This window comes from Cobetia sp. MB87 (genome assembly GCF_011319755.1).
Taxonomy (GTDB): Bacteria; Pseudomonadota; Gammaproteobacteria; order Pseudomonadales; family Halomonadaceae; genus Cobetia.
Genome location: NZ_VFBC01000004.1, coordinates 1 through 57,671 on the forward strand (window position 1 = coordinate 1; position 57,671 = coordinate 57,671).

The following is a 57,671-nucleotide window of genomic DNA, read 5'->3' on the forward strand; positions in this document are numbered from 1 at the left end:
CAGTGGTCGAGAAGATGGCTGCCAATGGCAACAAGATCATGTTCGTGGGCACCAAGCGCGCTGCCGGCAAGATCATCAAGGAAGAAGCTCGCAAGGCGGGTCAGCCGTACGTCAACCATCGCTGGTTGGGCGGCATGCTGACCAACTTCAAGACCATCCGTCAGTCCATCAAGCGCCTGCGTGAAATCGAGCAGATGCATGAAGACGGTACCTTCGCGAAGCTGACCAAGAAAGAAGTCCTGATGGCCACTCGTGAGCAGGAGAAGCTCGAGCGTTCCATCGGCGGTATCAAGGACATGGGCGGCCTGCCGGACGCAATGTTCGTGATCGACGTTGACCACGAGCGCATCGCGATCAACGAAGCCAACAAGCTGGGTATCCCGGTCATCGGCGTCGTCGATACCAACTCCAACCCGGACGGCGTGGACTACGTCATCCCGGGTAACGATGACTCCATCCGCGCCATCCAGATCTATGTCCAGGCAATTGCAGGCGCCTGTGGCAAGAACAAGGAAGAAGAGCTGGCCGGTGAGTTCGTCGAAACTGCTTCTGAAGAAGACGCAGCAGAGTGATCCTGGCGGCTTGATCTGACTGTCACAAACGCTGCGCTACACTAAGTGCGGCATGGCCTAGCCAGGTGGCAGTCAGGTCAGGCAATGAGGGGGCCACGGCCCCCTTATTTGCGACCGTTCAGCGGTCGTGACCGAATTCCCGTATTCAAAGACGTCGACACGACAGAGGTTTCATCCCATGGCAGCTATCAGCGCATCTATGGTCAAGGAACTGCGTGAGCGTACTGCGCTCGGCATGATGGAATGCAAGAAGGCTCTTACCGAAGCCGGTGGCGACATCGAGCTGGCGATTGAGAACCTGCGCAAGAACTCCGGCCTGAAGGCCGCCAAGAAAGCTGGCCGCGTGGCCGCTGAAGGCGCCATCGTCATCAAGGTCGCCGACGACGCCAGCTACGGCGTGATGGTCGAAATCAACTCCGAGACCGACTTCGTCGCTCGTGATGACAATTTCAAGGCCTTCACCCAGCTGATCGCCGATCGTGTGTTCGCTACCAAGAACACCGACATCGCTTCCCTGATGGAAGGCGAGCTGGAAGACACCCGTGGTCAGCTGGTTCAGAAGATCGGTGAGAACATCTCCGTTCGTCGTGCCGAGCTGGTCGAAGCGCCGGCTGGCGGCGTCGTCGGTGGCTACGTCCACGGCGGCCGCATCGCAGCACTGACCCTGCTGAACGGCGGTACCAGTGAAGCAGCCAAGGACGTCTCCATGCACGTCGCAGCCGTCAACCCGGTCTGTGCACGTCCGTCCGACATGCCGCAGGAACAGATGGACGCTGAAAAGGCCATCATCCTTGCCCAGCCGGACATGGCAGGCAAGCCGGCGGAAATCGCCGAGAAGATGTCCCAGGGTCGTCTGAAGAAGTACCTGGCCGAGAACAGCCTGACCGAACAGCCGTTCGTCAAGGATCCGAACCAGACCGTCGCCGAGTTCGTCAAGGCCGCCGGTGGTGAAGTGGTATCCTTCGTGCGCATGGAAGTCGGTGAAGGTATCGAGAAGGAAGAAGTCGACTTCGCAGCTGAAGTCCGTGAGCAGGCCAGCCGCGCGTAAGGGCTGACTGTTTTCGCTTCTCATGATGGCGTGCGCATAGTCGCACGCCATCGTGTATCTGGCCCCCGCCTTCGGGCCGCCCCGTTCCCCGTATGTCAGTATCAGGAGAGATTCGCATGGCCACCATTTCCGCTGAACGCAATGCCAAGTACAAGCGCATACTGCTCAAGCTTTCCGGTGAGGCCCTGATGGGCGATGGCGATTTCGGCATCGACCCCAAGGTGCTGGATCGCATGGCGCTGGAAATCGGTCAGCTGGTGGGCATCGGCGTCCAGGTCGGCATCGTCATCGGTGGCGGCAACCTGTTCCGTGGCGCAGCCCTGCAGGAAGTCGGCATGGAGCGTGTGACCGGTGACCATATGGGCATGCTGGCGACCGTGATGAATGGTCTGGCGCTGCGTGATGCGCTGGAACGCTCCAACATCCGTTCACGCGTGATGTCTGCCATCCCGATGAGTGGCGTGGTAGAACATTATGATCGCCGTACCGCCATCCGTTATCTGACGTCTGGCGATGTGGTCATCTTCTCCGCCGGTACCGGCAACCCGTTCTTCACCACCGATTCCGCTGCCTGTCTGCGCGGTATCGAGATCGACGCGGATGCCGTCATCAAGGCGACCAAGGTGGATGGTGTCTACGACAAGGACCCGGTCAAGTTCCCGGACGCCGTGAAGTACGACAGCCTCAGCTACGATGATGCGCTGGACCAGAAGCTTGGCGTGATGGATTTGACCGCCATCTGCCTGGTACGTGACCATGACATGCCGGTGCGGGTGTTCAACATGAACAAGGCAGGCGCGCTGCTCAACCTGGTGGTGGGTGGCAAGGAAGGCACGCTGATTGATAGAGGGTAAGACTGTGATCAACGACATCAAGAAAGACGCCGAATCACGCATGAAGAAGACCATCGAGTCCCTCGGTGCCGCCTTCGGCAAGATCCGTACGGGGCGTGCGCATCCCAGCATCCTGGATGCCGTGACGGTCGATTACTATGGTAGCCAGGTACCGCTGAATCAGGTGGCCAACATCACCACCGAAGATGCGCGCACCCTGACTGTCGTGCCGTGGGAAAAGCCCATGGTGCCGAAGGTCGAGAAGGCCATCATGACTTCTGACCTGGGTCTCAACCCGTCCACCGCCGGTGACGTGATTCGCGTCCCGATGCCGATGCTGACGGAAGAGACGCGTCGCGGTTACACCAAGCAGGCGCGTGCAGAAGCGGAAAACGCCCGCGTGGCGCTCCGCAATGTGCGTCGTGACGCCAATGGCGACATCAAGAGCCTGCTCAAGGACAAGGACATCTCCGAAGACGATGCACGTCGCGGAGAAGACGAGATCCAGAAGCTGACCGACAAGTATGTGGCGGAAGTCGACAGTGCTCTGGAGCACAAGGAAACCGACCTGATGCAGGTCTGATCGGGTCTGCCGCCGGCGTTTGCCGGCGGCATCCGGTGCTCGTAGCGAGACCCCATGACGTCACCGAATTCCCCCTCCACGCCACGCCATGTGGCGATCATCATGGACGGCAACAACCGCTGGGCGAAGTCCCGCGGCTGGGCTGGCATACGCGGCCATCGCGCCGGTGCCGAAACCGTCCGCAGTACCATCCGTCGTGCTGCCGAGCAGGGCGTGGAAGTGCTGACCCTGTTTGCCTTCTCCAGTGAGAACTGGAAGCGCCCGGCCAATGAAGTCAGTGCGCTGATGGAGCTGTTTCTGCTGGCGCTCAAGCGCGAGGTCAAGAAGCTTCATCGCCACGATATCCGACTCTCGGTCATCGGCGAGCGCAGTCGTTTTTCCAATTCGATTCAAAAGCATATCCAGAGCGCCGAAGACATGACGCGCGGCAATCGCGGCATGCACGTGGTGATCTGCGCCAATTATGGCGGCCGCTGGGATATCGCCGAGGCCGCCCGCCGTCTGGCGGAGCAGGTCGAGCGCGGCGAGCTCAAGGCAGCGGATATCGACGAGTCGCGCCTCGGGGCGGAAGTGTGCCTGAGTGAACTGCCGGAGGTGGATCTGTGTATCCGCACCAGCGGTGAGCAGCGTATCTCCAACTTCCTGATCTGGCAGCTGGCCTATGCCGAGTTCTATTTCTCGCCCGTGCTGTGGCCTGATTTCGACGCGGCGGCCTTCGATGAAGCGCTCAGCGCCTACGCCCTGCGTCAGCGTCGTTATGGCATGACCAGCGAACAACTCGACGCCGAGGGGCTCTAGTGCTCAGACAACGAATCATCACCGCGCTCATTCTTGCGCCTCTGGCGCTGTGGGGGCTGTTCGGCCTCGACGGTGCCGCCTTTGCCACCTTCACCGGGGCTATCGTCGCGCTGGCCGCCTGGGAGTGGTCCAACCTGTCTGGCGTGCGTGCCGGCATGGCACGCCTCCTGTTCCCGTTGGTGCTCAGCGTGCTGATGCTGCTGGTCTGGCAGTTCGATGGCGCTCTTGCGCGTTGGCCGCTGTATCTGGCGGCACTGGCATGGCTGGTCAATCTGCGCTGGGTGATGCGCTATCCGGCCGCCAGCCAGGAATGGCAGGCGACCGGCGTGCGGCTGGGTGTCGGTGTGCTGGCGCTGCTGCCGACCTGGTTCGGTTTCGTGCAGCTCAAGGCCAGTGGCGGCGAGTGGCTGCTGTATGTGCTGCTGATGGTGTGGGCGGCGGATATCGGTGCCTACTTCTCCGGCAAGCGCTTCGGCAAGCGCAAGCTGGCGCCACGTGTCAGCCCGGGCAAGTCCTGGGAGGGCGTCTACGGTGGCCTGGTGGCCACCGGCCTGCTGGCGACCGGCTATGCGCTGGCGGGGCTGGCCGACTGGCTGCCGCTGCTGCTGGTCACGCTGGGCGTGACGGCCGTCTCGGTGCTGGGTGACCTGCTCGAGAGCATGTTCAAGCGCCAGCGTCAGATGAAGGATTCAAGCCATCTGCTGCCCGGTCATGGTGGCGTGATGGATCGCATCGACAGCCTGACCGCGGCGGTACCGTTGTTTGCCCTGCTGTTGCCGTGGGTGCTGGGAGGTGGTGCGTGAGCACGAATGTGAACGTGAGCGTGAGCCACGAGACTCCTCTTGAGGCGTCTGCGTTGCAGCGCATCACCATCCTCGGCGCGACCGGCTCCATCGGGTCCAGCACCCTGGATGTGATCGCGCGCCATCCCGAGCGCTATCGGGTGCATGCACTCAGCGCTGCCACGCGTCACGAGGCGCTGCTGGAGCTGTGTCTGACGCATCGCCCGCAGGTGGCGGTGATCGCCTCATCCGAGGCGGCTGCGTGGCTCAGTGGGGCGCTCGAGGGCGTCGAGAGCTATCAGGGCACGCCCATCGAGGTGCGCCATGGTGAGCAGGCGCTGGTCGACATCAGCGAGGCGCCTGAAGTCGATAGCGTGATGGCCGCCATCGTCGGCGCGGCTGGCCTGTTGCCCACGCTGGCTGCGGTGCGGGCGGGCAAGCGCGTGCTGCTGGCCAACAAGGAAGCGCTGGTGTGTGCCGGGCAGCTGTTCATGGATGCGGTGAAACAGCACGGGGCGACCCTGCTGCCGATCGATTCCGAGCACAACGCCATCTTCCAGTGCCTGCCGGCCCAGCATCGTGATGGTCTGGCGCCGATCGGCGTCGAGAAGCTGTTGCTGACCGCCTCTGGTGGCCCGTTCCGCGATGATGTCGAATGGCCCGCCGAGCGGCTGGCGACGGTGACGCCGGACGAGGCCTGCGCGCATCCCAACTGGTCGATGGGGCGCAAGATTTCCGTCGATAGCGCCACCCTGATGAACAAGGGGCTTGAGCTGATCGAGGCCTGCTGGCTGTTCGCCTGTGGGCCGGACGACATTCAGGTGGTCGTGCATCCCCAGAGCGTGATTCACTCGATGGCGGCCTACAGTGATGGCTCGGTGCTGGCCCAGATGGGCAATCCTGACATGCGCACGCCGATCGCCTATGCGCTGGCGTGGCCGGAGCGTATCGATGCCGGTGTCGAGCCGCTGGACCTGTTTCAGGTCGCGCGTCTCGATTTCCGTGCCGCCGACGAGACGCGCTTCCCGTGTCTGCGGCTGGCGCGAGAGGCCATCGCGGCGGGCGGCACCTGGCCTGCAGTGATGAATGCCGCCAACGAGGTGGCAGTGGCTGCCTTCCTCGAGGGTCGCCTGGCCTTCGATCGTATCCCGACAGTGGTACAGGCTGTCATGCAGGCACGCCCGCCGCTGGCGGTGGATGGCCTCGAGGTGATTCTCGCCGAAGACGCGGCGGCGCGTGAGCTGGCCGCCGCCGAGTTGGCCCTCGCCGGGCCCTGAAATCCTATCTTGCACTGTCTTGTCACTGTCTTCGTGAGCGTGGCAAGGCAGGCTGCCCATCTCGGGCACCAATCTCCAGGAGCGCGTGATGGGTGTGATCCAGAATATTCTTGCCGTGATCGTCGTGTTGGGGGTGTTGATCACCATCCATGAGTATGGTCATTTCTGGGTCGCGCGTCGTTGCGGCATCAAGGTGCTGCGCTTCTCCATCGGCTTCGGCAAACCCTTCTGGTCATGGACCGATCGCCACGGCACCGAGTACGGGATCGCCGCCATCCCGCTGGGTGGCTACGTCAAGATGCTGGATGAGCGCGAAGGGCTGGTCGATCCGGCCGAGCGTCATCTGGCCTTCAATACCAAGTCCGTCTGGAAGCGTATCGCCGTCGTCTCGGCGGGCCCGCTGGCCAACTTCCTGCTGGCCATCGTCGCCTATTGGGCATTGTTCGTCGCCGGTACCACGACGGTGGTGCCGATGGTCGGTGCCGTGGCGCCGGACTCGCCGGCAGGCCGCGCTGGCCTGGCGCCGAAGACCGAGATCGTCGCCATCAATGGTCAGGCCACTCCCTCGTGGGATGAGGTCAACCTGCGCTTGATCGGTGCGATCGGCGATGACAGCCTGACGCTCACCACGCGTGCCGAGGGTGCCAGCGCCACGCGCGAGCAGTCCCTCGATGTGACACGCTTCCTGGTCGATCAGGATCCGCCGCGTCCGCTGGTGACGCTGGGCATCACGGCCTGGCGTCCTCAGTTGCCGGCGGTGCTGGGGCGTGTGCTGGACGGTGGCGCCGCACAGGCGGCAGGTCTGCAGGCAGGTGACCGCATCGTCAGCATCGATGGCACCCTGGTGGTCGACTGGATCGATTTCGTCGAGCGCGTGCGCGGTGCGCCGGGCGAGACGTTGTCAGTACTGGTGGCACGTGATGGCAAGGAAGAGACGCTGTCACTGACGCCTGCCAGCAATTCGCTCGATGACGGGCGTGTGGTGGGGCAGGTCGGCGCCGGCGTCGAGAACGTCAGCTGGCCCGAGCAGTATCAGCGTGAGCTCAGCTTCGGGCCGCTGGCGGCCGTCGGCCAGGCCGTCGGCAAGACCGGCGAGATGACGGTACTGACGCTGGATTCGATCCGCAAGATGCTGGTCGGTCTGATCGCACCGTCCAATCTGTCTGGCCCGATCACCATCGCGCGTATCGCCGGCGACACGGCGCGCTCCGGCCTCGAGGCCTTCCTCGGCTTCATGGCCTATCTCTCCATCAGCTTGGGTGTCCTGAACCTGCTGCCGATTCCGGTACTGGATGGCGGTCACCTGCTGTTCTATCTGGTGGAAGCCGTGCGCGGCAAACCACTTTCGCAAGGGGTCCAGGATGCAGGGTTGAAGATCGGCATGGCGCTGGTCGGCTCCCTCATGCTGATGGCCATCTATTTCGATCTCATGCGTCTTTGGTGATGGATTCGGGGAGTCATCAGCACGTGATGGCTCCCGCAGGATGAACCGAATCTGAACTGTCGATGCCCATGGGGGTCAATTCATTGCACGGGCTGGTCAATGCGATCAACTCCCGTCATCATGCCCACACGACTTCGGCCCCGATTGCCGATCCTCACTCGCAGCTGTCTTGTCAGTTGCAGGGGGTTGTGTATAAGGTGCCTGTTCACCCAAGCGGGCGGAATCCAGAGAAGCGAAGCGACTGCATGAAACTCAAGACCATTGGATTGGCAGCTGCGCTGCTCGGGGCCAGTCAGGGCGCCTTGGCCGCATCTTTTAAAATTTCGGACATCCGGGTAGAGGGCCTCCAGCGCGTGTCTGCGGGCACCGTCTTCAACGCCTTCCCCGTCTCCGCGGATCAGAATGTGGAAGAAGAGGACCTGTCCTCGGCAGCGCGTCAGCTGTTCGATACGGGCCTGTTCGACGACATCCGCCTCAAGCGTGATGGCGATGTCCTGATCATCGATGTGGTCGAGCGTCCGACGATCTCCAAGATCGAGATTGACGGCAACTCGCAGATCCCCGACGAAGACCTGCGCAAGGGCCTCAAGGAAGCAGGGCTGGCCGAGGGTCAGGTTCTGCAGCGCTCCACGCTGGAAGAGATGCAGCGTGAGCTCGAGCGTGTCTACCAGGCTCAGGGCCGCTATAGCGCGCGTATCGAGACCTCTGTCGAGGAGCTCGAGCGCAACCGCGTGCAGGTCAACATCGACGTCAAGGAAGGCGCGATCGCCAAGATTCATCAGATCAATATCGTCGGCAACGATGCCTTCGATGACGAGACCCTGCGCGAACAGCTGGAGCTGGAAGACAAGCCGAGCTGGTTCTTCGGCTGGTTCTCCGATGATGAATATTCGCGTGAGAAGCTGACCGGCGATATCGAGACCCTCAAGTCCTGGTATCTCGATCGCGGTTACGTCAACTTCCAGGTGCGCTCGACCCAGGTGTCCATCTCGCCGGACAAGTCCGAGATCTTCGTCACCATCAACGTCGATGAAGGCAAGCCGTACAAGATCGGCAACATCGGCTTTGCCGGTGACCTGAAGATGAAGGAAGAGCGTGCCCGTGATCTGGTCAAGCTCGCCCCGGATGCCCTCTATTCCCAGCGTGATGTGACCGCTTCCAGCGAGGCGCTGCGCCAGGCACTGGGTGCCGACGGCTTCGCCTTCGCCAAGGTCAATGCGGTGCCGGAGGTCAACGAGGAGAGCGACACCGTCGATCTGACCTTCGCGGTCGACCCCGGCAAGCGCGCCTACGTGCGTCGCATCAACTTCAAGGGCAACACCACTACCGCAGATGAAGTGCTGCGTCGTGAGATGACCCAGCTGGAAGGTGCGCCGGCCTCCACCGACAAGATCAAGCAGTCCAAGCAGAAGCTTGAGCGCCTCGGCTTCTTCAAGCAGGTCGATGTCGACACGCGCCCTGTCGCCGGCGAGCCGGACCAGCTGGACGTCAACTACAACGTCGAGGAGCAGCCGTCAGGCTCGATCTCGGCGTCGGTCGGTTTCTCCCAGGGTGACGGTGTCATCTACGGGGTGGGTCTGTCGCAGAAGAACTTCCTGGGCACCGGTAACGAAGTCAACATCAACGCCCAGAAGTCGGATGACTACACCAACGTCAGCTTCGGCTATACCGACCCGTACTGGACGCTGGATGGCATCTCGCGCGGTTACAACATGTTCTACCGCAAGGTGGACTACGACGATGATGACGACGTCGCCAGCTACGCGACCGACAGCTTCGGCGGTGGCATCAACTTCGGTTACCCGATCAACGAGCTGTCACGTCTGAACTTCGGCGGCGGTTACGAGTTCGTGCGCGTCAAGGACTTCGACGACAGCCCGGCGGAGGTCACCCAGTTCATCGAGGATGAAGGCGAAGACTTCAACCTCTACAAGCTGACGGCCAGCTGGTCACGCAACAACCTCAACCGTGGCATCCTGCCCACGGCGGGCAGCTCTCAGCTGCTGTCGCTGGAAGTGGCGGTGCCGGGCTCCGATGCGGATTACTACAAGCTCCGCTACAAGGGATCCAAGTTCTTCGAGCTGAGTCAGGACTGGTCACTCAAGTTCCGTACCGAGCTTGGCTATGCCAACTCGTTCTCCGGCGATACCTATCCGTTCTTCAAGAACTTCTATGCCGGCGGTCTGGGCAGTGTGCGTGGCTATAGCTCCAATACCCTGGGGCAGGCCACCACCGAGCAGAACGACGGCGACGACGATACCATCGGCGGCAACATCCTGATCGAAGGTGGGGTGGACCTGATCTTCCCGATGCCCTTCATCAAGGACAAGCGCTCCGTGCAGCCGTCGTTCTTCGTCGATGCGGGTAACACCTATCTGACGTCGTGCTACGACGTGAGCTCCAGTGATACCAGCAGCTGTGAAAGCGGCGTCGACCTGGGTGAGCTGAATTACAGTGCCGGTATCGGCCTGTCGTGGATCACGCCGGTAGGTCCGTTGACCTTCAGTGTCGCCCAGCCGATCGGTGACGATGACGACGATGACACCGAGATCTTCCAGTTCTCGCTGGGCCAGACCTTCTAAGGCCGTACGATGCCGCACCCGCTTTGGCCGGTGCGGCCTTCGTCACGACCACCGGCGGCGCTGTCCCTGTTCTGTCGCCGGTCCTCACACCGTCAGTCACTGAGTCATCAGTGACTGAACAACAGGCTACAAGGAGTTTGTGTGATGCGTAAATTGACCCGCGCCCTGTGTCTGGCTGGTGGCCTTGCCGCCATGGCGACTCCGATGCTGGCACAGGCCACCGAAGTCGCGGTCCTCGACTGGCGCCAGGCGCTGTTGAGTTCCGACTCGGCCAAGATTTCCATGAACCAGCTCAAGAATCAGCTGGCCGGCAAGCAGGACCAGGCCAAGGCACTCGCCAAGGAGCTGGAATCCCTGCAGGCCAAGCTGCAGAAGGATGGCGCCGTAATGTCCGATTCCGAGCGTCAGTCCGTGCAGCAGCAGCTGCGCCAGAAGGGTGGCCAGTTCCAGCAGCTGCGTGGCCAGGTCCAGCAGCAGCAGCAACAGGCGGAGCAGACTTTCCTCAAGCAGTCCAAGCCGAAGCTCGACAAGGCCATCCAGCAGGTCGTCGACAAGCATGGCATCGAGCTGCTGGTCGATCGCAATGCGACGGTCTACAGCAAGGATGGTATGGACCTGACCAATGAAGTGACTCAGGTGTTCAACTCGCTCAACTGAGTGCATCCCGCGCGCGCAAGCGTGCGGGATGTGTTGCATCCGAGCATGCCAACGCGAATGCGAGCCAGAGGCGCCCAGCGCCCAGAGACAGAATGAAAAAGCGACAATTCTCTTACACTCTCGAGGATCTGGCTCAGCGGCTGGGCGCTCGTCTCGTCGGTGACCCGGCTGTCCGGGTCACCGGCCTGTCGACGCTGGTCGATGCTGAGCCCGGCGATATCGCCTTCCTCGCCAATCGCGCCTACCTCAAGTATCTCGGGGAAACCGCCGCGACTGCCGTGCTGCTGCATGAAAGCCATCTTGAAGAGTGCAAGGGCAATGCCCTCGTGCTGGACAATCCGTATCTGGCCTACGCTGAGCTGTCGCGTCTGTTCGACCCGCTGGCGGTCGAGCCCCAGGCGAGCGTGCACGCCAGTGCCGTCATCGACGAGACCGCAACCCTGGGGGCCAATGTCGAGATCGGCCCGCAGGTCGTGATCGGTCCGGGCGTCAGCATCGGTGACAACACGCGCATTCAGGCCGGTTGCGTGATCGGGGCTGACAGCGTGCTGGGCGAGGGCTGTCTGCTGCATCCCAATGTCACGCTCTATCATGGCGTGGTGATCGGGGCCCGTGCGGTACTCCACAGCAGCTGCGTCATCGGCGCCGATGGCTTCGGCTTTGCCCACGATGGCAAGGGCTGGCACAAGATCGCCCAGCTCGGCGGCGTGTTGATCGGCGATGATGTCGAAGTCGGCAGCTGCACCAGCATCGATCGTGGCGCGCTCGGCGACACCATCATCGGCAATGACGTCAAGATCGACTCCCAGGTCCAGATCGCGCATAACGTGCAGATCGGTGACCATTCGGCGCTGGCGGGCTGTGTCGGCATCGCCGGCTCCACCAAGGTCGGGCGCTATTGTCTGATGGGGGGCGGTGTGGGTCTGGCGGGGCACCTGGAAATCGCCGATGGCGTGCAGGTGACCGGCATGAGCCTGGTGACCAACTCCATCACCAAGCCGGGCGTCTATTCCTCCGGCACCGGCGCGATGGACAACGGCCTGTGGCGCAGAAATGCTGTACGTTTCAAGCAGTTGGATCAGTTGGCGCGACGCTTGAATCAGGTCGAGAAGAGTTTGAAGGACAAGTAGTACTGCAAGCCCGGGTAGTACCTGTCCAGAGCAGAGTCTCGCACCTGCTTGGCGCACTGTCGGGCAATGAGCGGCTGCCAGCCACGCGCAAGGACGCTATAATGCGCGCCATTGCCCGAACGGCGGTCCGGACCGTCATTACATGCCTGCCCGCGAGCGGCAGGCATTTCGTTATTTCAGAGGTTGCAAGCCAATGGTTATGGACGTCAACGAGATCCGTGAGTATCTCCCGCACCGCTATCCTTTCCTGCTGATCGATCGTGTCATGGACCTGACCCTTGGCGAGTTCATCGTCGCGCGCAAGAACGTCAGCATCAATGAGCCGTTCTTCAATGGTCACTTCCCGGAGCACCCGATCATGCCGGGCGTTCTGATCGTGGAAGCCATGGCTCAGGCGGCGGGTATTCTCGGTTTCAAGACCGTCGACAAACGTCCCGCCGATGGCTACATCTATTATCTCGTCGGAAGCGACAATGTACGCTTCAAGCGCCCGGTGATGCCGGGTGACCAGCTCGAGATCAGCGCCCGCGTGCTGCGCGAGAAGCGTGGCATCTGGAAATTCGCCTGTCAGGCCAAGGTCGACGGCGATCTGGTCTGCGAGGCCGAAATCATCTGTGCCGAGAGGAAGGTCGCTTGATACATCCTACTGCCATTGTCGATCCCGGCGCCCGCCTGGCCGATGATGTCGAGGTCGGCCCGTTCTGCGTGATCGGGGCTGATGTCGAGATCGGCGCTGGCACGGTGGTGGGGCCGCATGTCGTCATCAAGGGCACCACCGTCATCGGTGAGCGCAACCGTATCTTCCAGTTCGCGTCAGTGGGCGAGGACTGTCAGGACAAGAAGTACGCCGGTGAGCCGACGCGCCTGGAAATCGGGGATGACAATGTCATCCGCGAGGGCGTGACCCTGCATCGCGGCACCGTCCAGGATGCCAGCCTCACGCGTATCGGCAGTCGCAACCTGTTCATGGCCTACTCGCATGTCGGCCATGACTGCATCATCGGTGACGACTGCATCATGGCCAATCAGGCGACGCTGGGTGGCCATGTCCATCTCGGCAACCACGTCATTCTGGGTGGCCTGTCGGCGGTGCATCAGTTCTGCCATATCGGTGAACATGCCATGGCGGGTGGTGGCTCCATCATCACCAAGGACATCGCGGCCTTCGTGATGGTCAATGGCCATCCGGCGGAAGCGCATGGCCTCAACAGTGTCGGCCTCAAGCGTCGTGGCTTCAGCCGCGAGACCATCTCCGCGCTGAACACGGCCTACAAGACGGTCTTCCGTCAGGGCCTGACGCTGGCGCAAGCCCTCGAGCAGCTGGAAGCCGAGCCGCCGCTGGCCGAGCGCGATGTCTTCATCGCCTCGCTCAAGGCGTCCACTCGCGGTCTGACTCGCTGAGCATGCGCATCTACCTGGTAGCCGGGGAGCTCTCCGGTGACATTCTCGGTGCCAGCCTGATGCGCGCGCTCAAGGCGCGCTATCCCGATGTCGAGTTCCGTGGCATCGGGGGGCCGCGCATGCAGGCCGAGGGCTTCGACAGCCTCTATCCGCTGGAAACGCTGTCGGTGATGGGTCTGGTCGAGGTGCTCAAGCATCTGCCGGCGCTGATCAAGGTGCGTCGCCATCTGTTGCGCGACGCCCTCGAGTGGCAACCCGACGTGATGATCGGCATCGATGCCCCGGACTTCAATCTGGGGCTCGAGCTGCGCCTGCGCAAGCAGGGCATCACCACCGCGCACTACGTCAGTCCCTCCGTGTGGGCCTGGCGTCAGGGGCGCGTGAAGACCATTCGCCGCGCCGTCGACCGCATGCTGACCTTCCTGCCCTTCGAGGCCGCCTTCTATCGTGAGCATCAGGTGCCGGTGACCTTCGTCGGCCATCCACTGGCCGATGAATTGCCGCTCGAGGATGATCGCGCTGCTGCCCGTGAGCAGCTGGGGATCGACCCGCAAGTGCAGCTGCTGGCGGTATTGCCGGGTTCCCGCGCCAACGAGATCCGCTTTCTCGGCGAGACCTTCCTGGCCGCCATCGAGCGTCTCTGTCAGCGTTATCCCGGCCTTGAGGTGGTGATCCCGGCGGCCACGCCGCTGCGGCGTACCGAGCTCGAGTCGTTGATGGCGGAGCGCGAAGGGCTGGATCGCAGTCGCATCCATCTGGTGGACGGCCAATCGCGTGAAGCGATGACCGCCGCCGATGCGGTGCTGCTGGCATCCGGCACAGCGGCGCTCGAGTGTCTGCTGTGTCATCGCCCGATGGTAGTGGCCTATCGCATGGCGCCGATGACGCACCGCATCGCGCGGCATATGGTCAAGACCGAGTGGATTTCCCTGCCCAATCTGATCGCCCGCGAGACGCTGGTGCCGGAGCTGATCCAGGACGCCGCCACGCCGGAGTCCATCGAGGAAAGCCTTGCGCCATTGCTGTCACGTGCCGCCGGTGACGTCGCCCGCCAACGAGAACTGCGTGAGCGTTTCACCGCCATGCATCGTGAACTGACCTGTGATGCCAGCGCCGCGGCCGCCATCGCCATCGGTGAACTGGCAGGACGCTGACCCCGCGTGTCGCCGCCAGACATTGCGCTACTTCTTGATTGAATCACCTCGACAGGCAGATCGCATTGGCGCTCTGCCTGTTGTCTTACGCCTCGAGATATCATGACCGACTCTGCCGACAGTCACACCACCACGCCTTCTGCGCGCAAGCGTAAACCCGCCGATGATTTTCCGCCGCTGGTGATTCCCTATCAGGGGCAGTTGCTGGCCGGTATCGACGAGGTCGGGCGTGGGCCGCTGGTCGGCCCGGTGGTGGCGGCAGCGGTGATTCTGGACCCGAATGACCCCATCGAGGGCATCACGGACTCCAAGAAGCTCAGCGAGAAGAAGCGTCTGGCGCTCTACGAGCAGATACGGGCTCGTGCCTGGGCGTGGGCGATCGCCGAGGCCACCAGTGACGAGATCGATGAGCTGAACATCTATCAGGCCACGCACCTGGCCATGCGCCGCGCCATCGATGCACTGGGTGTGCGCCCGGAATACCTGCTGGTGGATGGCAACCGCCTGCCGGGGCACGAGATTCCCGGCATGGCGGTGGTAAAGGGCGACCTGCGCCACGCTGCCATCGGTGCTGCCTCGATTCTGGCCAAGGTGCATCGCGACGCCCAGATGGCAGCGCTGGATTCGCGCTTCCCCGTCTACGGCTTCGCGCGTCACAAGGGCTACCCGACTCGCGAGCATCAGGCCGCCATCGAGGAACATGGCATCCTCACCCTGCACCGCAAGAGCTTCGGGCCGGTCAAGCGGCTGTTCATGTCGGGGCACGTGCCACAGGCCGTGCCGTCGGACGCGCTGATCGCGCTTCCGGCCCCGGAGCCGAGCGAGGCAGGCGAGACGAGCCAGCAGCCCACGGCAAAAAAGCCGCCAGCCGTGGTCTGACTGATGCCAGTGAGACCACGGCATCCCCGTCAGTCGAGCCTGCTCGGCCAGATGCTGCGCCTTCAGATGCCATGCCTTCAGGCGATGGCGCTGACAGGCTATCCTTGAAGCCCGAACCCGAACCCGAACCCGAACCCGAACCCGAACCCGAACCCGAACCTTCAGCCTCGCAGCCGCCGGCGGCACCAGCCGCAACTGAATCCTTCACCGTCACGCCGACTTCACGAGCCGATTCCATGACCACGCCCTTTGTTCACCTGCGCGTTCACACCGAGTTCTCCCTCGTCGATGGTCTGCCCGGCGTCAAGCCGCTGATCAAGGCGACCGCCGCGGCGGGCCAGCCGGCTGTCGCGGTGACTGACGAGGCCAACCTGTTCGGGCTGGTCAAGTTCTACTCCAACGCGCGCGCTGCCGGCATCAAGCCGATCATCGGTGCCGACATGTGGCTGATCAATCCCCATGATGCCACGCGCCCGTATCGCCTCACGCTGCTGGCGATGAACGACACCGGCTATCGCAACCTCACCGAGCTGATCTCGCGCGGCTGGACCGATGGCCAGAAGCAGGACCGCGCCTACCTCGAGAAAGAGTGGATCTTCGAGCAGGCCGAGGGCCTGATCGTGCTGTCCGGAGGCCGTGAAGGCGAGATCGGCCGTCATCTGCTGTCGGACCACGAGGACAGCGCCCGGGCGCTGCTCGGTGAATGGAAGGCGGTGTTCGGGGATCGCTTCTATCTGGAGCTGACCCGCACCCAGCGTCAGTACGAGGAAGAGTGTCTGCACCTGTCGGTGGCGCTGGCCGAGGCCACCGATACGCCGGTGGTCGCTACCAATGATGTGCGCTTCCTCAAGCGTGAGGACTATTGGGCCCACGAGACGCGCGTCTCCATCGGCGAAGGCAAGGCGCTGGATGATCCGCGGCGCGAGACCCGCTACAGCGATGAGCAGTACCTGAAGAGCGCCGAGGAGATGAGCGAGCTGTTCTCCGATATTCCCGAGGCGCTCGAGAACAGTGTGCTGATCGCGGCGCGCTGCTCGGTGACCGTGCAGCTGGGCACCTACTTCCTGCCCGAGTTCCCGGTGCCGGAAGGCATGACGATGGACCAGTTCTTCCGCAAGGTTTCGCATGATGGCCTGACGGAGCGCCTCGAGAAGCTCTATCCGCGTGACAAGCATCCACGCGACAGCGAGGCCTGGGCCGAGATCGAGCAGCGCTACCGCACGCGGTTGGACTTCGAGCTCGACATCATCCTGCAGATGGGCTTCCCCGGTTACTTCCTGATCGTCATGGACTTCATCCAGTGGGGCAAGGACAACGGCGTGCCGGTAGGACCCGGCCGTGGTTCCGGTGCCGGCTCGCTGGTGGCCTATGCCCAGAAGATCACCGATCTGGACCCGCTGGAATATGACCTGCTGTTCGAGCGCTTCCTGAACCCGGAACGTGTCTCCATGCCCGACTTTGACGTCGATTTCTGCATGGAGAAGCGTGACCGCGTGATCGATTACGTGGCCGAGCGCTACGGGCGCAACGCGGTCTCGCAGATCGTCACCTTCGGCACCATGGCCGCCAAGGCCGTGGTGCGTGACGTGGCGCGCGCCCAGGGCAAGCCGTACTCGTTGGGCGACAAGCTCTCCAAGCTGATTCCCTTCGAGGTCGGCATGACGCTGGAGAAGGCCATCGAACAGGAGCCGCAGCTCAAGGAATTCATCGACAACGACGAGGAAGCCCAGGAAATCTGGGAGATGGCGCTCAAGCTCGAGGGCACCACGCGCGGCACCGGCAAGCACGCCGGGGGCGTGGTGATCGCGCCGACCAAGCTGACCGACTTCGCGCCGCTGCTGTGTGACGAAGACGGCAGCGGTCTGGTGGTCCAGTTCGACAAGAACGACGTCGAAGAGGCCGGACTGGTCAAGTTCGACTTCCTGGGTCTGCGAACCCTGACTATCATCGACTGGGCGACCGAGATGGTCGACAAGATCCGTGAGCGGGAAGGGCTGGCGCCGCTGGATATCGATGATATCCCGCTGGATGACGCCAAGACCTTCGACATGCTGCAGAAGGCGGAGACGACAGCCGTCTTCCAGCTGGAATCCCGCGGCATGAAGGAGCTGATCAAGAAGCTCAAGCCCGACTGCCTGGAAGACATGATCGCCCTGGTGGCCCTGTTCCGTCCCGGCCCATTGCAGTCCGGCATGGTGGATGACTTCATCAACCGCAAGCACGGTCGTTCCGAAGTGTCTTATCCACACCCGGATTACCAGCATGAGCTGCTCAAGCCGGTACTGGAGCCGACCTATGGCATCATCCTATACCAGGAGCAGGTCATGCAGATCGCGCAGGTGCTGGCCGGCTATACGCTGGGCCAGGCCGACATGCTGCGCCGTGCGATGGGCAAGAAGAAGCCGGAAGAGATGGCCAAGCAGCGTGCTGGCTTCATGGAAGGCTGTGCGGGCAAGGGCATCGACAAGGACCTGGCCGGCAACATCTTCGACCTGGTGGAGAAATTCGCCGGTTATGGCTTCAACAAGTCGCACTCGGCGGCCTATGGCCTCGTCTCCTACCAGACGGGCTGGCTGAAGGCGCACTATCCGGGGCCGTTCATGGCCGCGGTGATCTCGACCGAGATGCAGACCATCGAGAAGGTGGTGCCGCTGATCGAGGAGTGCCGTCATATCGGCCTCACGGTCACCCCGCCGGATGTGAACCTCGGTGGCTACAAGTTCACCGTCGACCTGGAAGGGCGCGTCGTCTACGGCCTGGGCGCGATTCGCGGCGTGGGCGAGGGCCCGATTGATGCCATCGTCAGCGCGCGCGCCGAAGGTGGCCCGTTCAGTGACATCTTCGACTTCTGCAAGCGCATCGATGCCAAGAAGATCAACAAGCGCACCCTGGAAGCGCTGATCCGCTCCGGCGCGCTGGACAATATCGGCCCGTCGCGTGCGGTGCTGATGCTGGCGGTGGAGGATGCGCTGAAGGCCGCCTCCCAGAATCACGCCAACAATGATGTCGGCATCACCGACATGTTCGGCGATGCCTTCAGCGAGCCGGAAACCGATGTCTACGCCGGCTATCGCAAGGCGCGCGAGTGGACCGACAAGGAGCGTCTCACCGGCGAGAAGGACACGCTGGGGCTCTATCTGACCGGCCATCCCATCGATGAGTACGAGGGTGAGCTCAAGCGCTTCATCAATGCGCGCATCAGTGACCTCAAGCCGTCGCGGGAGCCGCAGCGCATCGCCGGGCTGGTGATCGCCATGCGCACCATGAAGTCCAAGCGGGGCGACACCATGGCCTTCGTGACCCTAGACGACCGCACCGGACGCATCGAGGCCTCGATGTTCGGTGAGCTCTATGATCAGGTGCGCAACAAGCTGGTGCCTGACAGTGTGGTGATCGTCGAGGGCGAGGTCAGCCAGGATGACTATTCCGGTGGCCTGCGTCTGCGCGGCAAGGACGTCACGCCGATCATCGATGCGCGGGCGCGCTTCGGCGAGGCGGTCGAGATGAGCATCGCCGCCGAGGACATCGGTGGTCGCTTCACCCAGCAGCTGACCACCTTGCTGACGCCACACCTGGCCAGCGAAGGCCTGCCGATGCGCCTGCGTTATCGCAACGCGGCGGCGGAGGCCTGGCTGGAGCTGGGCGAGCAATGGCGCGTTGCGCCCAGTGACGAGTTGTTGATCCAGCTGGGTGAGGTGGAAGGCCAGCGCGGTGTGCGCCTCAAGTACCGCGATTGAGGTGCTGGCCGACAGGATGGTGCCTGCCTCGCCAAGCGGCGGGGCAGGCACAGCATCGAGATGAGCGGCGTGGGCGCAGAGTTAATCCACGCCTAACAGGCGGGCAAGGTTTGCACCTGTCGAACAGGGTGCGATAATGCCTGTCCATCTTTTCCGTACCCAATTCCATGCCGACTGTGACCGCCGCGAGCCACAGATCGCCTGAGCGTGTGCTCAGGGGGAGTGACCCGGCCGACTCGCTTTCCTGGCTGCCCGAGACGACGAACGAAACGCCTTATGAATCCCAATTATCTGGACTTTGAACAGCCGATCGCCGAGCTGCAGGCCAAGATCGAGGAACTCCGTCTGGTCGGTAACGACTCCCAGGTCAACCTGTCTGACGAGATCGCTCGCCTGCAGGAAAAGAGCACCAAGCTCACCGAGTCCATCTTCAAGGACCTCGGCGCCTGGCAGGTATCTCAGCTTGCACGTCACCCGCAGCGCCCGTATACCCTCGACTATCTCGAGAACCTGTTCACGGACTTCGATGAGCTGCACGGCGACCGTCACTATGCGGACGACGAAGCGCTGGTCGGCGGTATCGCGCGTCTCGATGACAAGCCGGTGATGGTGATCGGTCACCAGAAAGGTCGCGACGTGAAGGAAAAGGTGCGTCGCAACTTCGGCATGCCGCGTCCGGAAGGCTACCGCAAGGCCTGCCGTCTGATGGAGATGGCCGAACGCTTCAAGATGCCGATCCTGACCTTCATCGACACCCCGGGTGCCTATCCGGGTATCGGTGCCGAGGAGCGTGGTCAGTCCGAGGCCATCGCCTACAACCTGGCGGTGATGTCGCGTCTGAAGACGCCGATCATCTCCACCGTCATCGGTGAGGGTGGTTCCGGCGGCGCACTGGCGATCGGCGTGTGTGACGAGCTGAACATGCTGCAGTATTCCACCTACTCGGTCATCTCGCCGGAAGGTTGCGCCTCCATCCTGTGGAAGAGCGCCGAGCGTGCCGCCGATGCCGCTGATGCGATGGGCATCACTGCCTCGCGCCTCAAGGAGCTGGGCTTCGTCGACAACCTGATCAAGGAGCCGCTGGGTGGCGCACACCGCAACCCGCAGTCCGCCGCCGACAGCATCAAGGCTGCGCTGGGCGAAGGTCTGGAGCGTCTTGGTGCTCTGGATACCGATGCCCTGCTGGAGCGTCGTTACCAGCGCCTGATGAGCTACGGCGCCCCGGCATGATCCCGGCGCCTCTCGCGTGATGCGCGATCGGCTCATGCCCGCGTGACCAGGACGCCTCCGGATTCTTCCGGGGGCGTTCTTGCGTTCAGGGCCGGCGTTTCCTCCTCTCATTTCCTTCATCCGCTTCGCGACAGGAGCCCGACATGTCTCTGTCCCCTTCACTGGATTCGGTGTGCCTGCGCGCTCAACCGCTGAGCGAGATGGCGGAGTCACGCGCACTCGTCGCCGTGCGCGAGGCGCTCGAGGCCGGCGATGCCCGGCGCACGGTGTGGATCGCGCTCTCGGGCGGGCTGGATTCGGTGATACTGGCGAGGCTGGCTGCCAGGGCAGTACAGGACTGCCCGCGTCGACTGCGTCTGGTGCATGTGCATCATGGCCTGCAGGCGGCCAACGATGCGTTCGAGCAGCTGGCGCGCAGGCTGGCCTCGCGTCTCGGACTGCCGTTGAGCGTGCATCGTCTGGCGTTGGCGGAGACAGCACTCAAGTCGCGAGGGCTGGAGGCGGCAGCGCGAGAAGGGCGGCTGGCGGCACTGAGCGCCTGCCTGGCGGCGGGGGATAGCCTGTGGCTGGCGCAGCATCAGGATGATCAGGCCGAGACGCTGCTGCTCAACGCGCTGCGTGGCAGTGGTGGGCGCGGGCTGGCGGCCATGCCGCCTGAGCGGGCGCTGGCCGTGGACGAGGCATCCCCCGGGCGGGGCCAGACCGCCCATGAGCGGGCACGACTGCTTCGGCCGCTGTTGGGTATCCCGCGCCATGAAATCCAGACATTGGCGAGCCAGCAGGGCTTGCAGGCCGGGCGCGACTGGTGCGAAGACCCCAGCAATGTCGATCAGCAGTTCGATCGCAACTACCTGCGCCATAGTGTCGTGCCGCTGCTGCAGGCGCGCTGGCCGCAGGCCGTGGCCAGCCTGGCGCGTTCGGCGCAGCAGTTGCAGGAAGAGCAGTCACTGCTTGATGAGCTGGCGGCCGAGCTGCTGGCGAAGGTTCAGGTGACAGGCGTGGAGCGCGTAGCTCAGAGACAGGTGCAGGGGCGGGAGCAAGAGACGCGGCTGTCACTGGCGGAGCTGGCAGACTTGAGTGAGCCACGCCAGCGGCTGGTCCTGCGCCATCTATGCCAGTCGCGCGGCTGGCCGGTGCCACCGCGCGGGCGCTTGATGAGTCTGCAGCGGTTGATCGCCACGCCGCCCGACTCGGTGGCCGAGGTGCACTGGGTCAACGCCGAATATGCCGTCAGCGTGCGCGCGTGGCGCGGCCAGCTGTGGTGGCAGGTGTCAGATACCGTTATTGAGCAGGGTGCGCGTCATAGACAAGGCGATACCGGCTGCGGGAGAAGTGGTCGCCCACCCGGTGAGACGCCTTCCTCTGAGTGGGATGCTGAGGCGCGCAAGGCATGGCAGGCGCTGGGGAGGGGGGAAGAGCATGTTGCCTTCACGTCGCGTCAGCCGGGAGATGTACTGCGAGTGGCAGGGCGGGGGCGGCGTGATATCAAGCGCTTGCTGCAAGAGGCTGATATCCCGCCGTGGCAGCGTGACCAGCTGCGTGTGGCACGCATGCATGACGGGACAGTCGCGGGGCTGTGGCACCCCTCGCGGGGCTGGTGGCTACTGGCCTCACTCGCTCGGCAGTGAGGCCAACGGGCGATCTCGCCGATGTCTTGCTCGGCGCTCGCTCAGGAATCGGCCAGTGTCAGCGTCATGCCGGCGGCTTTCTGCAGCTCGCTTTCCTGGCTGAGGTCATCGTTGATCAGGCTGTGATCGCGATATTCCTCGGTCAGATTGAGCGTCAGGTCGTCGCCTTTGGCGCTGAGATGCATGCCCAGCACCGGCGCTTCCGAGCGTGAATGGTTGAGCATCACCGCCATGCGCAGCAGGCGTGCCAGGCGCGCCAGACGCGGTTGCTGCGGTTCCGGCAGCGCCGCCAGTTCATTCTTGGGGAACTTGCGGCGGTGGGCGCGGACCAGGAAGGCCAGCGCGCGCTGTTCCGGACGCGAGAAGCCGAGCAAGTCGGAATGCTCGAGCAGGTAGGCGCCATGGCGATGGAACTGACTATGGGAAATCGCCTGGCCGACTTCGTGGAGTTCGGCGGCCCAGCTCAGCAGCTGACGTGACGTGGACCCCAGCGCCCAGTCGCCGGCGACCTGATCGAACAGCTGCAGGGCGGTGTCGCGCACATTGCTGGCGTGGCGGGTATCGATGCCGTAACGACGCTGCAGCGACTCGATGGCCGACAGGCGTGAATCCTCCGGCGTGTTGCGCCCGATCAGATCGAACAGCACGCCTTCACGCAGCGCGCCGTCGGAGTAGCGCATCTGCTCCAGTCCCAGTGCCTCGAAGACACCGCATAGGATGGCGATGCCCGCCGGGAAGACGGTGGCGCGATCGCTCTTCAGGCCCGGCAGGCTGACCTTGTCGAGACGTTTGAACTCCAATAGCGCCGCGCGCAGCTTGTGCAGCCCTTCACGTGTGACCATGCCATGCGGTGCCCAGCCATGCGCTTCCAGCACGTTGGCGGCGGCCTTGATGGTGCCGGAGGAGCCGACCGGGTCATCCCAGCCCATCTCGCGATAGGTGCGCTGGATGCTGGCCAGTTCCGAGCGTGCGGCCAGCTCGGCGCGGCGCATGCGCTTCTCGCTGATCTCGCCATCCTGGAAGAAGGCCTTGGTATAGGCGACACAGCCCATGTGCAGACTTTCCAGCAGCTGGGGCTCGAACTGCTCACCGATGATGAACTCGGTGGAACCACCGCCGATATCGACGATCAGGCGCTTGCCGTGCACATCGGCCAGTGCATGCGCCGCGCCCAGATAGATCAGTCGGGCTTCTTCGCGCCCGGCGATGATCTCGATGGGATGCCCCAGCAGGGCCTCGGCACGCTCGATCAGCTCTTCACTGTTGTGCGCGGCGCGCAGGGCGTTGGTGCCCACGACCCGCAGATGGTCGGCCTCGATGCCATCGATGAAGGGCGCGAACTGGGCGAGGCAGTTGAGGGCGCGCTCCATGGCTTCTTCGCTGAGCATGCCGTCTTCGTCCAGCCCTGCCGCCAGCTGGACCTTCTCACCCTGCTTGGCCACGACCTGCAACTGCCCCGCCTGATAGTTGGCCAGCAGCAGGTGGAAGCTGTTGGAACCCAGATCGATGGCAGCCAGCTTCAAGAGCGGGGCCTCGTTGCCGGCACTGCCTTCATCAGAGGCGGCGGGTTGCGGGTGCTGGGAGGGTGCTGATTCACTCAAGGCGGAGTCCTTAACGGCGGGTCATTCATGGCAGGCATCATGCGCTGCCTCCTTCACGCCAACTCCTGCGGCGGCTTCCTTGCGTACCGATCATGGCGCAATTGAAGTTGTCGTGAGCGTGGGCGGCCACCGGGCGCGATCCTGTTGCCGGGCGATGAAGCTGGCAGCAGAGCAGGGCGATGACTCTCGCAAGATTGCGGCGACTGGCCAGAGGTGTCAAACCGGCGGCACACACGGCTGGGCCCGCCACGAGGGACTGGCGGCACATTCAGCGCATGGGGCATGCTATTCTAGCGGCGTGGTGTGACAGAACGACGAAGTCGCGGGTCATCATCACGCACAATGAGTCGCAAGCCATCACGCAGCAGAATCAGCAAGACCAACCGGGTCTGGGAGATAACGTCGCGATGAGCGAACGTGTGGTACCGATTGCAGAAAGGGACTTCGAATCCGTGGTGCTGGAAAGCGAGCACCCGGTGCTGGTGGATTTCTGGGCTTCCTGGTGCGGGCCGTGCAAGAGCGTGGCACCGACGCTGGAATCCCTGGCCGAGGAATACGAAGGGCAGCTCAAGATCGTCAAGGTCGATGTCGATGAAGCTCCTGAGCTTGCCGCCCGTTTCGGCGTGCGCGGTGTGCCGACATTGATGCTGTTTCTGGGCGGCAATGTCGAAGCCAGCAAGGTGGGCGCCATGCCGCGCGCGCAGCTGGCAGCCTTTCTGGATGCCAATCTGTGAATCGGGTCTTGCCGCCGCCAGGTGCCTTGAGGCGACAGTGAAAGCGCCACGTCAGCGGCGGCTATCACAGCACTGGTTGGCCGGTGGCGAGCTATTCAGGCAGCGCCGGATGCGCCACCAGGCCGCCGGGGCTTGCGTTCAGGGGCTGGCTTGACTACCATCGAGGCGTTCGCCTGATTACACGCTCTCTGATTGCGTCATGTCGACCGTCCCACGGTCCCCCAGTTGTCAGCCAGCCCTCTGGTAATGCTGCCCGCGACACGCTGGCCAGCCACCAGGCGATTCATACCGCTAGATTCCATATCGAGAAGACTTTTCTGTCAGGAAGCATGACGCTCCGTGTCCCTTCGACCGGTCCGTCGTCGCTGGACATCCGTAGCTCGACACTCCGTTGCTGAATTCGTTGTTCGGCCGTGGTGAGTGATCTTTCCTGAACTTTTGGCACCTGTCTTCATCCAGCTCAGGCGCTTGCCTCCGGGAATGCTGTCGAGTTCTGTCTGCACCTTTGCAGTGCCGGTCCTTGCCTTCTGCCCGTCTTCTCGATTCCCTTCTTATCTATCAGCCCTGCTGACCTGAGCCACGTTCAAACAAAGCCGATGAATCTTACCCAACTCAAGCAAAATACTGTCCCCGAGCTGCTGGAACTTGCCCAGACGATGGGCATCGATAATCTGGCACGTTCGCGCAAGCAGGACATCATCTTCGCCATCCTCAAGAAGCACGCGAAAAGCGGTGAGGACATCTACGGCGACGGCGTTCTGGAAATCCTGCAGGACGGCTTCGGCTTCCTTCGCAGTGCAGACTCTTCCTACCTCGCGGGTCCTGATGACATCTACGTTTCACCGTCCCAGATCCGTCGCTTCAATCTGCGCAAGGGCGACACCATTTCCGGCAAGATTCGTCCGCCGAAGGAAGGGGAGCGTTACTTCGCGCTGCTCAAGGTCAATCAGATCAACTTTGACCGTCCCGAGAATGCCAAGCACAAGATCCTGTTCGAGAACCTGACGCCGCTGTTCCCGCAGTCGCGCCTGCTGATGGAAATCGGCAACGGTTCCACCGAAGACATCACCTCGCGCATCCTTGATCTGACCGCGCCGATCGGCAAGGGCCAGCGTGGCCTGATCGTCTCGCCGCCCAAGGCGGGCAAGACGATGATGCTGCAGAACATCGCCGCCTCCATCACGCGCAACAACCCCGAATGTCACCTCATCGTGCTGCTGATCGATGAGCGTCCCGAGGAAGTCACCGAGATGTCGCGCACCGTGCGTGGCGAAGTCGTGGCCTCCACCTTCGATGAGCCGCCGGCCCGTCACGTCCAGGTCGCCGAGATGGTGATCGAGAAGGCCAAGCGTCTGGTCGAGCACAAGAAGGATGTCGTCATCCTGCTCGATTCCGTGACCCGTCTGGCGCGTGCCTACAACACCGTGGTGCCGTCTTCCGGCAAGGTGCTGACCGGTGGTGTCGACGCTCACGCGCTCGAGAAGCCGAAGCGCTTCTTCGGTGCCGCGCGCAACATCGAAGAAGGCGGCAGCCTGACTATCCTCGCCACGGCGCTGGTCGATACCGGTTCCAAGATGGACGAAGTCATCTTCGAGGAATTCAAGGGCACCGGTAACATGGAAGCCCACCTCGACCGCAAGCTGGCCGAGCGTCGTGTCTTCCCGGCCCTCAACATCCGTCGCTCCGGCACGCGTCGTGAAGACCTGATCGCGTCCGAGGATGAAATGCAGCGCATGTGGATCCTGCGCAAGCTGCTCAACCCGATGGAAGATGTGGCGGCCACCGAGTTCCTGATCGATCGCCTGAAAGATACCAAGACCAATCTCGAGTTCTTCGAGGCCATGAAGCGCCGCTGATCGACACTTGGCCCAGCCGGTTGGCTGGCCATGTTCTCGACAGGTGCTTGTAATGTGCTTGCCAGGACGCCCACTTCCTCCCCGGGAAGTGGGCGTCCTGCGTTGTTGGCCTGCCGAGTGCCGGCTGGCAATGGTATGCTCGGGACTTGATCAAGCCGAGCGGAAACTCCCATGCAGTATCGAGACTTACGCGATTTCATCGCGGCGCTGGAAGAGAAGGGCGAACTCAAGCGCATTCGTGCCGAGGTGGACCCCTATCTGGAGATGACCGAGATCTGCGATCGCACCTTGAAGGCGGGTGGTCCGGCGTTGCTGTTCGAGAACGTCAAGGGGCACAGCATGCCGGTGCTGGGCAATCTGTTCGGCACGCCGCGGCGCGTGGCGCTGGGCATGGGCCAGGAATCCGTCGAGGCGCTGCGCGAAGTCGGCGAGCTTTTGGCCTTCCTCAAGGAGCCGGAGCCGCCCAAGGGCTTTCGGGATGCCTGGGACAAGCTGCCGATCTTCAAGCAGGTGATGAGCATGGGGCCGAAGAAGGTCAAGCGTGCGCCCTGTCAGGAGATCGTCCTGGAAGGGGATGATGTCGATCTCGACATGATTCCGATCCAGCACTGCTGGCCCGGAGATGCCGCGCCACTGGTGACCTGGCCACTGGTGATCACGCGCGGTCCGCACAAGGAGCGCCAGAATCTCGGCATCTATCGCCAGCAGAAGCTCGGCAAGAATCGCCTCATCATGCGCTGGCTGGCACATCGCGGCGGCGCGCTGGACTTCCGCGAGTGGCAGAAGGCCCATCCGGGCGAGCCCTTCCCGGTCGCGGTGGCACTGGGTGCCGATCCGGCCACCATCCTCGGCGCTGTCACGCCGGTGCCGGATTCACTCTCCGAGTATGCCTTTGCCGGTCTGCTGCGCGGCTCGCGCACCGAGCTGGTCAAATGCGGCCTGTCGGATCTCGAAGTCCCGGCCAGCGCCGAGATCATCCTGGAAGGCTATCTGTATCCGGATGACGTGGCGCCGGAGGGCCCCTACGGCGATCACACCGGCTATTACAACGAGGTCGAGACCTTCCCGGTCTTCACCATCGAGCGCATCACCCATCGGCGCGACCCGATCTATCACTCCACCTATACCGGGCGTCCGCCGGATGAGCCGGCGATTCTCGGCCTGGCGCTCAATGAAGTCTTCGTGCCGATTCTGCGCAAGCAGTTCCCGGAGATCGTCGACTTCTATCTTCCGCCGGAAGGCTGCTCCTACCGCATGGCGGTGGTGACGATGAAGAAGCAGTACCCCGGCCACGCCAAGCGCGTGATGATGGGGGTCTGGAGCTTCCTGCGTCAGTTCATGTACACCAAGTTCGTGATCGTGCTGGATGATGATGTCGATGCCCGCAAGTGGGAAGATGTCATCTGGGCCATCACCACGCGCATGGACCCGAGCCGTGATACCGTTCTGGTCGACAATACGCCGATCGATTATCTGGACTTCGCCTCGCCAACGGCGGGTCTTGGTTCCAAGATGGGCATGGACGCGACCAACAAGTGGCCCGGCGAGACGGACCGCGAGTGGGGCGAGCCCATCGTGATGAGCGAAGAGATCACATCCCGTGTCGATGAGCGCTGGGACAGTCTGGGCATTCTGGACTGATTCCGCGACTGACCATCAACACCCATGCATTTACCCTGTCGTTGCGCGGCGCGCTGGCGGCAGGCATCAGACAACAAGAGGATACGATGACGGCGCGGACCCTGACCTGTCATGTCGAGAGTGTGGAAGATCTGACCCCGGACGTGTTTCGTGTGCGCTTCGCTGCACGTCCCGAGGCCCTGGCGCACGCGCCGGGCCAGTATCTCGAGATGAAGCTCGATGACACCACCTGGGTACCGTTCTCCATCGCCAATGCCGCCAGTGATGATGGCGTGCTCGAGCTGCATATCCAGCATTGGCCGGAGCGCAGCAATTCCGCGCGTCTGCGCAGTCTGCTGGTCGCGGCCAATCAACTTGAGCTGCGCCTGCCCAGCGGCGAGTGCGTGCTGGACCTCGATGACCCCAGCCCCATCGTGCTGATCTGTGCCGGTACCGGGTTCTCGCAGATGCACGCCATGCTGCAGGCGGCGTTTGCACGTGGCCTGACCCAGCCCATCGAACTGTGGTGGGCGGCGCGCGAGCGGCGTGATCTGTATCTGGAGAGCGCGGCGCTCAACTGGGCCGCCAGTCAGCCCAACTTCCGTTATTTCCCGGTACTGGAAGAAGCGCCGGAAGTCGGTGATGCCCACCATCGCGCGCTGGAAGCGGCCGGTGTCGAGACCGCGTTCAATGGCCATCTGGGACGTATCGATGAGGCGCTGCGCAAGCACGCGGGCAGCATGACGGGCAAGCGCGTCTATCTGTCCGGCTCGCCGGGCATGGTCTATGCCTGTGTCGATGCGCTGACACCATTGGGTGTCAAGGCCAGTGCGCTGAGCTCCGATGTGTTCAGCTATGCGCCACGCGAGCCGCTGCTGGACCCGTCGCTGGTCCGTGCCTGAAGCTGCCTGACATTGCTTGAAGCTGCCTGACCTTGTTTGAAGGAGTCGAGTGAATGAGTCAGTCCCCGATACTGATCACCGGTGGCGCCCAGCGTCTGGGGCGCTATTGTGCCGAGCGACTGATCGATGATGGTCATCCGGTCATCATCAGTTATCGACGCGAGCGGGAAGAGCTCGACGCCCTGCGCGCGCTGGGCATTCGCACCGTGCAGGCGGACTTCTCCAGCGAGGCAGGCATCCAGGCCTTCATCGCGGCGATTCGTGAGCTGACGCCGACGCTGCGGGCCATCGTGCACAATGCCGGCGACTGGGCGCCGGATGGCGACGGCGAGGGGCAGGGTGAGCTGTTCGAGCACCTCTTCCGTGTCCACATGCAGGCGCCGTACCTGATCAACCTGGCGTTGCGCGATCTGCTGGAAGCCGGAATCGAGACGCAGGCGGACATCGTCCACATGAGTGACTTCGTGGTCCAGAAGGGCTCGCGCAAGCATGCGGCCTACGCGGCCAGCAAGGCGGGGCTCGAGAATCTGACCTTGTCGTTTGCGTCGATGTTCGCGCCACGCATCCAGGTCAACACCATCGCGCCGGCGCTGATCATGCTGCGCCCGGACGATGATGATGACTATGCCGAGCGTGCGCGTGCCAAGTCCTTGATGCAGCAGGTACCGGGGCCGGGCGTCATCTGGCAGGCATTGCGCTATCTGCTGGATAGTCCCTATGTCACCGGCACGACCCTGCCGGTGGATGGTGGCCGCCACCTGCGCTGATAGCTTCTGTCAGCGAGTCTTTAGGCTATCGTTCTTGGCTTTCGAGGCGTGGCATTCGAGGCGTGACATTCGAGACCTGAGCACAGCACGAAAAAAGCCCCCACTGAGATGCGAGGGCTTTTTTCGTTGTTGCGATTGTTGCTGCGATCGTTGTTGCGATTGTTGCTGCGATCGTTGGCGCGACATCCTGCACTAGCGAAGCGCTTACAGGATGTGGCGGCCTTCGACCGGCGTCAGCTGACCTTTCTTGAGGGTCGGGCCCATCTGGTTGCCGGAGGGCGCGCCCTGCGGGTTTTCCAGCGTGATCACCAGATCGCTGTCGGGGAAGGCGGCCAGATACTCCTTGGGCACCTCGACCTTCATGGTGCCGGAGTGCGGCAGGATGCCCAGTGACATCGGCTCCTTGCCATCCTTGGCCATCAGCCACAGCTCGCAGACCTTGCCGGGGGCCGGTGCCTCGGGCCTGACGGCCTGCACCATCATCTCGCCCGAGTGGGAGGCGTTGACGATCCAGCCGGGGCTGCTGTCAGAGTTGTTGACCACGAACACGTAGTCGCTCTCCATTCTCGCGTTGTGTCCCAGGCTGAAGGTCAGGGTGACCGCCAGTGCCAGGCTGAACGCCGTGGCGGTCATGCCCTGCCACAGGCCCAGGCGACGCCACCAGGGCTGACGGGCAGTGCCCGTCGCCTCGGCGATGCCTTGCCAGACATGGGCCGGTGGCGTGACGGGGGAAAGCTGTTCATTGAACACGTTGAGATGCTCGCGCCAGCGCTCCACATCACGTTGCAGGTCGTGGCTGACGGCCAGCAGTGACTCGAATGCCGCGCGCTCGTCGCGTGTCAATGTGCCGAGCGCATATTCGCCCGCTGCGGCTTCGCGCAGTTCCGGGTCGCTCAGATCAAATGACTCATGCATGTCTTCAACCTCTCGAGTCCACGACGGACCCAGCTCTTGACGGTGCCCAAGGGCTGGTCCAGTTGATTGGCCAGATCCTGGTGGGTGAGACCTTCGAAATAGGCCAGTTCCAGGGCGCGGCGCTGATCGTCATTCAGCTCGGCCAGGCACTGGTGGAGTTCACCACTGTGCTGGGCCAGGTCGACATCTGCCTCGATATCACTCCGCCCCGGCATGGCAGCGATCAATTCATCGCTGTCATGCTCACTGGGTCGCTGTCGACGTATCCAGTCGATGGCGATATTGCGGGTCATGGTGCCGAGCCAGGTCATCGGGCGGGCGCGGCCGGCGTCATACTGGCCGGCGGCGGCCCATACCCGGATGTAGACCTGCTGAAGACAATCCTGCGCGGATGCCTCATGTCTCAAGATACGCAGCAACTGAGCGTATAGATGCGCACTGGTTGCTCGATAGAGCTGATCCAGTGCCTTGGCATCCTGCCGGGCGCATCCCGACAGATACTCAATCAGTGCATCATTTCGGGAATCCTGCATGCATGCATTCCAAGCTGTGGGCGCGGTGTCAGGCACCGCTGGACGAATGCGTGTTGCCGATCATGTTGCTCGACAACCAAAGATTATACTGATGCCACTTCAGGCTGATAGCCCTTCTTTATGCGTGCGGGCAACGGTTTGTTGCCGGTTCACGCTTGCGCAGGACGATCTGGAGTGCAAGGATAGATCCATTACCTTTTTCATCGTCACTACTGGATATCGGCCCGACCCATGAATCAGACCATCAGCCACCGCCCGTCCACTGTCGCTGCCTGCCCTTCGGGCCAGGTCGCGGCGGCGTGTGCGGCCGGCTATTGGTATTGGTTTACACAGGGGCGCGCCTGAGGTTACGGCGCGCCTGTCTCGTACGGGCTGCCACCACCTTGAAGAACCCCCGGTCGCAGCCACGGCCGGGGGTTCTTGCGTTTCGGGCCTTGCGAAATCCATGACGAGAGGCATGTCACCCTAACGTGCCGACAATGATTGCAGCATGAATGACGAGAGGAATGACCATGTGCACCACTATCCTGACTACCCGCTTTTCTCTTGCCTCCGCTCGGGTCGTGCATGGTTATTGGCGCTGGCGATTTAGCGGCGTCCTGCCTCTTTCCGCTGTCACCGCGGGGCAGGGTGAGCAACACCGGGGTGACGATTCGCGAAGTCCCTGTCTGTCAGAATGAATATTGCGTGATGGAGCCGAGGCTTCATCACAGGAGAAAAGACCATGAACGCCAGCCTTGAACGCGTGTTGACCGCCAACCCGCACACTGCCGACGCTACTGCTGACCCCTTGACTGCCGAGAACGCCACCGTGACCCGCTCTGATGCCGCCCAGACACCGACCACACCCGGACGCATCAGTCGTGAAGCCCTGCCCAGCGCCAGCGAATTGCGCGAGCAGCTGCCGGTGGACGCCGACCTGGCCGGCCAGATTCGCCAGCATCGCGATGAGATCAATGCCATTCTCGCCGGCGACGATGATCGTCTGCTGGTGGTGGTCGGGCCGTGCTCCATCCATGATCTCAAGGCCGCGCGCGAGTATGCCCAGCGCCTGGCGGTGATCGAGCCGCAGGTGCGTGATCGCCTCAAGCTGGTGATGCGTGTCTATGTCGAGAAGCCGCGCACCACGGTGGGCTGGAAGGGGCTGGCCTATGATCCGCATCTGGACGGCAGCGATGACATGGCCACCGGCCTGCGTCAGGCGCGCGAGCTGATGCGCGAGATCAACCAGCTGGGCCTGCCGGTCGCGACGGAGCTGCTGCAGCCGCTGACCGCCGCCTACCTGGAAGACCTGCTCGGCTGGGCGGCCATCGGCGCCCGCACCACCGAGTCGCAGATCCATCGCGAGATGGCCTCCGGCCTCGGCTGTGCGGTGGGCTTCAAGAACGGCACTGACGGAGGCGTCGAAGTCGCCGTGCAGGCCATCGGGGCGGCGGCTCATGGGCATCGCCACTTTGGCATGGATGACTGCGGGCGTCCGGCGCTGATCGAGACCGCGGGCAATCCGCATACCCATGTGGTGCTGCGCGGTGGTCATGGCCAGCCCAACTATGACGCTGCCTCGGTGGCCGCCTGCCGGCGTGAGCTGGAAGGCGCTGGCCTGACGCCGCGCCTGATGGTCGACTGCAGCCACGCCAATTCGCGCAAGGATCACCGCCGCCAAAGTGAGGTGATGCTGGATGTGCTCTCTCAGCGCCTGGCGGGGGATGATGCCTTGATCGGCGTGATGCTCGAGAGTCACCTCAATGAAGGCAAGCAGGCCTTGCCGGCAGCGGAGAAGCTTTCCCAACTGCGTCATGGCGTGTCCGTCACCGATGCATGCCTGGGCTGGGAAACCACCGAGCACCTGCTGAACCTGGCCGCTGAGCGCCTGCGCGAGGCTTGATGCCAGGTCTCACAGATCAGGTCTCACACATCAGGCCTCAGGCGACAGGCTCAGACGTCAGGCTCGCGCTTCGGTGGAAGGATGACGTCGCGCTTGCCTGATGTTTGCTGAATTGGTCGGCTTGTCCTGAAACTCCCAGCGCCCAACGGTCGAAAGGCCGTTGGGCGCTGTCGTCTCTTGTCCTTGTTGCCCGTTCGTCACGGAATTGTCATCGGGCTCGCGTATCACTCTTGTTGCCTTCGGCATGCCTCAGAGGACATGCCTGAACAGAACAACCCGAAACCTGACTACGGGGAAGCGACATGAGCAAGGAAATCGAAGACCATCGCCTGCTGAATCCCAGCAGCAACGAGACGTTCTCATCCGTCATCGAACGACACATCTCGCGTCGTCGTGTCCTGCAGGGTGGCCTGGGGATGGCGGCTGCCAGCATGCTGGGTGGTTTCGGTCTTGCGGGGCTGAGCACCACGGCCAACGCCGCCAGCAACGCTGCGGGCGAGAAGACGGCTCTGGCGCTGGCCTTCGAATCGATCAAGGGTTCCCGCACGGATGCCGTCGTGGTACCCAAGGGGTATACCGCACAGGTGCTGGCGCCGTGGGGCACGCCGCTCAATGCCAAGGCACCCAAGTGGAGCAAGGACCTGGCGATGACGCCGGAGATCCAGCTCAACACCGTCGGCATGCATCACGATGGCATGCACAACTTCGCCTTGAGCGACGACACGGCCTCCAGCAACTTCCTGCTGGTCATGAACAACGAATACATCGATCAGGATGCTCTGTGGGCACCCAAGGGCGGCGCGACCAATGCGGATTCCGGCAAGCGTCCGGCCGATGAAGTGCGCACCGAGATCAATGCCCATGGCGTGACCATCGTCGAGGTCAAGAAGGTCAGCAACGGCAAATGGGAAGTGGTGGGCGATTCGCGCTACAACCGCCGCTACACCAGCGCCAGCGAAATGAAGCTGAGCGGCCCGGTAGCGGGCAGCGATCACGTCAAGACGGCCTTCTCGCCGGATGGCATGCGCACCCGTGGTACCAACAACAACTGCGCCAACGGCTACACCCCGTGGGGCACCTACCTGACCTGCGAAGAGAACTGGCCGGGTTACTTCGTCAAGCGCAGCGATCGTCAGCTCGATGACGACCGCATCGGCATCGAGACCGAGCGCGGCCGCTATGGCTGGGAAACCGCCGCCGGGGATGCCAGTGAAGTCGATGGCGAGTTCGCGCGTTTCGACAACACGCCGACGGCAGACAGCGCCGACAAGGATTACCGTAACGAACCGCGGACCTTCGGCTATATCGTCGAGATCGATCCCTACACCGGCGAGCAGGCCATCAAGCGCACCGCGCTGGGCCGCTTCCGTCACGAAGGTTGCTGGCCGGGCAAGCTGGTCGAGGGTGAGCCGGTGGTCTTCTACTCCGGTCACGATTCGCGCAACGAGTACATCTACAAGTTCGTGTCGGACGCCAAGTGGGACGCCGCTGATGCCCGTGGTGACGGTGACGTCAAGGACCGCCTGGCGATCGGCGACAAGTATCTGGACAAGGGCACCCTGTATGTCGCCCAGTTCTCCGCCGATGGCACCGGCAAATGGCTCAAGCTGACGCCGGACGCCGTGACCAGGGATGGCCGTACCTTGGCCGAGGCTCTGGGGCTGGCGGCCGATGACCTGGCAGGCATCATCATCCACACCACCGATGCGGCTGACCTGATGGGTGCGACCCCGATGGACCGTCCGGAGTGGGGCGCGGTGGACCCGGTGTCCGGCGAGGTTTATATGACGCTGACCAACAACTCCAAGCGCACCGAAGAAGGCACTGACGCCGCCTTCACCAACGATGGCACCGCCATCGAGGAGCCGGGTGTCGGTTACAAGACCGCGCCGACCAACGCGGCCAATCCGCGTGGCAACAACGAGGCGGGGCAGATCATCCGCTGGCGTGAAGCGGGCGATCACAAGGCCTTCGATTGGGAGATCTTCGTGTTCGGCGCAGCAGCCAGCGATGCCGACAACCTGTCCGGCCTGACCGAGATGAACGAGTTCGCCAGCCCCGATGGCCTCTACTTCGACGGCCGCGAAGGTCAGGACAGCATCCTGTGGATCCAGACCGACAACGGCTACGAAGGCATTACCGAGGTCACCAATGACCAGCTGCTGGCGGTCGTGCCGGCAGGGCTCGAGCAGGCCGAGGGGGACGCGGCCGTGATCGGTGCCGACAACCAGGCACAGCTCAAGCGCTTCGCGGTGGGCCCGAACGGTTGTGAAGTCACCGGTATCTTCACTACCCCGGACAAGACCGCGATGTTCATCAACATCCAGCACCCGGCCAACTGGCCGCAGAGCGATGATGCCACCGCCGCGACCGACGGCAGTGTGCGTCCCCGCGCCGCGACCGTGGTCATCCAGCGCGAAGATGGCGGCCAGATCGGCGTCTGATGAAAGCCGCGCGCCAGGTGTGAAAACGAAGCCCCCGCATCGATGATGCGGGGGCTTTTTCATGCGTCTGGAAGTGGCGCCTTTTCGTCCCAGAACGCTCATCGTTCAAGAGAAAGGAGAGGGCCAACGACAACGGCCCCCACGCAAGCGTGAGGGCCGAGAGTTCATGAGCTTTGTGCTGTCCTGTCGTTGTCGAGCGCGATCAGGCCTTGGCAGCGTAGGCGAACAGCAGGGTTTCCTGCACGCTGATCGGCTCCGCGTCGCCGGCATCCAGCTGGGTGTAGTGGCCATCGCTTTCCAGGCGCCAGCTCTGGCAGTTGTCGACCAGGTAGGTGTCCAGGTCCTTGCGGATACGCTGGGCCAGCTTCTTGTCGAGCAACGGGAAGCAGGTCTCGACGCGGTGGAACATGTTGCGCTCCATGTAATCCGCGCTGGAGCACCAGGTTTCTGGCTGACCGGCATTGTGGAAGTGGAAGGTGCGCGTGTGCTCGAGGAAGCGACCGATCACCGAGCGTACGCGGATATTGTCGGAAATCCCCGGTACGCCAGGGCGCAGACAGCAGACGCCGCGGATGATCAGGTCACACTGCACGCCAGCACGCGAGGCGCGGTAGAGGGCGCGAATCAGCTTGGGCTCGGTCAGTGAATTGCATTTGACGATGATGTGGGCGCGCTTGCCCTTCTCGGCATTGCGCGCTTCACGGTCGATCATCTCCACCATGCGCTCGTGCAGCGTGAAGGGGGCGTGCAGCAGCTTCTCGATATCGCGCTGCTTGCCCATGCCGGTCAGTTGCTGGAAGACCTTGTGGACGTCCTCGCACAGCGTCTCGTTGGCGGTCAGCAGGCTGTAATCGGTATACAGACGCGCCGTCTTGGCGTGGTAGTTGCCGGTCCCCAGGTGTGCATAGTGGCGCAGTTCGCCGTTCTCGCGTCGCACGATGTGCAGCATCTTGGCGTGGGTCTTGTAGGCCATCACGCCGTAGATGACGATGGCACCGGCTTCCTGCAGGCGTGAGGCCAGCTGCAGGTTGTCGGCTTCATCGAAGCGGGCGCGCAGCTCGATCACCACGGTGATCTCCTTGCCCTGGCGTGCGGCCTCGACCAGCGAGGAGACGATGTTGGAGTCGGCCCCGGTACGGTAGAGGGTCTGCTTGATGGCCAGCACGTTCGGGTCACGCGCCGCCTCTGCGAGCAGGTTCTCGACCGGGGAGAAGGACTGGAAGGGGTGATGCAGCAGGATGTCCTCGCGACGGATCGCATCGAACAGGCTGTTGTCGCCCTTGAGCGCCTTGGGAATGCCCGGGGTGAACGGGGCGTAGAGCAGATCCTCGCGGCCGACGTCGCCGATGACTTCCATCAGGCGGTTGAGGTTGACCGGGCCCTTGACCTGATAGAGGTCGCGCGTCTCCAGATCGAACTGCTTGAGCAGGAAGGTGTAGAGCGCTTCCGGGCAGTTGTCCGCCACCTCGAGACGCACCCCGTCGCCGTAGCGCCGCGCCAGCAGCTCGCCACGCAGCGCGGAGGCCAGGTCGGAGACATCCTCGGCATCCACCGAGAGATCGGCGTTGCGGGTCAGGCGGAACTGATAGCAGCCCTTGATCTTCATGCCCGGGAACAGCTCCTGGGCGTGAGCGTGGATCATCGAGGACAGGAAGACGTATTCGGTGTACCCCGGTTCGACCAGGCCATCCGGGATGCGGATCAGGCGCGGCAACGAGCGCGGCGCCGGCAGGATGGCCAGACCCCCTTCGCGACCGAAGGCATCCTTGCCTTCCAGCTCGACGATGAAGTTGAGGCTCTTGTTGACCAGGCGCGGGAACGGGTGCGACGGGTCGAGGCCGATCGGGCTGATGACCGGCTGGATCTCTTCCTCGAAGTAATCGCGCACCCAGGCCTTCTGGGCGTTGTTCCATTGATTGCGGCGGCGGAAGCGGATGTGCTGCTCTTCCAGTGCGGGGATCAGGTCCTCGTTGAGCATGCGGTACTGGCGTTCGACCTGCTCATGCGTGATGCGGGACACCTCATCGAGCACCTTGCTCGGCAGCATGCCATCACAGCCGGGGTCGGTGCGATCGAAGGCGATCTGATGCTTGAGGCCTGCCACGCGAATCTCGAAGAACTCGTCCATGTTGGACGTGAAGATCAGCAGAAACATCAAGCGGTTGAGCAGCGGATGCGAGGTATCCTTGGCCTGCTCGAGTACGCGGATGTTGAACTGCAGGTTGGACAGCTCGCGATTGAAGTACAGTGCCGGATCGGCGAGATCAGCTTCGGGGGAGGGGGTGGCCTTGGCATGGATACCGGTACGCGTCCGGTTGACGCGCAGGGGCAGCGGTTCCTGAGCCGGCGGCTCATCCGCCGCCAGCTCGATCTCGCCTTCCCGTGGGGTGGATGCTGCCTTGGGGGCAGCATCCTTGTCGCGATTGTCAGCGACTTCCGGCAGGGTCGCCGTGTCGTTGTCGTTGTCGGTGTCTTGCTTGGGCGTCTGTTCCATCATCAACTCCATGATCCCGGTCAGCCGCATCCGCAATGGCCGGGGTTGTCAAAGGCGGTTTTTCTGCGCCAGCAATTCGGCCGCCTGGCGAGCAAAATAGGTGAGGATGCCGTCGGCCCCCGCACGCTTGAAGCACATCAGCGACTCGAGAATGACCTTGTCGGCATCCAGCCAACCGTTCTGGAAAGCGGCCATGTGCATGGCGTACTCGCCGCTGACCTGATAGGCGAAGGTCGGCACTTCCAGCTCGCGCTTCACGCGCGTTACCACATCAAGATAGGGCATGCCCGGCTTGACCATCACCATGTCGGCGCCCTCGGCGATGTCCATCGCCACCTCATGCAGGGCTTCGTCGCTGTTGGCGGGGTCCATCTGGTAGGTCTGCTTGTCGGCCTTGCCCAGATTGCCGCTCGAACCGACCGCGTCACGGAACGGGCCGTAATAGTTGGAGGCGTACTTGGCCGAGTAGGCCATTATGCGCGTGTTGATCAGGCCTTCCTGTTCCAGCATGTCACGGATGGAGCCGATGCGACCGTCCATCATGTCGGAAGGTGCCACGACATCGGCACCGGCTTCCGCATGTGACAGCGCCTGCTTGATCAAGGTCTCGACAGTGCGGTCGTTGAGCACGTAACCGTCTTCGTCGAGAATGCCGTCCTGACCGTGAACGGTGTAGGGATCGAGTGCTACATCGGTGATGACGCCCAGCGTCGGAATGGCTTCCTTTAGTGCACGCACTGCACGCTGCACGAGACCATTGGCATTGTAGGACTCCTCGGCCAACAGGCTCTTGGCTTCAGCGTCTATCACCGGGAACAGCGCGATGGCCGGCACGCCGAGGGCATGCACTTCACGGCATTCTTCCACCAGCAGATCGATGGAGCGACGCTCGACACCGGGCATGCTGGTCACGGCTTCACGACGCTTTGAGCCTTCGAGAACGAAGACCGGCAGGATCAGATCATCGGCCGTCAGCTGATTTTCACGCATCAGGCGGCGAGAGAAGTCGTCCTTGCGCATACGGCGCATACGAGTCGCAGGAAACTGGCGCGGGGTACGTTGGCTCAAGAAATGCTCTCCGGGTCGGGTGGTCCGCTCCCGTGATGGTCGCAGGCAGTCTAGGTCTATAATATTTCATTGATATTACAGTGATGCCAGCGGTCATGGGGCAGGGCCAGTCACGTGAGGTGCCAGCAGGGACTGAACATGGCGACAAGGCGTCTGTCGGGCGACGAGAAGGCCTGGCTTGCGGCCTGCAAGTGGGTGGCCCGTGACGGGAATAGTCGTCCCTGTGACAGTGTCAATCCAGTATATCAGCGTTGACTTGTGGCCACAGGCGCAGGAGATGTGTCGCGGTGTCGCGCCTCATGCACGCTCACCTGGGTCGGGTGTAGTGGGGCTGCAAGACGACTCCGGACACCGCGGCAAGCCACCGGCACCAGCGTCTTGATGACATCCGAGTGGACTATGGGCGGCACTTGAGTTGTGCCAGGGCCGCCCATAGTCTTGAGGGGATGCGCAGTGACATGCCTCGCCTGCACGCCTGTCACTGTCTGCCGCGTGGCGGCCGCGCATCTTCGCTGCCGCTGAAGCGTCTCGCGCCTGGCGTGATGCCGGGCATGAAATGAGGCTCGGCATTCGAATCAGTCACGCGCTTGTATTAGTCTTTTCTGACCTGTCCGGCAATCGCCGCGCACAGCTCATCGTCAATGGAGTAACCCATGACCAAGCAGGTAGCCCTGATCCTTTCCGGTTGCGGTGTCTTTGATGGCTCCGAGATCTATGAAACTACCCTGACGCTGCTGCGTCTCGATCAGCTGGGCATTGCCTATGAATGCTTTGCACCGGATATCGCGCAGCATCATGTGATCAATCACGGCACTGGCGACGAGATGGAGGAGACCCGCAACGTGCTGGTCGAGTCCGCGCGTCTGGCACGTGGCAAGGTGCGCCCGCTGGAAGAGCTGTCAGCGGACGACTTCGATGCGCTGATCCTGCCCGGTGGCTTCGGCGCCGCCAAGAATCTGTGTGACTTTGCCGTCAAGGGCGAAGATCTCGAACTCGTCGCTGGCCTGCAGGAAGCGGTGCAGCCCTTCCATGCGGCCGGCAAGCCGATCGGCGTGATGTGCATCGCGCCGGTGATGGTGCCCAAGCTGCTGGGTGAGGGCATCTCGGTCACCATTGGCAACGATGCCAGTGTCTCCGGGGCGATCAGCGCCCAGGGCGGTCTGCACAAGAGCTGCGAGGTGACGGACATCGTCGTCGACGCCGCCAACCGTGTCGTCACCACCCCGGCCTATCTGCTGGCGGAGCGCATCAGCGAAGCGGCCCAGGGCATCTTCAAGCTGGTCGAGCGCATCGATAGCTGGATCGAGGACGACAAGGCGCGCGCCGCCGAGCAGGGCTGATCTCGATACGCCAGGGCGTCTGTCGTGATAGAGCGCGCCTGGTGCGAGCAAGTTCCTTGGAAGCATAAGCCCTTGGAAACAGAAAGCCCCTGGAAACAGAAAGCCCCGCCGGGTTACCGGCGGGGCTTTCTGTTTCTGATGCTCTGGTTCTGATGCTCTGTTTCTGGTGCCCGGATTCTCGAATACCCGATTGCAGGCAGCCACGTTCAGGGCGTTTCCTGCGAGGCCTCATCGTCTGAGGCTGCACGCCGACGCTTGAAGAGGCGCGAGGCCAGAATGCCGACCTCGAACAGCAGCCACATCGGAATCGCCAGCAGAGACTGCGAGATCACGTCCGGCGGTGTCAGCAACATGCCGACCACGAAGCAGGCGATCACGATATAGGGGCGCTTCTTGCTCAGCGCCTCCACCGTGGTCGCGCCGGTCCAGATCAGCAGGAAGGTGGCGATGGGAATCTCGAAGGCCACCCCGAAGGCGAAGAACAGCTTGAGGACGAAATTCAGGTACTGATTGATGTCCGTCATGATCGCCACGTTCTCGGGGCCCGTGGTGGTGAAGAACTGGAACAGCAGCGGGAAGACGACATAGTAGGCGAAGGCCGCACCGGCATAGAACAGCAGGATGCTGGAAGCCAGCAGCGGTAGCGCCAATGCCTTCTCGTTCTCATAGAGGCCCGGCGCGATGAACGCCCAGGCCTGATAGAGCACGGCGGGAATCGCCAGGAACAGCGCCACCACCAATGTCAGCTTGAAGGGCGCCAGGAAGGGCGAGGCCACTTCGGTGGCGATCATCTGTGAACCCGGTGGCAGCAATGCCATCAGCGGTTCGGCGACATACAGGTAGATCTGGTTGGAGAAGCCGTACAGCGCGGCGAAGACCACCAGCACCACCAGGGTGGCGCGCAGCAAGCGCGAGCGTAGCTCGATCAGGTGCTCGATGAGCGGCGCATGTGCGGCGTCGCCCTGACCACCTGACGGTGAGGCATGTGGATCACTCATCAGGTACGTGGCTCTCGTGATTCACGGGTGTCGGAAGCAGTGCCCGGCTCAGTGGCCGGCGCACCATTCTCGGCAGGAAGGGGGCTGGGGGCAGCGCCGGGAGCGCCTGCATCGCGGGGCGTGCTGGATTCGGTGATGCCACGCTCGACATCGCGTGCCTCGTTGCGCGCATGAGCGAGCGTCTCATCGAGCTGCTTCTTCTGCTCGTTGAGCGTCTGACGCAGTTCCTCGGCTTCCAGCTGGGCACTGATTTCCTGCTGAATGCCCGAGACACTGCGCTTGATGCGTCCCAGCCACAGACCCGCAGTGCGGGCGGCCCGGGGCAGACGCTCCGGGCCGAGCACGATCAGCGCCAGCAGCGCGATCAATGCCAGTTCAAAAAAGCCGATATCGAACATGCGGGTTACGAGCGCTTGTCAGCGGTATCGCGGCTCTCGGCCTCGACATCGATGGTGTCGCCACGCTTTTCCTCATGCGCGACCTTCTGCTGGGCAGTCGGCTCGTCGCTCTTCTTCTCTTCTTCCTTCATCGCGCCCTTGAAGCCCTTCACGGCACCGCCGAGATCAGAGCCGACGTTGCGCAGCTTCTTGGTCCCGAAGATCAGGATGATGATGCCGAGCACGATGAGAAGCTGCCAGATACTGATGCCACCTAACATGGGAAATTCTCCATTTGGGCCGCCGACACCGGGTCATTGGGCCTTGAGACTTGCAGGGTGCTGGCACCGCTGCCGGAAAGCCGACTTGCGCCGGAAGAATACGGGTCCTTCACTGGCCGCGAGCGGCCTTTTCATCATGACCGGAAACACCGAAGCGGCGTGCCAGCTCATCCAGCACTTCCTGATGATCCAGCCCCAGGTGCGACAGCATGACCAGTGAATGGAACCACAGGTCAGCGGTCTCACCGATCACGGCACGCTGCGAGTCCACGTCGTCGTGAGCGAAATCCTTGGCGGCCAGTACGGTTTCGGTCGCCTCTTCACCAATCTTCTCCAGTACCTTGTTGAGGCCCTTGTGATGCAGGCTCGCGACATAGGAGGAGGTCGGGTCAGCGTCGCGCCGTTCTGCCAGTACCACTGACAGACGGTTGAGAATATCACTCATGAATCATCATTCCTGAAAGCTTGGGTCTTGCGTTAAGTCATCGAGTTCTGCGCTGACGGCACGCCTGCATGGCAAACGGCACGGCGTGGGCAGGCGACTCAGGATGCAAGTGTTATATGTCATTCATATTGCACTGCGTCCCATGGAGCGGCAAGTTTCGTTGCGCGCCTAGCCAGACAGGCCATCATGCCTGTCTGCGGACTAGCGCCACAGCAATAACACGATTCCCAGTCCTGCGCCCACCAGTACTGCCACGGGCTGGGTCTGTGCCCAGGCCATCAGGGGCTGCCAGCCGAAGGCACCGGCCACCAGCAGCAGGCCTGCACGCAGCCGCCAGCTGGTGCTTGAGGCGTGATTTACCCGGTCGCGCAGTGTGGTGATGGCCTCTGTCTGGCGCTGACGGGCGCGATGCTCTTCCTCGATGCGCTCCATGGCCTGGAAGGCCATCGCCGGCAGCTGAGGCAGCTGATGCGACAGCTCCGGGGCCTGCTTGACCATTTCAGCCCAGAACGCCTTGGGACCGGCGCGCTCCTTCATCCAGCGCTCCAGATAGGGACGGGCGGTGGCCCACAGGTCGAGGTCTGGATACAGCTGGCGGCCCAGGCCCTCGATGTTGAGCAGAGTCTTCTGCAGCAACACCAGCTGCGGCTGGACTTCCATGTTGAAGCGGCGCGCGGTCTGGAACAGACCCAGCAGTACCTGGCCGAAACTGATGTCCTTGAGCGGCTTCTCGAGAATCGGCTCGCAGACGGCGCGGATGGCCGCGGCAAACTCGTTGGCGCGCGTGCCTTCGCCGACCCAGCCGGACTCGATGTGCAGCGCCGCGACCTCATAGTAATCCTGGCGGAAGAAGGCCAGCAGGTTGCGGGCCAGATAATCCTGGTCCTCGCGGGTGAGGCTGCCGACGATACCGCAGTCGATGGCGATGAACTGCGGGTCGTGCGGGTTCTCGCGCGAGACGAAGATATTGCCGGGGTGCATGTCGGCGTGGAAGAAGTTGTCACGGAATACTTGGGTGAAGAAGATCTCCACGCCGCGTTCGGCCAGCTTCTTGAGGTCGGTGCCCTGCGCGGTCAGCTCCTCGATATCGGCGACCGGAATGCCGCGGATGCGTTCCTGCACCATCACGCGGCGGCGCGTCAGTGGCCAGTGGATGGTCGGGACGTAGAGCAGCGGCGAGTCGAGGAAATTGCGCTTGAGCTGGGAGGTGTTGGCGGCCTCCTTGTGCATGTCGAGTTCGTCGAACAGCGTCGCCTCGTAGTCGGCGACGACCTCGACCGGCCGCAGGCGACGGGCTTCCGGCGAGACCTTCATCAACAGACGCGCGAACATGTAGAGCAGGCCGATGTCCTTGCGCATCACTTCCTCGATGCGCGGCCGTATGACCTTGACCACCACATCCGAGCCATCGTGCAGGCGTGCCGCGTGGACCTGGGCGATGGAGGCTGAGGCCAGAGGCTGGGCCTCGAATTCGGCGAAGGCTTCCTCGACCGACATCTCGAGTTCCTGCTCGACCAGCTCACGCGCGACCTGGTTCTCGAACGGCGGCACCTGATCCTGCAGGCGCTTGAGTTCGTCGGCGATGTCCGGCGGCAGCAGATCGCGGCGCGTCGAAAGCATCTGGCCGAACTTGATGAAGATCGGGCCGAGGGCCTCGAGTGCCAGACGCAGACGCTCGCCACGCGTGCGTCTGCCGATGGGGAACAGTCGCAGCGGCGACAGCTTGAGCAGCGGGCGCAGCAGGGCCGGCACGCGCCCCGGCGGCACCAGGTCGTCGAGGCGGTAGCGGGCGATGACCCACAGGATGCTCAGCAGGCGATAGAGTCTCACGACGGCTGGCACTCCTGCTCGGCAGGTTGATGAGAGGTGGCGGCCTCGAGATGACGGCGCAGCCGCGCCAGACGCGCTTCGGTGCGATCCAGACACTGGGTCAGCTCGGTCAGCTCGTCGCGCGCGACACGCATCTGCGCCTGACCGGGCAGCCAGCGCGCTTCCTCGGTGAGGTACTCGCGCAGGTCCAGTTCCAGCTCGCGGCGGCTGATCAGGCCGAAACGCCCGAGACTGCGCAGGCCGCTGGCCAGGCTATGGCCGGGGGCTTCGCCGAACCACTCACTGAGCGCGCCTTCCCAATCCAGGTCGAGGTCCATCACCAGGTCACGGGCGCTCTCCAGCAGATGGATACGCCCACGCACGGCGAGGCGACCCTCGAACATCAGGCGCTCGATGGATTCACCCGACAGCAGGGCGGCGGCGGTCTCCATGTCGAGCTCCACTACCACATCGCCATCGCTCTCGTTGGCCTGGGGCAGGCGCAACAGGTGCAGGCCCTGCAGGTCGAAATGCACCAGCAGGTCGAAGGCGGGGCGTTCGACACGCACCAGCAGGCGTCGGCCTGCCAGTGCATTCAGGCGCGACGTCGAGGCCGGGTCGCGAGCGAGCAGCTGATTCAGCGTCCGCTCAGCGGTCGCCAACAGCAGGGGGGTCAGCAATGCCATGACAGCCTCAGAGCTTGATACCGCGGTGCAACGCGACGATGCCGCCCGTCAGGTTGGTGTACTCGACGCGCTCGAGACCGGCCTCTTCCATCATGCCGGCCAGCGTCTTCTGGTCCGGGTGCATGCGGATTGACTCGGCCAGGTAACGGTAGGAGTCGGCGTCGCCGGCGACCATCTCGCCCATCTTGGGCAGCAGCCGGAAGCTGTACTGGTCATAGGCGGTGGAGAGCAGCGGATTGACCGGCTTGGAGAATTCCAGCACCAGCAGGCGGCCGCCCGGCTTGAGGATGCGCTGCATGGAGCGCAGGGCCTTGGCCTGGTCGGTGACGTTGCGCAGCCCGAAGGCGATGGTGATGATGTCGAAGGTGTTGTCCGGGAAGGGCAGTGCCTCGGCATTGGCCTGCACGTATTCGACGTTGCCGCCGACGCCACGGTCGAGCAGCTTGTCGCGGCCGACGTTGAGCATCGAGGCATTGATGTCGGCGAGCACCACGCGGCCTTTCGGGCCGACCAGACGCGAGAACTTCAGCGTCAGGTCGCCGGTGCCGCCGGCGATGTCCAACACCGACTGACCGGGACGGGCGCCGGCACGCTCCAGGGTGATGCGCTTCCACAGACGGTGGATGCCGAACGACATCAGGTCATTCATCACGTCGTACTTGGCGGCGACACTGTGGAAGACATCCGCGACGCGGCCTGCCTTCTCGTCCACGGCAACTTCCTGATAACCGAAGTGAGTCGTACGCTTGTCCATGACTTCCCCTGTTGTGACGCCGCCGTGGCGACGTCAGCACGATATGGTGAGCTTTCGCAGTGGCTCGATTGTAACCGCTGGCCAGCGGACTGTCTTTTGGCAAGACGTCGACTCGGACATCTTGCCGCGCCCATTGGCATCAGTGGCTTACAGCTGGTTGAGCGGAATGCCCAGTGGCTCGCGCGAGGCGCCGGCCTCTTCCAGCTGACGCAGGTAGTAGGCCCACATGGCGTCGCGGCGATTGGCCAGTTCCCACAGGTATTCCCAGGTATACAGGCCGCTGTCATGGCCATCATCGAAGTGCAGCTTCAGCGCGTAGCGACCGCTCTGGGTGATGTTGGCCAGCCCGACGTAGCGCATGCCGACCTGCAGGGTTTCCTGGCCGACACCGTGGCCACGCACTTCCGCCGATGGCGACATCACGCGCAGGAATTCGGTGCTCAGGCGGAAGCTCTGACCATCGGCGTAGCCCAGCTCCAGTTCGCGCTCTGACTTGTGGTAGTGCACGCGTGTCGGTACCGGGGCCTCTTCGCCATTGCGGGCATGGCGCTCGTTGAGGCGGTAGTCGCGCTGCTGGCCGCTGGTATCAGCGTCGTGGGACGCGGCGGCGTCCTTGGGGGTGTCGTGGCTCATCGGGGCATCCTCGGGCTTGCATGCCGCGCGGTGGCGTGGGTGCTGGGCGGCATGGCGAAGGCAATAGGCGTCGAGCGCGGCGCTTGGCCGGTCGATATGTCTTGTGCGCATGATGCACTGACGCCCGATCCGGGCCAAGCCGGATCGGGCGTCAGAAGTCCCCTCAGGAACGGGTCTGGCTTCCATGAGGGGCTGTCAGGCGCGTGAGCGTGTCGTCAGAGGATGTAGCGCGACAGGTCTTCATCACGCGCCAGATCACCCAGACGGGCATCGACGTAGGCGGCATCGACCTTTAGTTCGCCTGGCTGATCGCCACCCTCGTAGGAGATCTCTTCCAGCAGACGCTCCATCACGGTGTGCAGGCGACGGGCGCCGATGTTCTCGGTGCCTTCGTTGACCTGATAGGCGATCTGCGCGATGCGCTCGATGGCGTCATCCGCGAAGCTCAACTCGACGCCTTCGGTCGCCAGCAATGCCTTGTACTGACGGATCAGGGCGGCGGATGGCTCGGTCAGGATGCGCTTGAAGTCTTCCGGCGTCAGGGCGTTGAGCTCGACACGGATCGGCAGACGGCCCTGCAGCTCCGGAATCATGTCCGACGGCTTGGACAGGTGGAAGGCACCGGAAGCGATGAACAGGATGTGGTCGGTCTTGACCATGCCGTGCTTGGTGGACACGGTGGAGCCCTCGATCAGCGGCAGCAGATCGCGCTGCACGCCTTCACGGGACACATCGCCGCCACTGCCGGATTCGCCACGCTTGGCAACCTTGTCGATCTCGTCCAGGAAGACGATGCCGTTCTGTTCGACGGCCTCGATGGCACGGCTCTTGAGGTCTTCATCGCTGACCATTCTGGCCGCTTCTTCCTCGTGAACCAGCTTGAGCGCTTCCTTGACGGTGATGCGACGGCTCTCTTTCTGCTGCTTGCCCATGTTGGAGAACATGGATTGCAGCTGGCTGGTCATCTCTTCCATCCCCGGCGGGGTGGCGAAATCGAGACTCTGGCTGGCCGGGCTCAGCTCGATGTCGATTTCCTTGTCGTCCAGCTGGCCTTCGCGCAGCTTCTTGCGGAACATCTGGCGCGTGCTGCTGTTGTTGGCGGCAGCGTCGTACTCTTCGCCACGTACACGCGGCAGCAGGGCGTCGAGGATGCGCTCTTCGGCGGCATCCTCGGCCTTGTCGCGCACTTCCTTCATGGCGTCTTCGCGCACCAGCTTCATCGCGACCTCGACCAGGTCGCGGATGATGGATTCCACATCACGGCCGACATAGCCGACCTCAGTGAACTTCGTCGCCTCGATCTTGAGGAAGGGCGCGCCGGCCAGCTTGGCCAGACGACGAGCGATCTCGGTCTTGCCGACACCGGTCGGGCCGATCATCAGGATGTTCTTCGGCGTGACTTCCGGACGCAGGTCGTCATCGAGCTGCATGCGGCGCCAGCGGTTGCGCATGGCAACCGCCACGGCGCGCTTGGCTTCAGGCTGACCGACGATGTGCTGATCGAGGGCGTTGACGATTTCCTTCGGGGTCATCTGGGACATCTCAGGACAGCTCCTCGATGATGGCATTGTGGTTGGTGAAGACGCAGATATCGGCCGCGATGGAGATGGACTTCTCGGTGATCTCGCGGGCGGAAAGCTCGGTATTCTCGATCAGGGCGCGGGCAGCGGCTTCGGCGTAGTTGCCACCGGAGCCGATGGCCAGCACGCCGTGCTCGGGCTCGACCACATCACCGTTGCCGGTGATGATCAAGGAGGCGTGCTTGTCGGCGACCACCAGCATGGCCTCAAGCTTGCGCAGGGCGCGGTCTGAGCGCCACTCCTTGGCAAGCTCCACGGCGGACTTCACCAGCTGGCCCTGATACTTCTCGAGCTGCGCTTCGAAGCGTTCGAACAGCGTGAAGGCATCGGCGGTACCACCGGCGAAACCGGCCAGCACCTGATTGCGATACAGACGACGCACCTTGGCGGCGTTGCCTTTCATGACAGTGTTGCCAAGGGATACCTGGCCGTCACCAGCCAGGGCGACCTGGCCGTTACGACGCACGGAGACGATCGTGGTCATGGATAACTCCTGAGAGAGCATGCCGGCGATTGGAATAAGGTGAACGGGGCCGGGCATGGCATTTCTGGGCAGACGAGGCCGTGGCCTCGTCGCGTAAAACGGGTGGTGAGCGTCAGGCTGGCGATTGTCGCTGCCTGCCGCGGCCCTGCGCTGCCTGATCGGCGGCGTGCGGGCCGGATTCTCACCGGAATGCTGTAGATGGGGGCGCTGATACGGGTTTCAAGTCATCGGCGACTCAGCGTTGACGGCGAGCGGCGCTGGCCTGTGCCCTCATGCAACGGGCCCGCTCAAGGGATGAGCGGGCCCGTCTGTCACCTGACTCACGCCTGGCTTATTGCAGCTTGATCAACAGGGGCTCGATACCCTGGGTGTTCATCAGGTCCTGGGCGCGATTGAGCTCGCGGGTGTCCTTGTAGGGACCGACCTGCACCCGGTGCCAGACGGTACCGCCGGAGGCATTGACGTCACTGACCTTGGCCAGCAGGCCAAGGTCCTTGAGCTTGCCGGCCAGCTTCCTGGCATCGCTCATCTCGCGGAAGGACGCCGCCTGCAACATGTAGTTGGTCAGCGAGGCCTCGGACTTCTTGGTGCTCTCGGCGCTGCCCGGACGCGGCGTGGACTTGTACTCATCCACCTTGGGCGCGATCACCTCGGTTTCCGGCAGCAGGGTGTAGAACTCGAAGGTCGGCATGTTGCCGGCCGACTCTTCGGCGGCTTCCTTCTGCTGCTGGTTGCCCTGCTTGGCGGCCTGCTGCCCGTTCTGCTGTCCGTTCTGCTGCGTGTTGGCCTTGGGCACGATGGCCGCGACCGGCAGACGCGGGGCCTGTTTCTCGAAGTACTGCGCGAGAGCGAAGCCGGCGATCAGACCGATGATGCCCCACAGCCAGCCGGGCAGACCACGACTCTGGCTGGCAGCGGGTTGCCGACGGGGGCTCGCCCCCTGACGGGAGGCGGGCTTCTTGTTGGCGGGGCGGCGAGCAGCCATGGCTTACATCTCCTCGGGAGCGCTGACACCCAGCAGGGCCAGGCCGTTGCGGATGACCTGAGCGGTCGCCAGACCCAGCGCCATGCGCGCATTGCGGGTCGCGTCGTCCTCGACCATCACCTTCACCGCGTTGTAGCAGGTATGGAAGTCGGAGGAGAGGTCCTGCAGGTACTGGGCGACCTGCTGCGGCTCGCGCACCTTGGCGGCGTGGGCGACGACGTCCGGGAACTGTGCCATGCGATTCATCACGGCCTTTTCCTGGTCGCTGGTCAGCAGGGAGAGCTGCGCCATGGCCAGGGCTTCGTCGAAGGGCTTCTCTTCGCGGCTGGCCTTGCGCAGCACGCTGTGCACGCGGGCATGGGCGTACTGGATGTAGTAGACCGGGTTGTCATTGGACTGGGAGCGCGCCAGGTCGATGTCGAACGTCAGCTGGGAGTCGGCGCGACGTGCTGCCAGGAAGTAACGGGTCGCGTCGCGGCCGACTTCCTCGATCAGGTCGCGCAGGGTCACGTAGCTGCCGGCACGCTTGGACAGCTTCACTTCCTCGCCGGAGCGCATCACGGTGACCATCTGGTGCAGCACATAGTCCGGCCAGCCCTTGGGGATGTCCGCCTGCAGAGCCTGCAGACCGGCGCGCACGCGGGTCACGGTGGAGTGGTGATCGGCACCCTGCTCGTTGATGACCTGGGTGAAGCCACGCTGCCACTTGTCGAGGTGGTAGGCGACGTCGGGCAGGAAGTAGGTGTAACCGCCGTCACGCTTGCGCATCACGCGGTCCTTGTCATCACCGAAGTCGGTGGTACGCAGCCACAGGGCGCCGTCGTCTTCATAGGTGTAGCCGTTGTCGACCAGGCGCTTGACCGTCTCCTCGACCTTGCCGTCGCGGTAGAGCGAGGACTCGAGGAAGTAGACATCGAATTCGACGCCGAAGGCCTTGAGGTCGAGATCCTGCTCGTGGCGCAGGTAGGCGACGGAGAAGACGCGGATGGCCTCCAGGTCATCGCTATCCGCGGCGCCGGTCACCTGCTTGCCGTCGGCTTCGACGGTATCGCCGGCCATGTAGGAGGCGGCCAGTTCGCTGATGTAGTCACCGCGATAGCCATCGGCCGGCCAGCTGGCATCGTCCGGGCCCAGGCCCTTGGCGCGCGCCTGGACGGAGAGCGCCAGATTGTTGATCTGGGCGCCGGCGTCGTTGTAGTAGAACTCGCGTGTGACGTCGTGACCGGTGGCGGCCAGCAGGCGGCACAGCACGTCGCCGACCGCGGCCCCGCGGCCGTGACCGACGTGCAGCGGGCCGGTCGGGTTGGCGGAGACGAACTCGACCTGCACCTTCTCGCCGGCACCCACGTCGCTGTGACCGAAGCTGTCGCTTTCACTGAAGACGCGACGCACGATGTCGGCTACCGCACCGGTGTCAGCGAAGAAGTTCAGGAAACCGGGGCCGGCGATCTCGACCTTGGAGACGGCATCGGAGGCCGGCAGCGCCGCGATCAGCTTCTCGGCCAGATCGCGCGGCTTCATGCCGGCGGCCTTGGACGTCATCATCGCCAGATTGCTGGCGTAGTCGCCGTGGCTCTTGTCCTTGGTCGGGTCGACCTTGATCTGCGGGCTGGCGTCGGCGGGCAGGGTGCCGTCGGCCTTGAGGGTTTCCAGGGCCTGGCCCAGCAGTTCGATGATCGTCTCTTTCATGGAATATCGGTCTCTTCACGGCTCGGGTCGCACCGCGTGCCATACAGCAAGCGGTTGCAGGCATCAGGCCTGCGGGCAATGGGGGAGTGCGGATGATGCTGCACGATGGCGGGCATTATCACCGATCCTGCGGCTTGCATAAACCGTCGTGATCAATCGCGCCGCATTCCGCGCCCTGCAGGGATAGTGGTCAGTTCGTCGCAAGTGGCGTGGAGGGCTGTCACACCGCTTGGGTATCACTCAGGCCATGCCGATGGGATCGACATCCAGCGACCAGCGCAGGCGGCGTGCGTCGCGGTCCTGCTCGCAGAGCGTCACCAGCCAGGCCGCCGCTTCATGCAATGGGCCGCGTTTCGCACAGCGCAACAGCAATTGGGCGTGATAGCGATTCTGGCGACGCTCCATCGGTGCGGGCACCGGGCCGAGGCAATCCGCCTTGAGATTGGCAGCCTCGAGGTGCTGACGCAGGGCACCACCGACCTTCAACAGCCACTGTTCGACCTGTTGCTGGTCTGTGGCCTCGGCGCGCAGCAGCGCCAGATGGCTGAACGGCGGCAGCTGGGCGATGCGGCGCTCCTCCAGCAGCTCGCCGGCCAGCTGTGGATAGCCGGCCTGGATCAGTGTCAGCAGGTTGGGGTCTTCCGGATGGCGGGTCTGGATCAGTACCTCACCGGGGCGTTCGGCGCGTCCGGCCCGCCCCGCGACCTGCACCAGCAGCTGGGCGGACTGCTCAAGCGCGCGGAAGTCGGCGGCATAGAGGCCGCTGTCGGCGTTGACCACCACCACCAGGGTGACGTGGGGAAAGTGGTGGCCCTTGGCCAGCATCTGGGTGCCGACCAGCAGGCAGGGCTCGCCGCGTCGAATCACTGCCAGCGCCTCGCTCATGGCGTCCTTGCGCTGGGTGCTGTCGCGGTCGATGCGTAGTACCGGTACGTCGGGGAATTTCTCGCCGAGCAGCTCTTCTGTGCGCTCGGTGCCTGCGCCCTGCGGGCGAACGTCGCCACTGCCACAGGCCGGGCAGGCATCCGGCAGTGGTCGGGTGCGCTCGCAGTGGTGGCAGGTCAACTGGGGCGGATGACGATGCAAGGTCATGCGGGCATCGCAATTGTCGCATTCGGCGATCCAGCCACAGGCATGGCAGGTCAGGGTCGGCGCGAAGCCGCGTCGATTGATGAACACCAGTACCTGATCGCCCTGGGCGAGGCGTTTCTCGATGGCCTCCAGACTCTGGGTCGAGAGGCCGCCCAGCGTCATGCGGCCGCGCAGGTCGACGGGGTGCAGGCGCGCCGGCTGGCTGCGGCCGGCGCGCTTGAGCAGGTGCAGGTGCGTGAAGCGTCCCTCGCGGGCATGGCGCAGGCTTTCCAGAGACGGCGTGGCGCTGCCGAGCACCACGGGTATGCCTTCCTGCTTGCCGCGCACCAGCGCCAGATCGCGGGCGTGATAGCGCAGCCCGTCCTGTTGCTTGAAGGAGCCATCGTGCTCCTCGTCGACGATGATCACCCCGAGGCTTGCCATCGGCGTGAAGATGGCGGAGCGGGTACCGATCACGATGCGTGCCCGGCCGCTGCGGGCGGCTTCGAAGCCATCGAGACGTTCGCCATCGCTGACACCGGAGTGCAGCATTACCTGCGGTACGCGAAAGCGCTTGCGGAAGCGCTCCAGTGTCTGCGGCGTCAGGCCGATCTCGGGTACCAGCACCAGCGCCTGGCCGCCGCGGTCCAGCACCGCCTCGATCAGCTGCAGGTAGACCTCGGTCTTGCCGGAACCGGTCACGCCTTCCAGCAGCGTGGGTGAGAAGTGACTCAGACCGTCGTGCAGGCGCGAGAGGGCACGGCCCTGTTCATCATTGAGGGCAAGGCTGGGCTCAGCGAGTACACCCTTACTGGCCTGCTCCGGCGTGGCGCCGGTCACCGGCTCCTCGCGCGATTCGATGTAGCCGCGGCCGCGCAGGGTCTCCAGCTGCTGGCGGGTGAAGCCCTGTGCGGTGATGGCGCTGTGCACCAGGCCATGGCGATGCTGCGCGAGCAGCTCCAGCAGCGCGATCTGGCGGGTGGCTCGCCCCAGGCTTGCCGGCTCGGTGGCGCGCCCTTTGTCGGTCAGCGTCCAGCGTTCACGGGTACGCGCCTCCAGGGCGCGCCCCTGACGCAGCAGCGAGGGCATCGCCTGGGCAAAGGTATCGCCGAGCGAGTGCTGGTAATAGCGTGCGGTAAACTGACATATCCATAACCAGTCGGCCGGCAGCGGTTCGTCATCGATGACTTCGCTGACAGGCTTGAGCTTGTCGATGGGGAAACTTGAGTCGCTGCGCAGCTCGGCGATCACCCCGACCAGCTGGCGACGCCCGAATTCGACGCGCACGCGCAGGCCCACCTGCCAGCCGTGGCGAGGCGGCTGGCGGGATGGCAGGTAGTCGAACAGGTCGCGCAGCGGGCCGGGAATCGCGATGCCCAGCACACGTCCCGGCAGGTGAGTCGCAGTCTTGTCGGTAGTGTCAGGCACGCAAGGTATCCGGATATGAGGTGATATGAGGCGTTCAGAAAAACGGGAATATGCCGTGGCACGCAGTCTACAGAGTGTTGCCCGCAATAAACGGTACAAAGTTTGGTCTTGCGGCAGATGACTGGTAAAATGCGCGGCCTTCCGTCGGAAACGGCGGAATGACCGGTTCAATCCAAAACCCGTGTACGGTGCCTGGCAAGTGATCAGGTGGCGGTGCACAGCGACCTGAGGTTACACATCATGAAACAGGGTATCCATCCGGACTACCAGCGCCAGACCGCAACTTGCTCCTGCGGCGCGCAGCACGAAATCGGTACCACTTCCAAGCAGACTTTCGCGCTTGACGTGTGCTCCGAGTGCCACCCGTTCTACACCGGCAAGCAGAAGCAGGCTACCACCGGTGGTCGCGTCGAGCGCTTCAACAAGCGTTTCGGTGCTGCCATCAAGCGCTGATACCTTCAGCTGCTTGTCGCTTTCATGGCGCTGCGCATCTTGCAGCGCCATGGACGAAAAACCCGCTCACGAGCGGGTTTTTTTGTGCCTGTCATTCAGGTCACTCTGAAGAGAGTCGCGACCACGCCTGCCGGTCCGGGATGCCCTTGGTAAGACGTCACCCCTGCGCTTGCTGAAAGGAAAGATTGTTTCCGATTTGGCACTTTTTCTGCTCTGTCTCTGCATCAAGCGCGCCGGAATGGCGGGCTGGGTCAGTGAGCGGCCGAAAATCGAGGAACTTGCACGAATCGTGGCGTCATCTCGGGCTGAAATCGGCGCGAAAGACGGCCAGCGATAAGCAAAGGTTTATGGCTGGGCAGGGCATCCATAACGTTAGACGAATGGCTAAAACATTTTTTAAACGATCGTTTTAAAGTCATGCATAACAGCAAGTTGCGTCGGTTGTTCAGAGGTGTCTTTTTCTATATTCTGGAGCAGCCAACCCCCCGCCAAAATACCGGATGACACGCATGTCTGATGCCATGAAGAAAGCAGCACTGCAATATCACGCCGAACCGATTCCCGGAAAGCTCTCCATCGAGCTGACCAAGCCGACCGAGACCGCCAAGCACCTGGCGCTGGCCTACAGCCCGGGCGTTGCCGAGCCGTGCCGCGAAATCGCCGCCGACCCGGAAAATGCCTACCTGTACACTGGCAAGGGCAATCTGGTCGCCGTCATCTCTGACGGGACTGCCATCCTTGGCCTGGGCAACCTGGGGCCGCTGGCTTCCAAGCCGGTCATGGAAGGCAAGGGCGTGCTGTTCAAGCGCTTCGCTGGCATCAACTCCGTCGATGTCGAAGTGGATGCGGAAAGTCCGCAGGCCTTCATCGACACTGTGCGTCGCATCCACACCACCTACGGTGGCATCAACCTGGAAGACATCAAGGCACCGGAGTGCTTCGAAGTCGAACAGGCGCTGATCGAACAGTGCAACATCCCGGTCTTCCATGACGATCAGCACGGTACCGCCATCGTCACCGCGGCCGGCATGCTCAACGCTCTGGATATCGCCGGCAAGAAGCTGGAAGACGCGCGTATCGTCTGCCTGGGCGCCGGCGCTGCCGCCATCGCCTGCATGAAGCTGCTGGTGGCCAGTGGTGCCAAGGTCGAGAACATCTTCATGCTCGACCGCAAGGGCGTGATCCACAGCGGCCGGGACGACCTGAACCAGTACAAGGCGATGTTCGCCACCGAGACCGAGCTGCGCACGCTGGACGACGCCATCGATGGCGCCGACGTCTTCGTCGGTCTGTCCGGTCCGAATCTGCTCAAGGCAGAGCAGCTCAAGAAGATGTCTGCCAATCCGATCGTCTTCGCCTGCTCCAACCCGGACCCGGAGATTCACCCGGATACCGCTCGCGAAGCACGCCCGGACGTCATCATGGCGACAGGTCGTTCCGACTACCCGAACCAGGTCAACAACGTGCTGGGCTTCCCGTTCATCTTCCGTGGCGCGCTGGACGTGCGCGCGACCCGCATCAACGAAGAGATGAAGCTGGCCGCCGTTCACGCCCTGAAAGACCTGGCGCGTGAGCCGGTCAGCCAGGATGTGCTGGATGCCTACGAGATCGACAGCCTCGAATTCGGCCCGGGTTACATCATCCCGACGCCGATGGACTCGCGTCTGCTCGAGCGTCTGCCGGCAGCCGTGGCCCAGGCGGCCATCGATTCCGGTGTGGCGCGCAAGCCGTACCCGGCGCACTACCCGCTGACCAGCACGGACCAGGTCTACGGTTAAACGTCAGCGGTCGGATGGCCGGTTGGCGGCGTCGCTTGAGCGACGCAAGACATGAAAAAGCCCTCGTCGGAGTTTCCGGCGAGGGCTTTTTGTTGGTGGCTGCTTTCAGCCTAGAGCTAGAGCCACCAGCGACTGGCGCCTGTGCGGACAGGCGTCAGGCCTGTGCTCAGAAGCTGTAGAGGATGGACGCCGCCGTGGTGGTGTCGGTCTTGGCATCCGACTCGTCGGGCGGGTTGGTGTTGTTCTCGATCTCATGGGAAAGCTTGAGGGCGAGGCTTGCATTGATGGCGACCGTCAGCGCGGTATAGCTGCGACTGATCACGTTCTCGCGCGTGGCCTCTGCCGAGAACTGCTGCTCGAACTTGGAGGTATCGGACAGCTGCCAGCGGTAGTCCATCGCGCCATAGCCCAGCAGGTAGTTCTCGTGATCCCCTGCCGTGATGTCATCGAAGCGATAGCCCGGCCCGGCCTCGAGGGAGAGGTTGTGCTCGGGGCCATCCAGTATGGTGATGCCTTCACCGACGATGGAGGTGACCTGGTGGTTGTAGCCGGAGAAGCGCTCCTTCTCCCAGCGCAGCAGCCCGAAGGCGTAGTGATCATCGCTGAGGTCATAGCGCTCGCGCTGGCCGACCAGGTACTTGTCGGTTGTGGTCTCGCCACTGCTGGAGACGTGCTTGGCCTCCACACGGAAGGTGTGGGTCCAGGGTTTCAGGTGCCAGGACAGGCTGGTCTTGCCCAACAGGGTCTCGCTGTTCGAGTTGCCCGATAGTTTGGTGAAGCCCAGCTCGGCCTGGCCGCTGAAGGGCTCAGAGTCCTCGCTGGCGGGTGGCGGTGCGTAGAAGAGGTCGTCTGCGACAGCCGTGTCGAGGGGAAGCAGGGCCAGGCACAGAAACGCGGTCCTGCGCAGTGTGGGCAATGGGTGAAGCATGCGAACTCCGGCATGTTTGAGGCATGACATCATCATCGGCAATGTGGCTGCGAGATGACGCTTGCTGAGCGAGGCGGTCTGGTGCGTCATACGGACGCTACCAGTGGATCGCGATACGGGGGAGCCTTGCGAATGCTCAGATGGCAGAAGAGCGACCAGCGGCCGCTCTTCCTTGGGCTCTCCCCCTGCCGATGAGGCTGGCAGGCGAGGTCTGGAGATCAGATCAGAAGATGGCCTCGAAAGTTCCGGTGCCTTCCGAACCGCTTTCCTGCTCCAGCTCCTTGCGGATAGTGCGTTCCTGATAGGGCGGCAGATTATCCTTGCGGAACAGCTCACTGATGCCGCCGGACTGACCGCTGCGCAGGCGCTTGCCGGTGTCCGGATCGATGGTCGCCGTCACGATGTTGTCCGGACGCTCCATGGTGGAGGACGGCATGCCCTTGAGGGCGCCGCGCATGTAGTCGACCCAGATGGGCAGGGCGGCCTGGGCGCCATACTCGGCCAGGGTGTCGTTGGAGTCCTTGCCGACCCATACCGTGGCCACCAGCTTGCTGTTGAAGCCGGAGAACCAGGCATCGCGCTGGTCGTTGGTGGTACCGGTCTTGCCGGCCAGGTCATCACGACCCAGTGCCAGGGCACCACGGCCAGTACCGCGCTTGATGACATCCTGCATCATGTCACGGATCAGATACATGGATTCGGGTGAGGCGACGCGCTCGGCCAGCGGGTATTGGCGACCGTCACGATTGACGGTGACCATGCCCGGCGCACAGTTGGCGCAGGCTACCGGCGGATGCGCTTCATAGTCGGTCTCGTCATCGCCACGCGTGATGGTATCGATGTACCAGGGCTCGACACGGAAGCCGCCATTGGAGAGCACGGCATAGCCGCGTGCCATCTCCAGCGGGGTCAGCGAGGCGCTGCCCAGTGCCAGGGACAGACCATTGGGCAGCTCGTCACGCTGGAAGCCGAGCTTGACCAGGAAGTCGAGCGTCTTGTCGAGGCCGACCGTCTGCAGCAGACGCACGGAGACCAGGTTCAGCGAGCGGTACAGCCCCACGCGGATACGGGTCGGGCCGGTGAACTTGCCGCCGGCATTTTCCGGACGCCACACCTTGCCACCATCCTGAAGCACGACAGGGGCGTTGTTGATGATGGTGGCCGGAGACATGCCGGCCTGTTCGAGCCCGGACAGATAGACGAACGGCTTGAAGATCGAGCCTGCCTGGCGGCGTGCCTGAATCGCGCGGTTGAACTTGCTGGCGGAATAGCTGAAGCCACCTTGCAAGGCGAGGATTGCGCCACTTTCCGGGTCCAGCGAGACGATGGCGGATTGCGCGTCCGGCAGCTGGCCCAGACGGTAGCCGTTGTCCTGCTTGATCACGCGTACCAGATCAC

47 protein-coding genes and 1 pseudogene (1 of these 48 running past the window's edge) are annotated in these 57,671 nt (G+C 63.2%); 28 read left to right on the top strand and 20 right to left on the bottom strand.

What is annotated here, in order from left to right; translation table 11 throughout:
• From rpsB to tilS, 18 genes and pseudogenes are all read left to right on the top strand, one after another.
• On the top strand, positions 1 to 572 hold a 572-nt coding region (gene rpsB, locus CDPAHKCJ_RS02645), incomplete at its 5' end, for a 30S ribosomal protein S2 (protein WP_166018610.1).
• A gap of 178 nt (positions 573 to 750) precedes the next feature.
• Positions 751 to 1,620: a translation elongation factor Ts gene (tsf, locus tag CDPAHKCJ_RS02650; RefSeq protein WP_166018611.1), complete on the top strand. Its 870-nt coding sequence runs from the start codon at positions 751 to 753 to the stop codon at positions 1,618 to 1,620.
• A gap of 116 nt (positions 1,621 to 1,736) precedes the next feature.
• Positions 1,737 to 2,474, top strand: coding sequence for a UMP kinase (gene pyrH / locus CDPAHKCJ_RS02655; protein ID WP_225347344.1), 738 nt, complete (start codon positions 1,737 to 1,739; stop codon positions 2,472 to 2,474).
• A gap of 4 nt (positions 2,475 to 2,478) precedes the next feature.
• Positions 2,479 to 3,036 carry a ribosome recycling factor gene (frr, locus tag CDPAHKCJ_RS02660; protein ID WP_043333023.1) on the top strand — a complete coding sequence of 186 codons (558 nt, stop codon included), beginning with the start codon at positions 2,479 to 2,481 and terminating at the stop codon, positions 3,034 to 3,036.
• A gap of 54 nt (positions 3,037 to 3,090) precedes the next feature.
• On the top strand, positions 3,091 to 3,834 hold the full coding sequence (gene uppS / locus CDPAHKCJ_RS02665; protein ID WP_043333020.1) for a polyprenyl diphosphate synthase: 744 nt from the start codon (positions 3,091 to 3,093) through the stop codon (positions 3,832 to 3,834).
• Entirely contained in the window at positions 3,834 to 4,637 is an 804-nt protein-coding gene (locus tag CDPAHKCJ_RS02670; RefSeq protein ID WP_166018612.1) for a phosphatidate cytidylyltransferase, read from the top strand. Before uppS ends, CDPAHKCJ_RS02670 begins: the two co-directional genes overlap by 1 nt.
• A 53-nt stretch (positions 4,638 to 4,690) precedes the next feature.
• Positions 4,691 to 5,893, top strand: a complete 1,203-nt coding sequence (gene ispC / locus CDPAHKCJ_RS02675; protein WP_166018692.1) for a 1-deoxy-D-xylulose-5-phosphate reductoisomerase — start codon at positions 4,691 to 4,693, stop codon at positions 5,891 to 5,893.
• A gap of 88 nt (positions 5,894 to 5,981) precedes the next feature.
• Positions 5,982 to 7,337, top strand: a complete 1,356-nt coding sequence (gene rseP / locus CDPAHKCJ_RS02680) for a sigma E protease regulator RseP (RefSeq protein WP_166018613.1) — start codon at positions 5,982 to 5,984, stop codon at positions 7,335 to 7,337.
• A gap of 245 nt (positions 7,338 to 7,582) precedes the next feature.
• Positions 7,583 to 9,919 carry an outer membrane protein assembly factor BamA gene (gene bamA, locus CDPAHKCJ_RS02685; RefSeq protein WP_172978726.1) on the top strand — a complete coding sequence of 779 codons (2,337 nt, stop codon included), beginning with the start codon at positions 7,583 to 7,585 and terminating at the stop codon, positions 9,917 to 9,919.
• A gap of 144 nt (positions 9,920 to 10,063) precedes the next feature.
• A complete protein-coding gene (locus tag CDPAHKCJ_RS02690; RefSeq protein WP_043333014.1) occupies positions 10,064 to 10,576 on the top strand; it encodes an OmpH family outer membrane protein in 513 nt (170 codons plus the stop codon).
• Positions 10,577 to 10,668: 92 nt separating this feature from the next.
• On the top strand, positions 10,669 to 11,706 hold the full coding sequence (gene lpxD / locus CDPAHKCJ_RS02695) for a UDP-3-O-(3-hydroxymyristoyl)glucosamine N-acyltransferase (RefSeq protein WP_166018614.1): 1,038 nt from the start codon (positions 10,669 to 10,671) through the stop codon (positions 11,704 to 11,706).
• Positions 11,707 to 11,899: 193 nt separating this feature from the next.
• Positions 11,900 to 12,343 carry a 3-hydroxyacyl-ACP dehydratase FabZ gene (fabZ, locus tag CDPAHKCJ_RS02700; RefSeq protein ID WP_043333010.1) on the top strand — a complete coding sequence of 148 codons (444 nt, stop codon included), beginning with the start codon at positions 11,900 to 11,902 and terminating at the stop codon, positions 12,341 to 12,343.
• Positions 12,340 to 13,107 carry an acyl-ACP--UDP-N-acetylglucosamine O-acyltransferase gene (gene lpxA, locus CDPAHKCJ_RS02705; protein ID WP_043333008.1) on the top strand — a complete coding sequence of 256 codons (768 nt, stop codon included), beginning with the start codon at positions 12,340 to 12,342 and terminating at the stop codon, positions 13,105 to 13,107. Before fabZ ends, lpxA begins: the two co-directional genes overlap by 4 nt.
• Before the next feature lie 2 nt (positions 13,108 to 13,109).
• Entirely contained in the window at positions 13,110 to 14,261 is a 1,152-nt protein-coding gene (gene lpxB / locus CDPAHKCJ_RS02710; protein ID WP_166018615.1) for a lipid-A-disaccharide synthase, read from the top strand.
• Between the two features lie 102 nt (positions 14,262 to 14,363).
• Positions 14,364 to 15,008, top strand: a pseudogene (gene rnhB / locus CDPAHKCJ_RS02715) (ribonuclease HII); the annotation flags it as partial.
• Between the two features lie 368 nt (positions 15,009 to 15,376).
• Positions 15,377 to 18,877: a DNA polymerase III subunit alpha gene (gene dnaE / locus CDPAHKCJ_RS02720; protein ID WP_166018617.1), complete on the top strand. Its 3,501-nt coding sequence runs from the start codon at positions 15,377 to 15,379 to the stop codon at positions 18,875 to 18,877.
• A 276-nt stretch (positions 18,878 to 19,153) separates the two neighbouring features.
• The gene (accA, locus tag CDPAHKCJ_RS02725) at positions 19,154 to 20,107 is read left to right on the top strand and encodes an acetyl-CoA carboxylase carboxyl transferase subunit alpha (protein WP_043333001.1); all 954 of its coding nucleotides are present in this window, start codon (positions 19,154 to 19,156) and stop codon (positions 20,105 to 20,107) included.
• 143 nt (positions 20,108 to 20,250) lie between these two features.
• Positions 20,251 to 21,735, top strand: coding sequence for a tRNA lysidine(34) synthetase TilS (tilS, locus tag CDPAHKCJ_RS02730; protein ID WP_166018618.1), 1,485 nt, complete (start codon positions 20,251 to 20,253; stop codon positions 21,733 to 21,735).
• 41 nt (positions 21,736 to 21,776) lie between these two features.
• Here tilS and ppx read toward each other — a convergent pair whose 3' ends face one another.
• Positions 21,777 to 23,258, bottom strand: coding sequence for an exopolyphosphatase (gene ppx / locus CDPAHKCJ_RS02735; protein WP_166018693.1), 1,482 nt, complete (start codon positions 23,256 to 23,258; stop codon positions 21,777 to 21,779).
• A gap of 485 nt (positions 23,259 to 23,743) precedes the next feature.
• On the opposite strand from ppx, the gene trxA reads away from it, so the two are divergent.
• The 5 genes from trxA to folM all read left to right on the top strand — a co-directional run bounded on the left by trxA (position 23,744) and on the right by folM (position 29,215).
• Positions 23,744 to 24,070: a thioredoxin gene (trxA, locus tag CDPAHKCJ_RS02740; RefSeq protein WP_166018619.1), complete on the top strand. Its 327-nt coding sequence runs from the start codon at positions 23,744 to 23,746 to the stop codon at positions 24,068 to 24,070.
• Between the two features lie 596 nt (positions 24,071 to 24,666).
• Positions 24,667 to 25,926, top strand: a complete 1,260-nt coding sequence (gene rho / locus CDPAHKCJ_RS02745; protein ID WP_043332997.1) for a transcription termination factor Rho — start codon at positions 24,667 to 24,669, stop codon at positions 25,924 to 25,926.
• A gap of 171 nt (positions 25,927 to 26,097) precedes the next feature.
• Complete coding sequence (gene ubiD, locus CDPAHKCJ_RS02750) at positions 26,098 to 27,567, top strand: 4-hydroxy-3-polyprenylbenzoate decarboxylase (protein WP_054556519.1); 1,470 nt, start codon at positions 26,098 to 26,100, stop codon at positions 27,565 to 27,567.
• Positions 27,568 to 27,653: 86 nt separating this feature from the next.
• Positions 27,654 to 28,448, top strand: a complete 795-nt coding sequence (locus CDPAHKCJ_RS02755; protein ID WP_166018620.1) for an FAD-binding oxidoreductase — start codon at positions 27,654 to 27,656, stop codon at positions 28,446 to 28,448.
• A 53-nt stretch (positions 28,449 to 28,501) separates the two neighbouring features.
• Positions 28,502 to 29,215: a dihydromonapterin reductase gene (folM, locus tag CDPAHKCJ_RS02760; RefSeq protein ID WP_166018621.1), complete on the top strand. Its 714-nt coding sequence runs from the start codon at positions 28,502 to 28,504 to the stop codon at positions 29,213 to 29,215.
• 204 nt (positions 29,216 to 29,419) lie between these two features.
• Here the strand turns inward: folM and CDPAHKCJ_RS02765 are convergent, their stop codons facing one another.
• Positions 29,420 to 30,130 carry an anti-sigma factor gene (locus tag CDPAHKCJ_RS02765; RefSeq protein WP_166018622.1) on the bottom strand — a complete coding sequence of 237 codons (711 nt, stop codon included), beginning with the start codon at positions 30,128 to 30,130 and terminating at the stop codon, positions 29,420 to 29,422.
• The gene (locus CDPAHKCJ_RS02770) at positions 30,109 to 30,663 is read right to left on the bottom strand and encodes a sigma-70 family RNA polymerase sigma factor (protein WP_166018623.1); all 555 of its coding nucleotides are present in this window, start codon (positions 30,661 to 30,663) and stop codon (positions 30,109 to 30,111) included. The genes CDPAHKCJ_RS02765 and CDPAHKCJ_RS02770 overlap by 22 nt, the downstream gene beginning before the upstream one ends.
• Positions 30,664 to 31,387: 724 nt before the next feature.
• On the opposite strand from CDPAHKCJ_RS02770, the gene CDPAHKCJ_RS02775 reads away from it, so the two are divergent.
• Both CDPAHKCJ_RS02775 and CDPAHKCJ_RS02780 read left to right on the top strand, forming a co-directional pair.
• The gene (locus tag CDPAHKCJ_RS02775; RefSeq protein ID WP_166018624.1) at positions 31,388 to 32,548 is read left to right on the top strand and encodes a 3-deoxy-7-phosphoheptulonate synthase; all 1,161 of its coding nucleotides are present in this window, start codon (positions 31,388 to 31,390) and stop codon (positions 32,546 to 32,548) included.
• A gap of 302 nt (positions 32,549 to 32,850) precedes the next feature.
• On the top strand, positions 32,851 to 34,992 hold the full coding sequence (locus CDPAHKCJ_RS02780) for a PhoX family phosphatase (protein ID WP_166018625.1): 2,142 nt from the start codon (positions 32,851 to 32,853) through the stop codon (positions 34,990 to 34,992).
• A 202-nt stretch (positions 34,993 to 35,194) separates the two neighbouring features.
• Here the strand turns inward: CDPAHKCJ_RS02780 and ppk1 are convergent, their stop codons facing one another.
• Both ppk1 and hemB read right to left on the bottom strand, forming a co-directional pair.
• Complete coding sequence (ppk1, locus tag CDPAHKCJ_RS02785; RefSeq protein WP_166018626.1) at positions 35,195 to 37,486, bottom strand: polyphosphate kinase 1; 2,292 nt, start codon at positions 37,484 to 37,486, stop codon at positions 35,195 to 35,197.
• Between the two features lie 48 nt (positions 37,487 to 37,534).
• Positions 37,535 to 38,554, bottom strand: coding sequence for a porphobilinogen synthase (gene hemB, locus CDPAHKCJ_RS02790; RefSeq protein ID WP_166018627.1), 1,020 nt, complete (start codon positions 38,552 to 38,554; stop codon positions 37,535 to 37,537).
• A gap of 653 nt (positions 38,555 to 39,207) precedes the next feature.
• Between hemB and elbB the strand changes: the two genes are divergently transcribed.
• Complete coding sequence (gene elbB, locus CDPAHKCJ_RS02795; RefSeq protein WP_166018628.1) at positions 39,208 to 39,894, top strand: isoprenoid biosynthesis glyoxalase ElbB; 687 nt, start codon at positions 39,208 to 39,210, stop codon at positions 39,892 to 39,894.
• Positions 39,895 to 40,100: 206 nt separating this feature from the next.
• On the opposite strand, the gene tatC is transcribed toward elbB, so the two are convergent.
• From tatC to CDPAHKCJ_RS02860, 13 genes are all read right to left on the bottom strand, one after another.
• Complete coding sequence (gene tatC / locus CDPAHKCJ_RS02800) at positions 40,101 to 40,892, bottom strand: twin-arginine translocase subunit TatC (RefSeq protein ID WP_166018629.1); 792 nt, start codon at positions 40,890 to 40,892, stop codon at positions 40,101 to 40,103.
• A complete protein-coding gene (gene tatB / locus CDPAHKCJ_RS02805; RefSeq protein ID WP_166018630.1) occupies positions 40,892 to 41,290 on the bottom strand; it encodes a Sec-independent protein translocase protein TatB in 399 nt (132 codons plus the stop codon). Before tatB ends, tatC begins: the two co-directional genes overlap by 1 nt.
• Before the next feature lie 5 nt (positions 41,291 to 41,295).
• Entirely contained in the window at positions 41,296 to 41,550 is a 255-nt protein-coding gene (gene tatA / locus CDPAHKCJ_RS02810; RefSeq protein ID WP_043332981.1) for a Sec-independent protein translocase subunit TatA, read from the bottom strand.
• Between the two features lie 109 nt (positions 41,551 to 41,659).
• A complete protein-coding gene (locus CDPAHKCJ_RS02815; RefSeq protein WP_043332980.1) occupies positions 41,660 to 41,995 on the bottom strand; it encodes a phosphoribosyl-ATP diphosphatase in 336 nt (111 codons plus the stop codon).
• A gap of 201 nt (positions 41,996 to 42,196) precedes the next feature.
• On the bottom strand, positions 42,197 to 43,825 hold the full coding sequence (ubiB, locus tag CDPAHKCJ_RS02820; RefSeq protein ID WP_166018631.1) for a ubiquinone biosynthesis regulatory protein kinase UbiB: 1,629 nt from the start codon (positions 43,823 to 43,825) through the stop codon (positions 42,197 to 42,199).
• Positions 43,822 to 44,490 (bottom strand): SCP2 sterol-binding domain-containing protein, encoded by a 669-nt coding sequence (locus CDPAHKCJ_RS02825; RefSeq protein ID WP_166018632.1) that lies wholly within the window; start codon positions 44,488 to 44,490, stop codon positions 43,822 to 43,824. The genes ubiB and CDPAHKCJ_RS02825 overlap by 4 nt, the downstream gene beginning before the upstream one ends.
• A gap of 7 nt (positions 44,491 to 44,497) precedes the next feature.
• On the bottom strand, positions 44,498 to 45,244 hold the full coding sequence (ubiE, locus tag CDPAHKCJ_RS02830) for a bifunctional demethylmenaquinone methyltransferase/2-methoxy-6-polyprenyl-1,4-benzoquinol methylase UbiE (protein ID WP_043332974.1): 747 nt from the start codon (positions 45,242 to 45,244) through the stop codon (positions 44,498 to 44,500).
• A gap of 147 nt (positions 45,245 to 45,391) precedes the next feature.
• Entirely contained in the window at positions 45,392 to 45,751 is a 360-nt protein-coding gene (locus CDPAHKCJ_RS02835; RefSeq protein ID WP_233593664.1) for a DUF971 domain-containing protein, read from the bottom strand.
• 341 nt (positions 45,752 to 46,092) lie between these two features.
• Complete coding sequence (hslU, locus tag CDPAHKCJ_RS02840; protein WP_043332972.1) at positions 46,093 to 47,418, bottom strand: ATP-dependent protease ATPase subunit HslU; 1,326 nt, start codon at positions 47,416 to 47,418, stop codon at positions 46,093 to 46,095.
• Between the two features lies 1 nt (position 47,419).
• Positions 47,420 to 47,941 (bottom strand): ATP-dependent protease subunit HslV, encoded by a 522-nt coding sequence (hslV, locus tag CDPAHKCJ_RS02845; protein WP_043332970.1) that lies wholly within the window; start codon positions 47,939 to 47,941, stop codon positions 47,420 to 47,422.
• Between the two features lie 331 nt (positions 47,942 to 48,272).
• On the bottom strand, positions 48,273 to 48,926 hold the full coding sequence (locus CDPAHKCJ_RS02850; RefSeq protein ID WP_166018634.1) for an SPOR domain-containing protein: 654 nt from the start codon (positions 48,924 to 48,926) through the stop codon (positions 48,273 to 48,275).
• Positions 48,927 to 48,929: 3 nt separating this feature from the next.
• Positions 48,930 to 50,615 carry an arginine--tRNA ligase gene (gene argS, locus CDPAHKCJ_RS02855; protein WP_166018635.1) on the bottom strand — a complete coding sequence of 562 codons (1,686 nt, stop codon included), beginning with the start codon at positions 50,613 to 50,615 and terminating at the stop codon, positions 48,930 to 48,932.
• 240 nt (positions 50,616 to 50,855) lie between these two features.
• Entirely contained in the window at positions 50,856 to 53,114 is a 2,259-nt protein-coding gene (locus CDPAHKCJ_RS02860; RefSeq protein WP_346773887.1) for a primosomal protein N', read from the bottom strand.
• A 240-nt stretch (positions 53,115 to 53,354) separates the two neighbouring features.
• Here CDPAHKCJ_RS02860 and rpmE point away from each other — a divergent pair, with 240 nt between their 5' ends.
• Both rpmE and CDPAHKCJ_RS02870 read left to right on the top strand, forming a co-directional pair.
• Positions 53,355 to 53,567 (top strand): 50S ribosomal protein L31, encoded by a 213-nt coding sequence (gene rpmE, locus CDPAHKCJ_RS02865; protein ID WP_054556509.1) that lies wholly within the window; start codon positions 53,355 to 53,357, stop codon positions 53,565 to 53,567.
• 509 nt (positions 53,568 to 54,076) lie between these two features.
• Positions 54,077 to 55,345, top strand: coding sequence for a malic enzyme-like NAD(P)-binding protein (locus CDPAHKCJ_RS02870; RefSeq protein ID WP_043333076.1), 1,269 nt, complete (start codon positions 54,077 to 54,079; stop codon positions 55,343 to 55,345).
• A 166-nt stretch (positions 55,346 to 55,511) separates the two neighbouring features.
• On the opposite strand, the gene CDPAHKCJ_RS02875 is transcribed toward CDPAHKCJ_RS02870, so the two are convergent.
• Positions 55,512 to 56,273 (bottom strand): DUF481 domain-containing protein, encoded by a 762-nt coding sequence (locus CDPAHKCJ_RS02875; protein WP_043332961.1) that lies wholly within the window; start codon positions 56,271 to 56,273, stop codon positions 55,512 to 55,514.
• Positions 56,274 to 56,496: 223 nt separating this feature from the next.
• A protein-coding gene (locus CDPAHKCJ_RS02880; protein WP_166018636.1) for a penicillin-binding protein 1A crosses the window boundary here: on the bottom strand, positions 56,497 to 57,671 show its final stretch. Its footprint extends 1,342 nt past the window's final position; the window shows 1,175 of its 2,517 coding nt (coding positions 1,343-2,517); the start codon falls outside the window, past its right edge — the gene reads right to left on this strand; it ends in the stop codon at positions 56,497 to 56,499.

What these genes read in the sequence shown, in the direction of transcription:
- dnaE (WP_166018617.1), top strand. Translation starts at nt 15,377, where the DNA reads ATGACCACGCCCTTTGTTCACCTGCGCGTTCACACCGAGTTCTCCCTC.
- uppS (WP_043333020.1), top strand. Translation starts at nt 3,091, where the DNA reads ATGACGTCACCGAATTCCCCCTCCACGCCACGCCATGTGGCGATCATC.
- pyrH (WP_225347344.1), top strand. Translation starts at nt 1,737, where the DNA reads ATGGCCACCATTTCCGCTGAACGCAATGCCAAGTACAAGCGCATACTG.
- tatA (WP_043332981.1), bottom strand. Translation starts at nt 41,550, where the DNA reads ATGTTAGGTGGCATCAGTATCTGGCAGCTTCTCATCGTGCTCGGCATC.
- folM (WP_166018621.1), top strand. Translation starts at nt 28,502, where the DNA reads ATGAGTCAGTCCCCGATACTGATCACCGGTGGCGCCCAGCGTCTGGGG.
- rho (WP_043332997.1), top strand. Translation starts at nt 24,667, where the DNA reads ATGAATCTTACCCAACTCAAGCAAAATACTGTCCCCGAGCTGCTGGAA.
- CDPAHKCJ_RS02875 (WP_043332961.1), bottom strand. Translation starts at nt 56,273, where the DNA reads ATGCTTCACCCATTGCCCACACTGCGCAGGACCGCGTTTCTGTGCCTG.
- CDPAHKCJ_RS02755 (WP_166018620.1), top strand. Translation starts at nt 27,654, where the DNA reads ATGACGGCGCGGACCCTGACCTGTCATGTCGAGAGTGTGGAAGATCTG.
- lpxB (WP_166018615.1), top strand. Translation starts at nt 13,110, where the DNA reads ATGCGCATCTACCTGGTAGCCGGGGAGCTCTCCGGTGACATTCTCGGT.
- CDPAHKCJ_RS02770 (WP_166018623.1), bottom strand. Translation starts at nt 30,663, where the DNA reads ATGCAGGATTCCCGAAATGATGCACTGATTGAGTATCTGTCGGGATGC.
- argS (WP_166018635.1), bottom strand. Translation starts at nt 50,615, where the DNA reads ATGAAAGAGACGATCATCGAACTGCTGGGCCAGGCCCTGGAAACCCTC.
- CDPAHKCJ_RS02780 (WP_166018625.1), top strand. Translation starts at nt 32,851, where the DNA reads ATGAGCAAGGAAATCGAAGACCATCGCCTGCTGAATCCCAGCAGCAAC.
- CDPAHKCJ_RS02870 (WP_043333076.1), top strand. Translation starts at nt 54,077, where the DNA reads ATGTCTGATGCCATGAAGAAAGCAGCACTGCAATATCACGCCGAACCG.
- tsf (WP_166018611.1), top strand. Translation starts at nt 751, where the DNA reads ATGGCAGCTATCAGCGCATCTATGGTCAAGGAACTGCGTGAGCGTACT.
- CDPAHKCJ_RS02690 (WP_043333014.1), top strand. Translation starts at nt 10,064, where the DNA reads ATGCGTAAATTGACCCGCGCCCTGTGTCTGGCTGGTGGCCTTGCCGCC.
- hslU (WP_043332972.1), bottom strand. Translation starts at nt 47,418, where the DNA reads ATGTCCCAGATGACCCCGAAGGAAATCGTCAACGCCCTCGATCAGCAC.
- CDPAHKCJ_RS02825 (WP_166018632.1), bottom strand. Translation starts at nt 44,490, where the DNA reads ATGGCATTGCTGACCCCCCTGCTGTTGGCGACCGCTGAGCGGACGCTG.
- elbB (WP_166018628.1), top strand. Translation starts at nt 39,208, where the DNA reads ATGACCAAGCAGGTAGCCCTGATCCTTTCCGGTTGCGGTGTCTTTGAT.
- rseP (WP_166018613.1), top strand. Translation starts at nt 5,982, where the DNA reads ATGGGTGTGATCCAGAATATTCTTGCCGTGATCGTCGTGTTGGGGGTG.
- trxA (WP_166018619.1), top strand. Translation starts at nt 23,744, where the DNA reads ATGAGCGAACGTGTGGTACCGATTGCAGAAAGGGACTTCGAATCCGTG.
- ubiE (WP_043332974.1), bottom strand. Translation starts at nt 45,244, where the DNA reads ATGGACAAGCGTACGACTCACTTCGGTTATCAGGAAGTTGCCGTGGAC.
- fabZ (WP_043333010.1), top strand. Translation starts at nt 11,900, where the DNA reads ATGGTTATGGACGTCAACGAGATCCGTGAGTATCTCCCGCACCGCTAT.
- rpmE (WP_054556509.1), top strand. Translation starts at nt 53,355, where the DNA reads ATGAAACAGGGTATCCATCCGGACTACCAGCGCCAGACCGCAACTTGC.
- CDPAHKCJ_RS02775 (WP_166018624.1), top strand. Translation starts at nt 31,388, where the DNA reads ATGAACGCCAGCCTTGAACGCGTGTTGACCGCCAACCCGCACACTGCC.
- lpxD (WP_166018614.1), top strand. Translation starts at nt 10,669, where the DNA reads ATGAAAAAGCGACAATTCTCTTACACTCTCGAGGATCTGGCTCAGCGG.
- CDPAHKCJ_RS02765 (WP_166018622.1), bottom strand. Translation starts at nt 30,130, where the DNA reads ATGCATGAGTCATTTGATCTGAGCGACCCGGAACTGCGCGAAGCCGCA.
- accA (WP_043333001.1), top strand. Translation starts at nt 19,154, where the DNA reads ATGAATCCCAATTATCTGGACTTTGAACAGCCGATCGCCGAGCTGCAG.
- tatB (WP_166018630.1), bottom strand. Translation starts at nt 41,290, where the DNA reads ATGTTCGATATCGGCTTTTTTGAACTGGCATTGATCGCGCTGCTGGCG.
- ubiD (WP_054556519.1), top strand. Translation starts at nt 26,098, where the DNA reads ATGCAGTATCGAGACTTACGCGATTTCATCGCGGCGCTGGAAGAGAAG.
- CDPAHKCJ_RS02815 (WP_043332980.1), bottom strand. Translation starts at nt 41,995, where the DNA reads ATGAGTGATATTCTCAACCGTCTGTCAGTGGTACTGGCAGAACGGCGC.
- CDPAHKCJ_RS02850 (WP_166018634.1), bottom strand. Translation starts at nt 48,926, where the DNA reads ATGGCTGCTCGCCGCCCCGCCAACAAGAAGCCCGCCTCCCGTCAGGGG.
- bamA (WP_172978726.1), top strand. Translation starts at nt 7,583, where the DNA reads ATGAAACTCAAGACCATTGGATTGGCAGCTGCGCTGCTCGGGGCCAGT.
- ppk1 (WP_166018626.1), bottom strand. Translation starts at nt 37,486, where the DNA reads ATGGAACAGACGCCCAAGCAAGACACCGACAACGACAACGACACGGCG.
- tatC (WP_166018629.1), bottom strand. Translation starts at nt 40,892, where the DNA reads ATGAGTGATCCACATGCCTCACCGTCAGGTGGTCAGGGCGACGCCGCA.
- tilS (WP_166018618.1), top strand. Translation starts at nt 20,251, where the DNA reads ATGTCTCTGTCCCCTTCACTGGATTCGGTGTGCCTGCGCGCTCAACCG.
- hslV (WP_043332970.1), bottom strand. Translation starts at nt 47,941, where the DNA reads ATGACCACGATCGTCTCCGTGCGTCGTAACGGCCAGGTCGCCCTGGCT.